Source organism: Streptomyces sp. NPDC088354 (assembly GCF_044753585.1).
In the GTDB taxonomy this organism is placed as follows: Bacteria; Actinomycetota; Actinomycetes; order Streptomycetales; family Streptomycetaceae; genus Actinacidiphila.
This window is the reverse complement of the sequence record NZ_JBIVNJ010000042.1, coordinates 1-55,152: the sequence shown is the minus strand read 5'-3', so window position 1 is coordinate 55,152 and position 55,152 is coordinate 1. Positions and strand designations below refer to the sequence as shown.

Genomic DNA, 55,152 nt, shown 5'->3' with positions numbered 1-55,152 from the left:
GCCGGGAGCGGCGGCCGCGCCCGTGGCCGCTGGGGCGGGCGTCACACGCGCCTCCTGGCCGCCCGGCGGGCGTCGAGTCCGGCCAGGCCGCGGGCCGCGACGTACGCCTTCTCGTGGGCGGGAAGCGAGACCCGGCCGCGCAGCACGGCCTCGGGGTCGGCGGCGATGCGCTCCAGCAGCCGGCGGTAGATGCCCGCCATCGCGGAGACGCAGGCACCGCTGCGGCGGTCCAGCATGGGCAGCAGCCGGTAGCCGTCGGCGAACAGGGCGCGGGCCCGGCGCACCTCGAACTCGATCAGGCCGGCGAAGTCCGCGCCCTGCGGCGGGGTGTCGGAGTGGAATCCCTCCGAACAGCCGAACTTCGCCAGGTCGTTGGCGGGCAGGTAGGTACGCCCGTTGCCCGCGTCCTCGCGCAGGTCCCGCAGGATGTTGGTGAGTTGCAGGGCGAGCCCCAGGGTGTCGGCGTACTCGGCCGCGCGCTCGCGCTCCTCCGCGGAGGTCGCCGTCCCGAAGACGCCGAGCGAGAGCCGGCCGATGGCGCCGGCGACACAGCGGCAGTAGGCCGCCAGGTCCTCCCAGGTCTCGTAGGTGTCGCCGCGCAGGTCCATCTGGACGCCGTCGATGAGCTCGTCCAGCCCGCCGAGCGGGATCGGGAAGCGCCGCGCGGAGTCGGCGAGGGCCACCGCCACGGGGTCGGTGTCCTCCTCGGTGACCTCGCCGGCGCGGACCCGGGCCAGCGCCGCGCGCGTCTGGTCCAGCCTGGCCTGCTTGTCGGCGGGCGCGAGATCACCGTCGCCGATGTCGTCGACCCGGCGGGAGAAGGCGTACAGAGCCGACATCGCCTGCCGTTTGGGGGTGGGCAGCAGCCGGATGCCGTAGGCGAAGTTGCGGGCTTCGTGGCCGGTGACGCTCTCGCAGTAGGCGTACGCCGCGAGCACCGGTCCGGACATGCGATCGGAGCCGTTCACTGTCCGGCTCACCCCTCTCTTCGCAATGTCGACCCCACCTCGCGCAGGAGGCTGTACTTGCCCGCCTTCGGCGGCCCAGGCAGCACGTCGTACCCGGCGTCCGCGATCGCCCGGAGGGCGGCGCGGCCTCCCCCGACGAATCCGGCGAGCAGCAGCTTGAGCCTGCCGTGGACGCTACCCACCAAGGGGGTGCCTTCATTCAGAAGATCGCGGGCGCGTTCCGCCTCATGGGCCACCAGCGCGCGCACCGATGCGCCCGCGGTCGCGGCGGTGAGATCGGTTTCGGTCACGCCGAAGTGCTTCATGTCCTCGGCGGGCAGGTAGATGCGGTCGCGGCCGAGGTCCTCGGTCACGTCCTGGAGGTGCTCGACGATCTGCAGTGCGGTGCAGACCGCGTCCGAGCGGCGGATCCGCTCGGGGGTGGAGGTGCCGGTGATGCCCAGCACGAGGCGGCCGACCGGGTTGGCCGACAGCTCGCAGTAGGCGAGCAGGTCCTCGTACGTGGCGTAGCGGCGGACGAGCTGGTCCTGCCGATTGGCCTCCACGAGGCCGAGAAAGGGCTCCGGGGTGAGGCCGTGCCGCTGCACGGTCGGCCGCAGGGCGCGGAGCAGGGGGTGCCGGACGGTGTCCGGCGGGCCGTCGAAGACCCGGCGCAGATCGGCCTCGAAGGCGTCGAGCATGGCCACGCGGTCGTCGGCGGCGTCGGCGGGCAGCCCCAGGCGCAGGGCGTCCTCGCGGCCGCCGCCGGCCAGGTCGCCGTCGCCGATGTCGTCCACGAGCCGGGCGTAGCCGTAGACCGCCATGAGGTCACCCCGCCAGGAGCGGGGCAGGAAGAAGGGGGCGACGGGGAAGTTCTCCCTGGTCGCCTTGGCGAGGACGGCCTGTGAATGGGTGTCCGGGGCCGTGTCGCCCGAGGCCGCGGGGCGCAGGCCGGTCACCGTGGACATCCCGGTGTTCGGGCGGTGGGCGCTTTCTCCCCAGGGGTCCACAGAGCCATAGCCGTCACATCCCCCGTTCTACACTGATAGCCCATAACACCCAATTTCGGACACGCCGCTGCCATATCTCCTGCTCCGGGCCACCGCGCACCCGAACCGACTCTCCGGACGTATCACCTGAGATCCGGCGATTGAGTACCGCTACAGCTTACGGCGCAGGGCCACCCCGGCGTGCGCCGGGGTGCACAACGATGTCGATCCGCAAGCTCCAACGCACATTCGGAGGGTTGCCTTCCAGGGTGCTGGCAAAGTCCCGTAAAAATCAGGAGCCACACAGGTCCCGAATGACCGTTTCGACCGCACGCCTCACTACAGCGGGGCCAACACGTGGTGAATTTCGAGGTCAGCCGCGGCCGTACCGCTCCTCGGCCTTCCAGAAGTACACAAAACCGCCGACACCCATCGCCAGAGCCCAGCCCAGTGCGACGGCCCAGACATGCGGGGGCAGCTGGTCCGCGGTGAAGCTGTCGATCAGCGCGAAGCGTACGAGGTCGATGTAGACGGCCGCCGGATTGAGCTGCAGGGCCAGCTGGACCGGCGCCGGGGCGTGGGCCGTGAAGTGCGTGATGCTGTACATCACGCCCGAGGTGTACATCCATGTGCGCAGGATGAACGGCATGAGCTGCGCCAAGTCGGTCATCTTGCTGCCCAGCCGTGCCATGACCATCGCGAGTCCCGCGTTGAACAGCGACTGCAGCAGCAGCGCCGGCACGACGAGCAGCCAGGCCGTGCGCGGCACCTCACCGGTCATGAGCACGATGGCCAGCAGCACGAACATCGACATCAGCAGTTGCTGCAACTGCACGAGCGTGAGCGCCAGCGGCAGCGAGGCCCGGGGGAAGTGCAGCGCCCGGATCAGGCCGAGGTTGCCGGAGATCGAGCGGACCCCGGCCATCACCGAGGACTGCGTGTAGGTGAAGACGAAGACCCCGGTGACCAGGAACGCGATGAAGTTGTCCACGCCGCGGTCGGTGCCGAGCAGCAGGCCGAAGATGAAGTAGTAGACGGCGGCGTTGAGCAGGGGCGTCAGCACCTGCCACAGCTGGCCCAGCCGGGCCTGGGTGTACTGCGCGGAGACCCGGGCCCTGGCGAACGACGAGATGAAGTGCCTGCGGCCCCACAACTGCCGCACGTAGGCGGGCAGTCCCGGCCGGGCGCCGCTGACGGCGAGGCCGTACTTGGCCGCGAGGTCAGCCGGGGTCAGACCGTCGTCCGCGGACGACGCCGATCCGGCACCCGTGGCGACCGTACCGTCGTGCGTTGTCTCGCTCACTGTCGACACTTTCGTCCCGTGGGTGCGCGTCCGGCGGGGGCACCGGACGCGCCGTGTCCTGTCGACTTTCGAGCTTGTCAGATGATCGGGGGCCGGCCCAGTCGGGCGAGCCGCCAGACGGTGGACCACCGCATGGGCCGGCGCGGGCCGCAGGGGGTCGTCCAGCCCTCCCGGAACCCGCCGAACCAGGCGCGCAGCGCCGGTCGCGACGGCCGCCGCAGCAGGGTCAGCAGCATCCAGACGCCCAGGTACGCCGGTATCAGCGTCCAGGGCAGATTGCGCCGGGCGAGCCACACGCGGTTGCGGGCCACCATGCGGTGGTAGACCGCGTGGCGGCTCGGGGCGGTCAGCGGGTGGTAGAGGACCATGTCCGAGCGGTAGTCGATCAGCCAGCCCGCGTCGAGGGCCCGCCAGGCGAGGTCGGTCTCCTCATGGGCGTAGAAGAACTCGTCCGGCAACCCGCCGACCTGCTGGAAGACCTTGGTCCGGACGGCATTGGCGCCGCCCAGGAAGGTCGTGACACGCGAGGAGCGCATCGGGTCGGAGGCCCGCAGCCGGGGGACGTGGCGGCGCTGGGTGACGCCGGACTCCGGATCGGCGATCCGGAAGCTGACGATGCCGAGGTGGGGGTCGTCGGCGAAGGCCTCACGGACCAGGACCGCGGTGTCCTCGTTGGGCAGCAGCCCGTCGTCGTCCAGGAACAGCAGGACGTCGACGTCCCGGCCGCCCGGCCCGAAGACCTCGATGCCGACGTTGCGTCCGCCGGGTATGCCCAGGTTCTCGGGCAGTTCCACGGACCGCACGCCGGGCGGCAGCTCGGGCAGCGGCGAGCCGTTGCCGACCACGGCGACCTCTATCGCCGGGCCGGTCTGCTTGGCGACCGAGTCCAGCAGGTCGCGCAGCTCCTCCGGACGGTTGCCCATGGTGATGATCACCGCGCCGAGGCGGACGGATTCCGCCGACGTCCCCACCGCGCTCACCTCAGCCTGTTCGACGCGAGGATCGAGACCAGGTGCAGCAGCGTCTGCAGGACGGCTATGGCGGCCAGGGCGCACACCGCGATCCGGGTGAACAGCAGGTCGCCGTGGAAGGAGTCCGCGACACCGGCGGCCAGGATCAGCAGCGAGGCCTCGACCCCGCCGACCAGGCGGTGGAACTTCAGGGCGGCCGCGGCACGGCGGGCCAGCGCCAGACCGGACGAACGCGGCACGGAGGCCTCGTCCTGCACCGCGGGCAGGCCGCTGCGGGCGCGGGCGACGTCCACCAGGTCGGTCTCCGCCTTGATCAGGATCGCGCCCAGCGCGGCCAGCGTCCCGAGGAACGCCCAGCCCCACTGCGTGCTCGCGCCGTCCCGGTGGAACAGGTCGGCGGCGCGCACGCCGAAGCCGATCAGCAGCGCGGCCTCGGACAGGTAGTGGCCCACCCGGTCCAGGTACACGCCGGTGATCGAGGTCTGCTTGCGCCAGCGGGCGACTTCGCCGTCCACGCAGTCCAGCAGCAGGTACAGCTGGATCAGCAGTGCCGCGGCCACCGCTCCGACCGGCCCCGGCACCAGGAGTGCCGCGCCGGCCGCGATGCCCGCGACGATCATCAGATACGTGAGCTGGTTGGGCGTCACCCGGCTGTTCACCAGATGGCGGGTCCAGCGCAGGGAGATCTCGCGCATGTAGATGCGCCCGGCCCAGTGCTCACCGCTGCGGCGGTCCTTCAGCCCTGCGGGGTGAACGACCGGGCGCAGTTCAGCTACCGATGGTTTTGGCATAGTCGGCGTATGCGTCCCTGATCTCGTCGGTGGAAAGTTCCAGGTGCTCGAGGATCGTGTAGCGCCCCGGGCGGGTCTGTGGTGCGTAGGCGACGGCCTCGACGAACTCGTCCTCGGTGAAGCCGATCTCGCCCGGCGTGACCGGCAGTCCATGAGTGCGCAGCGTCTCCGCGAAGAGCTTCGACTGTTCCTCGGCGCCGCGCAGGAACATCGCGAACGCGGCGCCGATGCCGACCTGTTCACCGTGGGCGGCGGCGCGCCGCGGGTGGAGCAGGTCGATCGCGTGGCTGATCTCGTGACAGGCGCCCGAAGCGGGCCGGCTGTCACCGCTGATCGACATGGCGATACCGGTGAGCACCAGCGCCTCGGCGAGGACGGTCAGGAACTCGTCGTCCCCTATGCCTCCGGGGTGGCGCAGCACGGACTCGCCGGCGGTACGGGCCATCGCGGCGGCCAGGCCGTCGATGGGCTCACCCGTCTCGCGGTGGGACAGCTCCCAGTCCGCGATGCAGGAGATGTTGGAGATCGCGTCGCCGATGCCGGACCGCACGAACCGGGCCGGGGCCTCGCGTACCACGTCGAGGTCGATCACCATGGCTATCGGGCTCGGCACGCCGTAGGAGCCGCGGCCGTTGTCGTTGTCCAGCGTGGACACCGGCGAGCACAGGCCGTCGTGCGCCAGGTTGGTCGCGACGGCCACCACCGGCAGGCCGACACGGGCGGCCGCGTACTTGGCGGCGTCGATGATCTTGCCGCCGCCCAGGGCCACCACGGCGTCGTAGCGCTTGCCGCGCATGGCCTCGGCGAGTCCGACGGCGCCGTCGATGGTGCCGCCGGCCACCTCGAACCACTCGGCGCCGGGCAGCGCCGGGGCCAGCCGCTCGCGCAGCACCTGGCCGGAACCGCCGCTGACCGCGACGGCCAGCCGGCCGGAGCTGGATATCCGCTGGTCCGCCAGGACGACCGCCAGGTCGTCGAGTGCCCCGGCACGGATGTCGACGACGACCGGCGAGGGTATGAGCCTCGTCAGTACCGGCACGCGATCTCCCGGGCCCGGTTCAGGTCGTCGTGGTTGTCTATCTCGACCCAGGGGACCTCGCCGATGGGCGCGACGTCGACGCGCAGGCCGCGGTCGACCAGTTCCTGGTAGCCGTCCTCGTAGTACAGCTGCGGGTCGCGCTCGTAGGTGGCCTTCAGCGCGTCGGCCAGGTCGGCGGCGGCGGCGCTCTCGATGAGCGTGACGCCGATGTACTCGCCGGTGGCCGCGGCGGGGTCCATCAGCTTGGTGATCCGCCGCACGCCCTGCCCCTCGGCCGTGACGACCTTCATCTCCTCGTCGGCCAGTTTCTTGACCGTGTCCAGGGCCAGGATGATGCGGCGGGCGCCGCCGCGGGCCTCCAGCAGGGTCTGCTCGACGGAGACGGGGTGCACCGTGTCGCCGTTGGCGAGGATCGCGCCCTCGGCCAGCACGTCACGGGCGCACCACAGGGAGTAGGCGTTGTTCCACTCCTCGGCCTTGTCGTTCTCGACGAGGTGGAGCTTGACGCCGTACTTGGCCTCCAGCGCGGTGAGGCGCTCGTGCACGGCCTCCTTGCGGTAGCCCACGACGACGACGGCATCGGTCAGCCCGACCTCGGCGAAGTTGCGCAGGGTCAGGTCCAGGACCGTTGTCCTGCCCTCGCCCGCCGGGTCCACCGGCACCAGGGCCTTGGGCAGGGTGTCGGTGTAGGGGCGAAGACGCCGTCCGGCGCCGGCCGCCAGCACGAGGCCGATCATGCGGGTTCTCCTGTTTCGTCGTGCAGGGCGGGCGCCCCCGAGGACACCCAGAAGCGGATGCTCTCGGTGAGCACCAGCAGGGCTGGTACGACGGCGAGAACCGTCAGCGCCACCGTGAATCCCGTGCTGTGCGCCAGGGCCGCGGACGCGGCCGCGACCAGCAGCGTCCTTCCCTCGTGCCCGCCCGTCGCGCGTACCAGGGCCCGCGGGGGCGCCCCGGTACCGCCGCGGATGCGGTACACCGTGTCGTAGTGATGGTAGGCGACCGCGGCAACCAGACAGAAAGCCGCCGGCAAGGCCCCGTTCACATCGGAGACGGCCGCGAGGGCCAGCACGGTGCCGTACTCGGTCACCCTGAAGAGGGGCAGGACCAGCCAGTCGAGAGCGCCCTTGAGCGGTCCCGCGACGGCGAGACCCGAGGTGACGACGGAGACGGCGGCGGCCGCGAGCGGCCACCAGCTGCCCGCCGGGGCCGCCAGTGACGTGGCGATCATCACTGCCGCGCCCACCGCGGCGGCGGCCGGCAGACCGCGGCCGCGCAGCAGGCGGGCGACGGCCTCGGCGAGGGGCCCGGTGTCGGTGAGCTCGGCCAGTGCGGCGGCGGCGCGGTCGGTGCGTACGGCTCTGCGGGTCAGCGAGCGCAGGACCCGGCCGGCGGTGGTGTAGCAGGCGGCGAAGACGCAGCCGATGATCAGTACCACGAAGGTGACGCGCGGTGTGGCGGCCGCGGTGAGTATCGCGATCAGCGCCCAGCGTTCGCCGATGGGCAGCACGATGATCCTGCGTATCCACACCGTCCAGCCGACCCGGTCGAGCCGGTCTGACAGGGCGGCCGTGGGGCTGGTCTTCGCGTCCGCGTCGTAGTTGGCCTCGGTGAACGCGAAGTCGACCATGTGGCGGCAGGTCTGCAGGACCATCGCGCCGAGGGCGAGCGCCCACACGTCGTCGCTGCCGCCGCCGCGGGCCGCGCCGAGCGCGAGGCCCGCGTAGTACGCGTACTCCTTGGCACGGTCGAAGGTGGCGTCGAGCCAGGCGCCGAGCGTGGAGTACTGCAGCGAGTAGCGGGCGAGCTGCCCGTCGGTGCAGTCCAGTACGAAGGACGCGATGAGCAGCACACCCGCCGCGACGAATCCGGGACGGGTGCCGGTGGCGGCGCAGGCGGCGGCGACCAGGGCGACCAGCAGGGAGGCGGTCGTCACCTGGTTCGGCGTGAGCCCGTGCCGGGCGCACCAGCGCGCGAGGTAGCGGGAGTAGGGGCTGATGAAGTGCGTGGTGAAGAAGCCGTCCTCGGACTTCACGGCGCTGCGCAGGCGCACCGCCTCGTCGTCCACGGCGGCGACGGCCTCGCCGGCCCGCACCCGCTCCTCCGCGTCGGCCGGTACCCGGGCGACCAGGACGCCGAGTTCCGGACGCCGCACCGCGACGCCCTCGGCGTCCAGCGCGACAGCGAGCTCGTCGGGCAGGCTCGCGGTGACGGCGACGGCGGTACCGCCCGCGACCCGCTCCCGGTCGCCGGCCGGCGCCAGCGCCCGTACAAGCGCGGGACGGGCGGCCGGCTGGACGGACAGGGCACCCGGCACGGCGGCGGCGTCGAAGCGGGGGTCGGTCAGCGCGAGCCGCAGCGCGTGCACATGGCCGACGAAGCGCGGGTCGACGACCGCGACGCGCTCGGCGGGCGGGACGGCGGCGAGGCGTGCCGCGAGGGCACTGGCGTCGTCCGCCGCGACCACGTCGAAACCGAGGCCGCGCAGGTCGCCCTCGATCGGTGAACCCGCGACCGGCGGACCGGTGAGGATGGCGGTCGACAGACGGACTCACTCCCTGGGACACACAATGGACGGGCGGGCGGCGCCGGGCTCCGGACATGCCCGCCGGTCACCCGGGCGCGCCATGTCAGGGCGGCTGCGACGGCCGAGGGTATCGGATTCCCGGAAGGTTCCGTTCATCGGCTGTTTCCCTGACCTTCGCGCAGGTGGCGCGATCATCATCACCGGTCGCGGGCGAAGGGACAACCCCCGGTGCGCATCCGCCGATAGGGTGAGCGTCATGACGTGGCTGATCACAGGTGGCACGGGATTCATCGGCTCCCATGTCGTGCGGGCGATGACCCGCGCCGGGGAGCGCGTGGTGGTCTACGACGACGGCTCGGCGGGCGTGGCCTCCCGGGTCCCTGCCGACGTGCCGAGGGTGACCGGTTCCACACTCGACCGGGACCTGCTGGACCGCACGATCGCCGAACACGGTGTCACGGGTGTCGTGCACCTGGCGGCGCGGAAGCAGGTCGGCGAGTCCGTGGAGCAGCCGCTGCGGTACTACCGGGAGAACCTGGGCGGCCTCGGCACTCTCCTGGAGGCGGTGGCGGCGGCCGGGATCGGCCGTTTCGTCTTCTCCTCCTCCGCCGCGGTGTACGGCCTGCCGGACGTGCCGCTGGTGACCGAGTCCACGCCGTGCCTGCCCATCAGCCCCTACGGGGAGACCAAGCTGGCCGGCGAGTGGCTGGTGCGGGCGGCGGGCAGGGCGCACGGGATCTCCACGGCCTGTCTGCGCTACTTCAACGTGGCGGGCGCGGCCGTGCCGGAGCTCGCCGACACCGGGGTCTTCAACGTGGTCCCGATGGTGTTCCAGAAGCTCACCGAGGGCGAGGCGCCGCTGATCTTCGGCGACGACTACCCGACCCCCGACGGCACGTGCGTGCGTGACTACATCCACGTCGAGGACCTGGCCGACGCCCACCTGGCGGCCGCCCGCTGGGTCACCGGCCGCGAGGCCGCCGAGGACCTGACCGTCAACATCGGCCGCGGCGAGGGCGTCTCCGTCCGTGAACTGATCGACCTCGTCACCGAGGTCGCCGGCTACCCGGAGGTGACGCCGGTGGTCACCCCGCGGCGTGCCGGGGACCCGGCGAGCGTGGTGGCGTCGGCCGAGCTGATCCGGAAGGAACTGGGCTGGACCGCCGTGCGCGGGGTGCGGGAGATGGTCGAGTCGGCGTGGCAGGGCTGGTGCCTGCGCCACCCGGAGGCCCGCCGCCCCTGACTCCGCGCCGTTCTCCGGAACACGCCCCGTACCCGGACCATCGCCGCAGGTCACCGCACATGACAACGGTGACCAGTGGCGAGTTGCCCACGGACGGTCACCGTTGTTCACTGGGGCACGCCGGCCGACGCCGGCGGGCGGGTGAGCACGGACGGCGAGAGGGGAGTCCCAGGCGATGGGGGCAGGGCACGCGCACGACCACGGCCACACGCACGGATCCGCGGCCGGGCTGACCGGCACGGCCGCGGCGGAGTTCCGCGGCCGGCTGCGGATCGCACTCGGCATCACGCTGCTGATCCTCGTGGCGGAGGTGGTGGGCAGCGCCCTCACCGGTTCCCTCGCGCTGCTCGCCGACGCGGGCCACATGGCCACGGACGCGGCGGGCCTGGCGATGTCGCTGGTGGCGATCCACTTCGCCAACCGCCCGCCGAGCGAGCGCCGCACCTTCGGCCTGGCCCGGGCGGAGATCCTCTCGGCGGTGGCCAACGCCGTGCTGCTGTTCGGCGTGGGCGCGTACATCTTCTACCAGGCCGTCTCCCGGCTGATCGCCCCGGCCGAGGTCGAGGGCGGGCTCACCGTCGTCTTCGGTGTGGTCGGCCTGGTGGCCAACTCGGTGTCACTCCTTCTGCTGATGCGCGGCCAGCGCGAGAGCCTGAACGTGCGCGGGGCCTTCCTGGAGGTCATGGCGGACGCCCTGGGCTCGCTCGCGGTGGTCGTGGCGGCCGTGGTGATCCTGACCACCGGGTGGCAGCAGGCCGACCCGGTGGCCTCGTTGCTGATCGGTGTGATGATCGTCCCGCGGACGTGGAAGCTGCTGCGGGAGGCCATCGACGTGCTGCTGGAGGCCGCCCCCCGGGACGTCGACATGGCCGAGGTCCGCAGCCACATCCTCGGGCTGCCCGGTGTCGAAGGGCTGCACGACCTGCACGTGTGGACCATCACGTCGGGCATGCCGGTGCTCTCCGCCCACGTGGTGGTGAGCCCGGAGACCCTGGACGCCGTGGGCCATGAGAAGGTGCTGCACGACCTGCAGGGCTGCCTGGGCACCCACTTCGACGTGGAGCACTGCACATTCCAGCTGGAACCCGGCGGCCACGCGGAGCACGAGGCGCGGCTGTGCCACTGACCCGGCGACAGCGCCGATCGACACACGGTGACCGACATTGAGCGCGCTGCGACGACGTCCCGGCCCCTCGCGTGAGGCAGACTGAGGTCCAGTCGTCGATGAAAAGGATGGCCATGCCCACGAGTCCCGCTGCCGGCCGGCCCCTCAGCCCTGCCCCGGACCCCTCCTCCAACGGCGCCTCGGCTCCGATCATGCTCGAACTGGTCGACGAGACCGGCGTGACGATCGGTACCGCGGAGAAGCTCTCGGCGCACCTGCCGCCGGGCCGGCTCCACCGGGCCTTCTCGGTCTTCCTCTTCGACGGCGAGGGCCGGCTGCTGCTGCAGCGCCGCGCCCTCGGCAAGTACCACTCCCCCGGCGTGTGGTCCAACACCTGCTGCGGCCACCCCTACCCGCAGGAGCCGCCCTTCGTCGCCGCGGCACGCCGCACCGCCGAGGAACTGGGCGCCGCCCCCACGTCGCTGCGGGAGGCCGGCACGGTCCGCTACAACCACCCGGACCCGGCGTCGGGCCTGGTGGAGCAGGAGTACAACCACCTCTTCGTGGGGCTGATGACGGCGCCGCTGCACCCGGACCCCGAGGAGATCGGCGAGACCGCCTTCGTGACGCCGCGGGAGCTGGCCGCACTGCAGGAGTCCGGGCCGTTCTCCGCCTGGTTCCCGACCGTACTGGGGGCGGCGCTGCCCGCCGTGCGGGAGCTCACGGGCGAGCGCGCCGGCTGGTAGCCCTCGCCCCTCAGAGCAAAGGAGCGCCGGGCTGCAGCGGAAGCGCCGCCCAGATGACCTTTCCCCCGGTGGCGGTCTGCTGCACGTCGCACATCCCGCCCGCCTCGGCGGTGACCGACTTGACCAGCAGCAGGCCGCGCCCACCGGTGTCCGCGTCGTCCACCTGGAGCGCCTTGGGGCGGTAGGGATGGTTGTCCTCCACCGCGACGCGGACCCAGTCGAGGCCGACGGCGACCTCCACCGCGATCTCCGGGGAGAGCAGGGCGGCGTGCCGCACCGCGTTCGTCACCAGTTCGGAGACGATCAGCAGCAGGCCCTGCAGCAGATCGTCGTCGACCGGGACGCGCTGCCGTACCAGCAGGTCCCGTACGGCGTGCCGGGCCTGCGGCACCGAGGAGTCCAGCGCGGAGGCGGTGAAGCGCCACACACCCTCGTAGGGGCGCGGAAAGTCCGGTGCCACCGGCGGCACCGGTTCGGGCGGGACGCTCCCGCGTACGTCCATGGCGGCGTTCACCCTCGCATTCAGCGATGCTCCCCGCGGTCCCCCCTTCCCGGCCCGCTGGGCGGCGACGGGGTCCGCCTCACGTTCCGAGTGTCGGCAGCTCAGCACTCCACCCCGAGTCGCTGACCGTAAATCCGTATCTTTCGACCGCCTGCGACACGGGGTGACCGGAGTTGGTGGGCTCGATGAGCCCTGATGACGCGCCGGTAACCGGTTTCAATGCTCCAGTGGCGTCTGCCGGGCATCGGCCACCATGCCGACGATCCGCCGGCCTCCCAGGCCCGCCCCGAGCAGGCCCAGACCGTCGAAGAGCAGCGCCAGCGAGAAGAAGGCGCCGATCACGTAGACACTGCTGTGCGGCCAGTTCGCCAGCACCAGGACGGCCAGCAGGATGCCGATCGCCCCCTGGATCAGCGTCCACACCATCTGCGGCCCGCGTACCACCAGTCCGCCGAACAACCGGAAGATCCCGCCGGTCAGGAAGAGCAGTGCGGCGAACATCGTGAGGGCCGCGGCCGTCTCCGCCGGGTTGCGGATGACGACCACGCCCGCCGCGATGTAGAGGGCCGCGACCACCAGGGCCAGCCAGAAGTAGTTGATCTCGCGGTTCTGGACGGCCTGCGCCAGCCCCACGATGCCGCCGATGAGGAGCAGCCAGCCGAACAGCACCATCGAGGTGATGGTCGCGAACGCCACGTAGAAGAGCCCGATCAGGCCGCAGACGACGAGGACCGCGCCGAGAACGGCGACCCAGCCGAAACTCCGCTTGATCCCGGCCTCCGGGGGATCCGGGTACTTCTTGCGTCCCTTGAACGGGGCCATGGCCGCCTCCTTGAACGCGTCGGGAGCCGGTCGGAACCGGCTAGGGGACGTATACCCCGATTCCCCGAGTGGGCCCCCGGTAGGATCGCCCGGGCCGCACCGCGGCACGACGACACGACGAGTGGGGGACGCGGGCATGTCCGACCCGTCCGGGCCCGGTCTGCTGCTGGAGACGGCGGGCGCCACCGCCACCGTGACCATCAGCAACCCGGCCAAGCGCAACGCCATGACGCTGCGGATGTGGCGGGAACTGCCGCGCCTGCTGGCCCGGCTGGCCGACGACCCCGCCGTACGGGTGCTGGTCCTCACCGGCGCCGACGGGACCTTCTGCGCGGGCGCCGACGTCTCCGACCTGCGCGACGCGGCCAGCGGCCCCGGGGCGGCGCAGAGCGCGGCCGTCGAGGCCGAGGAGGCGCTGGCCGCCTTCCCCAAGCCGTCCCTGGCGGCCGTCCGGGGCTTCTGCGTCGGCGGCGGCTGCCAGCTCGCGGCCGCCTGCGACCTGCGCTTCGCCGCCGAGGGCGCGCGCTTCGGGGTCACCCCGGCACGGCTCGGGATCGTCTACCCGGCCTCGTCGACGCGTCGGCTGACCGGCCTGGTCGGCCCGTCCACCGCGAAGCACCTGCTCTTCTCCGCCGAGCTGATCGACCACGAACGCGCCCTGCGCACCGGGCTGGTGGACGAGGTACTGCCGGACGGCGCCCTGGACAAGCGCGTCGAGGAGTACGCGGGCCTGCTGGCCACCCGTTCCCAGCTCACCCAGGCCGCGGCCAAGGACTTCACGGCCCCGGATCCGGACCCCTCCCGTGTGGCGCACTGGGCCGGGCAGGCGGCTCGGAGCAGCGACACCGCGGAGGGCGTGGCGGCGTTCCTGGAGCGGCGCGAGCCGCGTTTCACCTGGTCGGTGGGCGGCTAGTAGCCGCGGCTAAGCCGCCCAGGTGCGGCGGCAGGGGGATGCCGTCGCGCAACGCGGGGTCGGCGACCGGGGCACCCCGGGTCGCGCCGAGCGGGACGACCCCGGCCCACACGGGCAGAGCGGCGTCGGGGCCGTCGCCGTCGCCGGGGTGGCCGGTGCGGATCTTGACGGAGGCCTCGTCTGTGGCGAGGGCGAGCAGGTCGGTGGCCGCGAGTTCCCGGCGGTCCGGGCGGCGGGCGTAGTCCCACTGCCCGGGGGCGCACTGCTCGGTGAGCACGCGCAGCCCGTGCAGCCGCTCCCCCGGGTCGGTGACCCGGCGCGGGACGCCGATGACCATGGCGCTGCGGTAGTTGACGCCGTGCTCGAAGACCGACCGGGCCAGGACCAGGCCGTCGACGTGGGTGACGGTGACGCAGACCGCGGCGCCGGGCGCCTGGACGAGGCTGCGGCTGGCGACCGAGCCGTGCAGGTACAGCGTTCCGGCCTGCGCGTCGTGACCGTAGACCGTCGGTACGGCCAGCGGGGTGCCGTCGACGACGACGGCCAGATGGCACACGAAGCCCGCGCCCAGCACGGCGTCCAGGTCGTCGCGGGAGACGCTGCCCTGCTCGCGGAGGCGTCGGTGGCGGGTGCGCTCGGTCACCGGGAGCGTGCGGTCGGCGGCGGGCATGGGCGGTCCTCCAGAGGAACACGCGACGTCGGGGAACGTTCAGGCTAGCCATATCGGCACATGATGTGTGCCGTTACCACTGAATCAGCGTCCCTTGCTCACTCCGGCAACGGAATCAGCGGTTCGGGGAGGCGCCTGCCATTACATGCCGACCGGTCGGTAACCTGATGCCCATGACCGCGACCGCCCTGGAACCGCGCGCCGGACGGCGCTGCCACAACGCGCTGAACCCCCTGCACTCGGTCGTCTATTTCGCCCCGGAATACGACGACATGCTCGCGGCGCTCGGGCTGGAGCGCGGCGCCATGGCCTATTTCGCCGGGCGTGCCGCGCCGCTCGGCGGGGTCACGGCGGGCACGGTCGCCGCCACGTTCTACAACTTCAACCACGCGATCATCGCGCCGGTCGTCCCACGCGCCTGGGACCTCGCCTCGCCGGCGGCGGTCATCGACGCGCGGCTGCGCATCGCCGACGCCGTCCTGACCCGGCTGCTCGGACCGGACGTGCTCGCCTCGGACGACCTCGCGGAAGCCGCCCGCCTCGCCCTGCGCGCCGCCGGGGCCTGCACCCGCGAGGCCCGCCCGCTCTACGCCGCCAACGCGGAACTCCCTGTGCCCGAGCGGCCGCACCTCGCCCTGTGGCACGCCGCGACGCTGCTGCGCGAGCACCGCGGCGACGGGCACCTCGCCGCGCTCGCCATCGCCGGGCTCGACGGGATCGAGGCGCTCGTCACGCACACCGCGACGGGCAAGGGCTTCAACCCGCGCTTCGTCCAGCGCAGCCGGGGCTGGTCCCCCGAGGACTGGGCCGCCGCGCAGGATCGGCTCCGGGACCGGGGGCTGCTCGACGCGGAGGGCGAACTCACGGGGCGCGGCGTGGAACTGCGCCGCGAGGTGGAGGCGATGACCGATCGGCTCGACCGGGCGCCGTACGAATGCCTCGGGGCGGAGGGGGTCGAGCGGCTTACCGCGGTGGCGGGGGCGGTGGTGGGGCGCGTGCTTGCGGGTGGGGGCTTTCCCCAGAGGTATTTCGGCAAGGCCTGACCCTGGGCGGGGTCTTTTCCCGCCCGCCCTCCCGTGTGCCCGGCGCGGTCAGTCACCCCGACGCGCGTGTCGTGGGGGCCGGGTGCGGGGCCTCCGGGGCTGGCCATTCTGGACAGCACATTTCGGTGCCTCACGCACCCTCAACTGATCACCCCGGGTCATGCACCCAAATATGCTCCACAGTCCAGAACACCCACCCCTACGACCCCGCCCCCTCCGTTTCGTCATGCGCCTGATCCCCGGTGGGGGTAGAAGCGGCACCGTGCTCGGGCAACCGTTGGCGCAGCGCCGTCCAAGGGCGCAACCGTCACCGCCGACAGAACCCCCACGGGCCGTCAGTCGCGCAACCGGCCGGGAGGGGGTGGAGCGGGGTGCCCCCGCTGGGGGAGGACCCCGGCGCGGCACCCCCCCCAACGCACGCAGCGCAGGGCCCGCACTTACCGCGCCGGGCTGGGGGTACTCCCGGCCGAAGGCTGGGGGAGGGCCGGGGGACCGCCAGCAAAGGCTCACGGTGCTGTCCGGCGGTCAGTGACCGCGCTCGCAATCGGGAGGGCGGGCGGGGGAACCTCCAGCGAAGGTTCGGGGCGCGCGGGGGGCACCGGGAGGACGTCGCGCTCCGCGCGAGCCGCCCCGACGCCGGCCACGACGACCAGCGCGGTCCCCACGGCCTGCAGGGCCGTGGGGACCTGCGAGACCAGCACCAGCGCCGCGAGCAGACTGACGGCCGGCTCCATGCCGGCGAGTGTTCCGTAGGCCGTCCTGCCGACCCGTTGCAGCGCCTTCATCTCCAGCAGGAACGGGACGAGCGGCATCAGCACGGCGATGCCCGCCACGGCCAGGACGACCTGCCAGGTGCCGCCCGACACGACGCCGGGGGCGCCGAAGGGCGCGGTGAAGACGGCGGCGACGGTGAGCGAGACGGCCAGGCCGTGCGCCGCGGAGAAACGGCTGCCGACGTGTTGCGTGCCGATCACGTACAGCGCCCAGCAGGCTCCGGAGGCGACGCCGAAGAGGACACCGGCGAGGTCGGCGCCGTCCTGCCAGGGCGAGGTGAGGCAGAGCACGCCCGCCGCGGCCAGCAGCAGCCAGGCCAGTTCGCGGCGGCGCCGCAGGGAGGCGACCGCGACGGCCAGTGGGCCCAGGAACTCCAGAGCGGTCGCCGTGCCGAGCGGGATGCGGTCGGCGGCCTCGGAGAAGAGCAGCATCATCGCGCCGCTGACGGTGCCGAGCAGCACGACCGCGACGAGGTCGCGGCGCGGCGCCGCACGCAGCGCGGGCCACAGGGAGCGGCCGGTGAACGCCAGCAGCAGCACCGCCGCGAAGCCGACGCGAAGCCAGGTGGTGCCGGCCGGGCCCACGTCGTCGAAGAGCTCGGTCGTCAGGGCGCTGCCGGTGTGCAGCACCGTCATCGCGGCCAGGATCAGCACCGCACCAGGCATGCGGCGGCTTGCAAAGGTATGCGGCTCGGTCACCCGCCCATTGCACCGTTCGTCATCTGTTTCTGTCCACGCGTCATAGGTGGACGGATTGTTTACCATCAGTGGATGATCGAGCCCGCGGACCAGCTCCCCGACCTCGGCAGGCTGCGCCTGCTGGTCGAGCTCAGCCGCCTCGGCACGATGGCGGCCGTCGCCGAGCGCACGGGGTACGGCACGTCGGCGGTCTCCAAGCACCTCGCGGTCCTGGAGCAGGAGGTCGGCGCCCGGCTGCTGGCGCCGGTCGGCCGCCGTGTCCGGCTGACTCCCGCCGGGGAACGCCTGGTCGAGCACGCGATCGGGATCCTGGCCGCGGTGGAGGAGGCGCGCGCGGAACTGCGCGGCGAGCCCGGGCCGGTGGGGCGCGTGCGGGTGGCCACCTTCGCCAGCGCGGTCGAGCCGGTCGTGATGCCCGCCCTGGTGCGGCTGCGCGAGCGGCACCCGCGCGTCGAGGTGCAGCTGAACGAGCACGAGCCGGAGCAGACGCTGGAGCTGCTGCTCGCCGGGGACGTCGACCTCGGCATCGTGTACGACTACAGCCTCGTGCCGCGCACCGTGCCCAGGGGGCTGTCGGTACGGCCGCTCGCCACGCAGCCGATGTTCCTGCTGCTCCCCGCGGGCCATCCCTCGGACCCGGGACCGGGCGGCCCGGTCCCGCCGGCGGGGCTGCGCCGGCTCGCGGAGGCCGGGTGGATCACCAACTCCCGGGGCAGCGACGACGACGAGCTGGTCCAGCGCGTGTGCGCCCTGGCCGGTTTCGCCCCGCGCATCGTCCACCGCGTCGACAGCCTCCACCTGGTCAATCTGCTCGCGGGTGCGGGCCTCGGTGTCGCCCTCCTGGCCGAGTCGGGCATCGAGCGGCGGCGCGCCGACGTCGTGTGCCGTCCCGTCGACCCCGTGGTGGGCACCCGGCGCCACTTCCTCGCCGCCCGCGCGGGTCAATGGTCCTGGCCGCCGCTCGCGGAGGTCGCCCGCCTCCTCACCCCGTGAGCGGAGCGGTCACCGGGCCGCGCGGACCGACTCCTCCTCGCCCGTCGCGTCGGGGCGGTCGCCCGTGCGCACGCTCTGGGCGCAGGGCAGCGCGGGGTGACGGCCGAGGAGCACGACGCCCAGGGTGACGGCGACCAGGCCCGCCGCTTCCCAGGCGAGGGCGCCCGGGGTGACACGGAGGCGGTCGCCAAGGAAGCCGACGCCGCAGGCGATGCCCGCGAGGGGCTGTGCGGCGGTCAGCGCGGGGAGGGACATGCGCAGGGGAGCGGTCTCGAAGGCGCTCTGGACGAGCACGAGGCCGGTGAGCCCGATGCCGAGGATGGCGTAGGGCTGCCAGTGCACCAGGAGGGCCGTGATGCCCTCCATCTCGGCGATCTGGCCTGAGGTGCGGGTGAGGGAGTCCTGGAGCCCGTAGAGCAGGCCGGCGGCGAGCGCGATGACGGTGGCCTCGGGCGACGGGCGCAGCCGCCTGGCGCAGGCGACGAGCAGCAGTGCGATGCCCATGACGATGCCGATGACCAGCCAGTGCCGCAGGGGCCCGCCGACGTGGCCGCCGCCCGTGGGCCGTCCGGCGGCGATGAAGGCGGTGACGCCGAGCGCGAGCAGGCCCACGCCCGACCAGCCGTGCCGGCCGAGTCTCTGGCCGGTCAGATGGCGCGAGAGGGCCATCGCGAAGAGCAGGTTCGTCGTGGTGAGGGGTTCGACGAGGGAGAGCTCCCCCTTGGTGAGGGCGAGCGCGCTCAGCACCATACCGAAGATCATCAGGAAGATGCCGAGCAGCCATTGCGGCATCCGCATGAGATCGAGCAGCAGCCGGAAGGACAGGAAGTTGGACAGCGGGGCACGCTGGGCGGCGAGCTGCTGGAGGACGAAGCCGAAGCCCAGGCAGCACGCTGCACCCACCCCAAGCAGGAAAACGGCCACCTCGTCAACCTCCCGGTGTCGCCGACTGGCCTGACCATAGCCTCTCCCCCGGCTTGATCGCGACGAATGCGGGCGCTCTGTTCGGCCCGGGCGGCTACGTGGTACGGGCGGGACGGGAGCGCAAGGTGAGGCCGCCGACGGCGACGCGGATATGGCGCAGCTCGGTCACGACGTCGGCGAGGGAGGCGCAGGAGGGGGTGCCGGTGAGCTCCGGCCATCCGGTGGCCGGCGTTCGGCCGTCCAGGGAGTCCGCGAGCGCGTCCAGGGCACGGACGACATCGCCGCCTTCCTCGCGCGAGGGGTGTTCCGCGCCCTGTTCGATGCGGACCGCGCAGGCGGTGGCGGCGTCCATGATCCGTTCTGAAGCGGCGGCGACGGGGAACCAGTCGGTGCGGTGACCGCGGCCCCAGGGCAGTTCCGCCGCGACGGTCTCGGCCGCGGACCGGGCCTCGGCCAGCGTGCTGTAGGCGGCCCGGCGCAGCACCATGCGGTCCCCCGGCCGCCCGCCCGCGGGAGCGGTGAGGACATGGGCCAGGTACTCGCGGGTGCGCCGCAGCGACTCGGCCATCAGGTGGGCCACCCGCGCGGTGGGGTCGGTGAAGCCCGGCAGGTGGCCGACGACGAGCACGATCGCGCAGGCCGTCATGGTGTCCAGCAGCCGGTCGACGGCCGCCTGGGTGTCGCCGCCCACCCAGACGAACGCCAGCACCATCAAGGTGACCACCGAGGTCTGCAGGCCGAAGTGCCGGAAGGAGACGGGCAGCAGCGCGCCCGCGACCGAGGCGCAGACCACCGTCCACCACACGCCGCCGCTCAGGACCGCGGCCAGGCCCGCGAAGACGACCACCCCGAGCGCCGTCCCGACGAAGCGGTTGACGACGCGGGAGAACAGCGGCCCGATGTCCGGCTTCACCAGGAAGACGGCGGTGAGCGGCAGCCAGTACCAGTGGTCCGCCCGCAGGGCCAGGGCCACCGCGGCACTCGCCGTGACGCACACCGCGACGCGCAGCCCGTACTCGCGCCCGGCCGGCCCCAGCACCCGGCGACGCACCGTGGGGACGGTTCCGGGGGCGGGAAGCGGCGCCACCTCCTCGGCACTGGTCGCGCCGGGCACCGTGCGGGCGAAGACCACGGCGGCGTGCAGCAGCGCCCGGTCGAACGCGGAACGGGCCGGCGTGCTCGCCTCGGGCGCGGGGAGCGGTCCGGGCGGCTCGCCGCCGCGCAGCGCGGCGGCGAGGCGGCGCGGGCCCTGCGAGACCTGCGGCGGCAGGGGGCGCGCCTCCCACAGCAGGGCGGCACTCGCCTCGCACAGTGCTGTGGCCGCCGCGAAGCGCTCGGCGAGGAGCAGTTCGTCGGGGCGCGCGGGCCGGTGGGCCAGCCGCCGGAAGAGGCGGCGCAGCCGCAGGGCCTCGTCCCCCCGGTCCAGGGCCGCGGTGAGCCGCCGTCGCGCGGCCTCGGCGCCGGGCCCGCCGACGACGTCCAAAGCGCCCGCGAGCGCGTCGAAGACGCGGGCCAGGGCCGCCTGTTCGCCGGCCAGGGCGCCGCCGACCGGTCGCGGCGGCCGCAGCACGAGCCGCAGCAGGAGGAGCCAGACCGCGCCCGCGAGGAAGTACAGCGCCTTGAGCCAGGGCGTGCCGGGCAGCGGCACCCCGGTCCCGATCACCATCAGGCACAGCGTCTGCATCCCGGTCCGTGACCACACCGGGCCCACCGTGCTCACGGCACCCGACCCCAGGCCGACGGCGAACAGCAGGGGCAGCACCCACCACCCGCTCGAGACCGCGTCGGCCGTCGCCGTCCCGACGAGCAGTCCGACCGCCCCGACGAGCACGGGCAGCCCGATGTGCACGACGCCGGTCCTGCGCGTCCCCGGCAGGTCGTTGAAGCCCGCGAACAGCGTCCCGAACCCGGCCAGCACCGCGAACTCGACCGATCCCAGCGCCAGCCCGGCGGCCATCACCGGCCCCGCCGACAGCAGCCCCCGCAGCACCGCCGGCCACGGCACGGGCCCGCGCTGCCAGCGCAGCGGGTGGGCCAGCCACGAGGGCAGGACGACGCGGCCGGGGCCACTCACAAGCACGGGCATCCTCACTGACGGGGCAGGCGGCACGGTACGAACCGGGATGTTCCGGCCGATGCTTCCTTCTTCAGCGTAGCTGTCCGTGACGCTCGCCCCGCCGCCCGGTCATTTCCGCGTCATGTCCTGTTCAGAGCGCCGGCGGGGAGGGCGAAGGGGCCGTCGGCGGCGAAGGCGCGGCCGGCGAAGCGTTCACCGATGCGCAGGTGCGCGGCGGCGTCCGGGTGCAGCTCGTCGGGGAGCGGCAGCTCGGCGTAGTCGTCGGCGCCGTAGAGCTCGCGGCCGTCGAGGTGGTGGAGGTTCGGGTCGTCGGCCGACCGCTGCCGGACGATCCGGGCCAGCTCCTCGCGGATGACGGTGAGCGTCAGCTTGCCGCTCGCGCGCTCCGCCGGGTCCCCGGTGGCCAGGAAGCGCGGCTGCCCGGTGGCGAGGGAGGCGGGGTCCAGGGCGGTGGGGCCGGGGGTGTCCTCGTGGATGGGGCACAGGACGGGCGAGACCACCAGGAGCGGTGCGGCCGGGTGGCCCTCGCGGACGGTGTCGAGGAAGCCGTGGACGGCCGGGGTGAAGGCGCGCAGGCGCATCAGGTCGGTGTTGACCAGGTTGATGCCGATCTTGACGCTGATCAGGTCCGCGGGAGTGTCGCGCAGGGCGCGGGCGGTGAACGGGTCGAGCAGGGCGCTGCCGCCGAAGCCCAGGTTGACCAGGTCCACGCCGCCGAGGACGGCGGCGTGCGCGGGCCAGGTGGCAGTCGGGCCCGCGGCGTCGGAGCCGTGGCTGATCGAACTGCCGTGGTGCAGCCACACCCTGCGGCCCCGGTCCGGCGCGGGCTCGACGGGGGCGTCGGTGCGCAGCGCGAGCAGTTCGGTGGTCTCGTTGTGCGGCAGCCAGATCTCGACGTCCTTGTCCCCGCCGGGCAGACCGGTGAAGCGGAGGGTGCCGGGCGGGCCGGGCCGGTGCTCGAACGTCCCGGTGGTCATGTCGATGGTCAGGGTGTTGCCGCCGGTGACGCTCTCCCGGCCGGCGAGACGGCCGTCGACGACCAGGTCGTAGACGCCGTCCGGGCGCGGCGGAGCACCCGCGTAGACCCGCTTGGTGGGCACTGTGTCCAGTTCGATGGCGGTGGCCCGGCTACGGAAGGCCAGCCGGACCCCGGCGGGCTGGGCCTCCGCCATGGCCAGTTGCCCGTCGGTGTTCTGGGCGCGGGCCCTGGCGGGCAGCCGGTGCGGGAGTATGCCGCGTTCGGTGCGCTCCAGTTCCAGGGCGCCGCGCACGAGGTCCGCGGTGACGGGGGTGGTGATCCACTGTTGTTCGGTGTACATGTCCTCGCCTGTTGTTCGGCCTGTTTGTCGGTGGGGTGCGGGACGGTCGGGACGGTTCGGGTCCGCCCGCCGTCACGGCGCGGGCCAGTTCCGCAGCAGGGCGTCGAGGGCGTCCACGACGCGTGTCCAGGTCTCCTGCGTGTCGGGGGCGCTGTGGCTGAACCCCCCGCCCATTTCGAGGCTGACGTAGCCGTGGAAGACGCTGCCGAGCAGCCGGACCGCGTGCGTCCGGTCCGGCTCGGCCAGGTCGTAGCCGCGCAGGATCGCCCGCGTCATCTGTGCGTGCCGGACCCCCGCGCTGGCCGCCGCCGTCTGCGGGTCGAGCCGGAACTGAGCCGCCGCGTAGCGCCCGGGATGCTCCCGGGCGTAGTCGCGGTAGACGTTCGCGAAGGCGGCGAGCGCGTCCTTGCCGGACCGTCCGGCCAGGGCGTCGGCGGCCCGGTCGGCGAGTTCCTCCAGCGCGAGCAGGGCGATCCCCGTCTTGAGGTCGTGGGAGTTCTTCAGATGCGCGTACAGGCTCGCGACCTTGACGTCGAACCGCCTGGCGAGTGCCGAGAGCGTCACGTGCTCAAAGCCGGCCTCGTCGGCCAGTTCCGCCCCTGCCCGGACCAGGCGGGTGGTGGTGAGTCCTGCGCGTGGCGCCATGACCATCTCCTCGTTTGCCTGAAACGAGTATGCATTTACCTAAATCCTTTAGGCAAATGTCGGCAGAGGACGCCGGCGGAACGACTTCTGGGATGTCCCGGCTAGTAGCCGGTGACCGCGGTCTCGCCGGACTTCGTGCCGATCGCGATGTGCGGGTCGCGGTCCGGATCGGCCCAGACGAGCAGGCGGCGCATGGCCCCGACGGGGACGGAGACGCAACCCGCGGTGGGGCCCGGGCCGTTGGCGTGCAGGAAGATGCCGGCGCCGCGCTCCTGCTCCGGCTCGTCGTAGTTGAAGCCGATGACGAAGGCGTGGACGTAGGGCTTGCGGTACCTGATCAGGTGCTCGGACTCGGAGGCGGCGCAGTCGGGCGGCAGCGGCTCGACCCAGCGGTTGTAGGACCAGGAGGCGTTGTCCTGGCACCAGTACGACTCCGGGGTGACGGGGCGGTAGGGCATGCGGGTGCCCTTGGGCGCGGCCTTGATGCCGAACGCGTAGGGCAGGTCGTACAGACCGGTGGGGGTGGTCCAGGTGCTCTGGGCGCGCTCCTCGCCCTCGACGAGACCGGCCGCGCCGAAGCGGGCGGGCGCGGAGCCCGCGGCCCTCCAGACGCCGTCGCGCAGGTCCCACCAGGTGACCGTGCCCGTGGTGGACCCGGTGTCCGGCGCGACGGCGGTGATGAGCTGGCTGCCGCCGCCGGTGTCCACCATGTCGGCCGGGAGCGGCGGCACGGGCGGTGCCGGCGCCGCGGCCACGGGCGAGCTCCCGGGCGCGGTCGTACCCGCGCCCGCCGTGCCGGCCACGGCGGCCAGCACGGCGGAACCCGCCACCACGAGTCGTACGACGCGGTCCGTGGTCAACGCGGGAGGTGCGCCTCGATCGCGCCCACGACCTCGTCGGCCTCGGGCTCGGTGCGCGGACGGAACCGGCCGACGACCTGGCCGTCCGCGCTGATCAGGAACTTCTCGAAGTTCCACTGGACGTCGCCGGCCGCGCCCTCGGCGTCGGCGGTCTCCGTCAGCGCCGTGTAGAGCGGGTGCCGGTCCTCGCCGTTGACGTCCGTCTTCTCGAAGAGCGGGAAGCTCACGCCGTAGGTCGCGGAGCAGAAGGTCGCGATCTCCTCGGCGGTGCCCGGCTCCTGACCGGCGAACTGGTTGCTGGGGAAGCCCAGCACGCTGAAGCCGCGGTCGGCGTAACGCTTCTGCAGACGCTCCAGACCCTCGTACTGCGGGGTCAGCCCGCACTTGGAGGCGACGTTGACGATCAGCAGCGCCTTGCCCTCGTGGTCGGCGAGGGACGCGGGCTCACCGGAGAGCGTGCGCAGCGGAATGTCGTAGATGCTCACGTTTCGAACTCCTCGTCGGGGGACGGGTCAGGGAACACAGAGTGTCCATTCAACCTCGCCCGATTCCGTGATCTTCCCACGGGAGGGTGCTCGGAACGCGGCAGCGACGCGGGGTCAGTGCTCCGTGATCCGTCCGGCCTCGACCTGGACGCGGCGCGTGGTGTGCACGGCCTCCAGCATCCGGCGGTCGTGGGTGACCAGCAGCAGGGTGCCGTTGTACGTGGCGAGCGCCGACTCCAGCTGCTCGATGGCGGGCAGGTCCAGGTGGTTGGTGGGCTCGTCCAGGACGAGGAGGTTGACGCCGCGGCCCTGGAGGAGCGCGAGGGCGGCCCGGGTGCGCTCGCCCGGGGAGAGCGTGGCGGCCGGGCGCATGACGTGGGCGGCCTTCAGACCGAACTTGGCGAGCAGCGTGCGCACATCGGCCGGCGCCATGTCGGGCACCTCGGAGCCGAACGCGTCCAGCAGGGCCTCGCCGCCGTGGAAGAGCTTGCGCGCCTGGTCGACCTCGCCGACGACGACGCCGGGGCCGAGGGAGGCCGCTCCGGCGTCCAGCGGCAGCCGGCCGAGGAGCGCGGCCAGCAGCGTCGACTTGCCGGAGCCGTTGGCACCGGTGATGGCGACGCGATCCGCCCAGTCGATCTGGAGGTCGACCGGGCCGAGGGTGAAGTCGCCGCGCCGCACCTCGGCGCCGCGCAGCGTGGCCACGACCGCCCCGGCGCGAGGGGCGGCGGCGATCTCCATGCGCAGCTCCCACTCCTTGCGGGGCTCGTCGACCACCTCCAGGCGCTCGATCATGCGCTGGGTCTGCCGCGCCTTGGCGGCCTGCTTCTCCGTGGACTCCGTGCGCAGCTTGCGGCTGATCTTGTCGTTGTCCGTCGCCTTGCGCCGGGCGTTGCGGACGCCGTGCTCCATCCAGTTGCGCTGCATGCGCCCGCGGGCCTCCAGGCTCGCCTTGGTGTCGGCGTACTCCTCGTACTCCTCACGGGCGTGCCGGCGGGCGGTCTCGCGCTCCTCCAGGTAGGCGGCGTATCCGCCGCCGTAGGTGTTGACCTGCTGCTGGGCGAGGTCGAGTTCGACCACGCGGTTGACGGTGCGGGCCAGGAACTCACGGTCGTGGCTGACCACGACCGTGCCGGCCTTGAGGCCGGTGACGAACGCCTCCAGGCGCTCCAGGCCGTCCAGGTCGAGGTCGTTGGTGGGCTCGTCGAGCAGGAAGACGTCGTAGCGGCTCAGCAGGAGCGAGGCGAGACCCGCGCGGGCGGCCTGGCCGCCGGAGAGCGCCGTCATCGGCAGGTCGAGGCCGACGGTCAGGCCCAGTGAGGCGGCCACCTCCTCGGCCCGCTCGTCCAGATCCGCGCCGCCGAGCGCCAGCCAGCGCTCCAGACCGTCCGCGTAGGCGTCGTCCGAACCGGGCGCCTCGTCCATCAGCGCCTGCGTCGCGGCGTCCAGCGCCTCCTGCGCGGCGGCGACACCGGTACGGCGCGCGAGGAACGCCCGCACGGACTCGTCCGCCCGCCGTTCGGGCTCCTGTGGCAGGTGGCCCACGGAGGCGTTCGGCGGGCTGAGCCGCAACTGCCCCTCCTCGGGCGCGCTCAGCCCCGCCAGCAGACGCAGCAAGGTCGACTTGCCGGCGCCATTGGCACCGACCAGTCCGATCACGTCGCCGGGCGCGACGACGAGGTCCAGGCCCGAGAAGAGGACGCGGTCCCCATGGCCTGCGGCGAGATCTTTGACGACAAGAGTGGCACTCATCAGACCGCCGATGGTATCGCCCCGCCCGTCCGCCCCGGCCGGCCCGCGCCAGGGGCGGCGGCAGCCCGGCACGGCCGTCCCGCACGCCCTGGGCGAACGGGGCGGGGTGAGGGAGCATCACCTTCCGCAAGCCGTTGCCGCCGTGAGGGGAGAGCACGTCATGCCGAGCCGCAAGGCACTTGTCCGGCGTCCGGGTCCGCGTCTGGCGGAGGGGATCGTGACGCACCTGGAGAGGTCGCCGGTGGACGTCGCGCTGGCCCTGCGCCAGTGGGAGGGGTACGTGGCGGCGCTGCGCGCGCACGGGTGGGAGACGGTCGAGGTCCCGCCGGCGGACGCGTGCCCGGACGGGGTGTTCGTCGAGGACACCATGGTGGTGTTCCGCGGCGCGGCGCTCATCGCACGGCCGGGCGCGCTGCCGCGCCGCCCCGAGACGCCGGCCGCCGAGGCGGTCGTGGCCGGGCTCGGGATGTCCGTCCGCACGGTGCGGGCGCCGGGCACCCTGGAGGGCGGCGACGTACTCAAGGCGGGCGACACGGTCTACGTGGGCACCGGAGGCCGCACGAACGCCGAAGGCGTGCGCCAACTGCGCGCGGCGTTCGAGCCGCTGGGGGCACGGGTGGTGGCCGTGCCCGTCACCAAGGTGCTGCATTTGAAATCGGCCGTCACCGCGCTCCCGGACGGCACGGTCGTCGGCCACCCGCCGCTGGTCGACACGCCCGGGTCGTTCCCCCGATTCCTTCCGGTGCCGGAGGAATCGGGCTCCCACGTGGTGCTTCTGGGAGACGGGAAGCTGCTGATGGCGGCGAGCGCGCCGCGCAGCGCGGGGATTTTCGCCGCAATGGGCTATACGCCCGTACTCGTCGACATCAGCGAGTTCGAGAGGCTTGAGGGCTGCGTGACCTGCCTTTCGGTCCGGGTTCGCGGGTTGGACGCGTAGGAAGGGTTGCCATGCGGGCGGCACGTAACCTACGGTTTCGTAACTTACGATTCCGTAGGTACCCTCAGTCGACAGCCAGGAGCACAGCGTGACCATTGCCCCGTCCCAGAACACCGGATCGGAGGTGTGGAGCGACACCCGGCTGCTCTACGCCCTGGAAGAGGTCGTCGAGACCGAGCTGAACCGGCATCTGAAGGCGGCCAAGGAATGGATGCCCCACGAGTACGTGCCGTGGAGTCAGGGCCGGGACTACGACGGCATCATGGGCGGCGAGGCCTGGGAGCCGGAGCAGTCGAAGGTCACCGAGATCGGCCGGATATCGCTGGTGGTCAACCTGCTGACCGAGGACAACCTGCCGAGCTACCACCACGAGATCGCCACGGTCTTCGGCCGTGAGGGCGCCTGGGGCACCTGGGTGCACCGCTGGACCGCCGAGGAGGGCCGGCACGCGATCGCCATGCGCGACTACCTGCTGACGACCCGCGCCGTGGACCCGGTTCAACTGGAGCGGCTGCGCATGCAGCACATGTCGGAGGGCTTCGAGGCCGACAACTCCCACAGCATGCTGCACTCGATCGCGTACGTCGCATTCCAGGAGCTGGCCACGCGCATCTCGCACCGCAACACCGGCCGGGAGGCCGGCGACCCGATGTGCGAACGCATGCTCGCGCGCATCGCGACGGACGAGAACCTGCACATGGTCTTCTACCGCAACCTGCTCGCGGCCTCGCTGCAGTTGGCGCCGGACCAGGCGATGCAGGCGATCCGTGACGTGGTGGTCGGCTTCCGGATGCCGGGCCACGGCATGCCCGGCTTCGAGCGGTCTGCGGCGCGGATAGCGATCGGCGGCGTCTACAACCTGCGCATCCATCACGACGACGTGCTGCAGCCGGTGCTGCGGCACCTGAAGGTGCTGGAGGCCGCGGGGCTGGGTCCGCAGGGCCTGAAGGCGCAGGAGGAACTGGGCTTCTTCATGGGCGAGCTGAACTGCCAGGCCCGCAAGTTCGAGGAGCGCAGGGACGCGCTGCTGGCGCGGCGGGCCGCCCGCGGGTAGCCGGCGTCCGCGCTTTCCGGGGCCGCTCCGCGTCGCGCGGGGCGGCCCCGGGGCTTTTCGGCCGCCCCGGTCCGAAAATCATGCAAGCACGCTTGATTGTTTCCCCGGGCGGTGCCAGCCTGTGACGCGCACGGCACCGCTGACGCTGCGTCAACCAGGGGGACACGTGTCCGACCCCACGCCCGTACTGGACGATCTGCGGGACGAGAGCGAGGGTCTGGACGCCCTCGTGGCCCCGCTGGAGGCGCCCGCCTGGGCCTTGCCCACGCCCGCCCCCGGCTGGACGATCGCCCATCAGATCGCGCACCTGGCCTGGACGGACCGGCAGGCGCTGCTCGCCGCGACGGACCCGGCCGGCTTCCGGACCGAGGTCGAGAAGGCCGCGGCCGCGATCGCCACCTTCGTCGACGAGGGCGCGGAGCAGGGCGCGGCCCTGCCGCCCGCCGAGCTCCTGGAGCGCTGGCGCGCCGGCCGGAGCGCCCTCCAGGAGGCCCTGCGGGCACAGCCGGAAGGCGCGCGCCGGCCCTGGTTCGGGCCGCCCATGGGAGTCGCCTCGATGGGCTCGGCCCGGCTGATGGAGAGCTGGGCGCACGGCGAGGACGTGGCGGACGCCCTCGGGGTGCGGCGGGAGCCGACAGCGCGGCTGCGGCACGTCGCCCGGATCGCCGTACGGGCCCGGGACTACGCCTACGCCGTCAACGGGCTCACGCCGCCCGCCGAGGAGTTCCGGGTGGAGCTGACCGCCCCGGACGGCACCTTGTGGACGTACGGGCCGCAGGACGCCGCCCAGCGCGTGACGGGCCCCGCCCTCGACCTGTGCCTGCTGGCCACGCGGCGCCGGCACCGCGACGACCTGGCACTGCGCGCAGAGGGCGCCGACGCCGGCCGCTGGCTGGACATCGCGCAGGCCTTCGCGGGGCCGCCCGGAGAGGGGCGCAAGCCGGGAGAGCAGGGATTGCCGGCAGAGCGGGACAAGCCGGGACAGGGGGCCACCGCATGAGCGGGGACAACCGCGCGGTCATGCTGGAGCGGCTCGCCGGGATCGAGGCCGAACACGACAAGGCGCTCGCCGGCGGCGGCCCGAAGTACGTGGAACGGCACCGCGGCCGGGGCAAACTGACCGCCCGCGAGCGGGTGGAACTCCTGCTCGACCCGGACACGCCGTTCCTGGAGCTGTCACCGCTGGCGGCCTGGGGCAGCGACTACCCGGTCGGCGCCTCCCTGGTCACCGGCATCGGGGTCGTCGAGGGCACCGAGTGCGTGATCACGGCCAACGACCCGACCGTGCGCGGCGGCGCCAGCAATCCGTGGACGCTGAAGAAGGCGCTGCGGGCCAATGAGATCGCGCTCGCCAACCGCCTGCCGCTGGTCAACCTGGTGGAGTCGGGCGGCGCGGACCTGCCCAGCCAGAAGGAGATCTTCATCCCAGGCGGCGCGCTCTTCCGCGACCTGACCCGGCTGTCGGCGGCGGGCATCCCCACCGTGGCGGTCGTCTTCGGCAACTCGACCGCGGGCGGCGCCTATGTGCCCGGCATGTCCGACCACGTCGTCATGGTCAAGGAGCGCTCCAAGGTGTTCCTCGGCGGGCCGCCGCTGGTGAGGATGGCGACCGGCGAGGAGAGCGACGACGAGTCGCTGGGCGGCGCCGACATGCACGCCCGTGTCTCCGGCCTGGCCGACTACTTCGCCCAGGACGAGCCGGACGCGCTGCGCACCGCCCGCCGCGTGGTGGCCCGGCTGGGATGGCGCAAGCAGGGCCCCGCCCCGGCCGCCGTCTACGACCCGCCGCTCCATGACGAGGACGAACTGCTGGACATCGTCCCCGGCGACCTGAAGACCCCCTTCGACCCGCGCGAGGTCGTCGCCCGTGTCGTCGACGGCTCGCGGTTCGACGAGTTCAAGCCGCTGTACGGGACGAGCCTGGTCACCGGCTGGGCCCAAGTGCACGGCTATCCCGTCGGCATCCTCGCCAACGCACAAGGGGTGCTGTTCAGCGCGGAGTCGCAGAAGGCCGCGCAGTTCATCCAGCTGGCCAACCAGCGCGACATTCCGCTGCTGTTCCTGCACAACACGACCGGCTACATGGTGGGCCGCGAGTACGAGCAGGGCGGCATCATCAAGCACGGCGCCATGATGATCAACGCGGTGTCCAACTCCCGTGTCCCCCACATCTCGGTGCTGATGGGCGCCAGTTACGGCGCGGGGCACTACGGGATGTGCGGCCGCGCCTACGACCCGCGCTTCCTGTTCGCCTGGCCCAGCGCCAAGTCCGCCGTCATGGGCCCGCAGCAGCTCGCCGGCGTGCTGTCGATCGTGGCGCGGCAGTCGGCGGCGGCCAGGGGCCTGCCCTTCGACGAGGAGGCCGACGCGGGCCTGCGCGCCATGGTGGAGCAGCAGATCGAGTCCGAGTCCCTGCCGATGTTCCTGTCGGGGCGGCTGTACGACGACGGGGTGATCGACCCGCGCGACACGCGCACGGTGCTCGGCGTGTGCCTGTCGGCGATCCACAGCGCACCGGTCGAGGGCGCGCGCGGCGGCTTCGGCGTCTTCCGGATGTGAGGGGCAGCGTGACCGTGATCGCATCAGTGCTGGTGGCCAATCGCGGCGAGATCGCCCGCCGCGTCTTCCGCACCTGCCGCGACCTGGGCATCGCCACGGTCGCCGTGCACTCGGACGCGGACTCGGGGGCGGCGCACGTCCGGGAGGCCGACGCCGCGGTGCGCCTGCCGGGCGACGCCCCGGCCGACACCTATCTGCGCGGCGACCTGATCGTGAAGGCCGCCCTGGCGGCCGGCGCGGACGCCGTGCACCCCGGCTACGGATTCCTGTCGGAGAACGCCGAGTTCGCACGGGCCGTGATCGCCGCGGGCCTCACCTGGATCGGCCCGCCGCCGGAGGCCATCGAGGCGATGGGCTCGAAGACCCGCGCCAAGCGCCTGATGGCCGCGGCCGGTGTCCCGGTGCTGGAGGCCGGTCCCGACGACCTGCCGGTCCTGGTCAAGGCGGCCGCCGGGGGCGGCGGACGCGGCATGCGCGTGGTGCGCGAAGCGGCCGCCCTGGAGGAGGAGATGGCCGCCGCCCGGGCGGAGGCACTGTCCGCCTTCGGCGACGACGAGGTCTTTCTGGAGCCGTACGTCGAGGACGGCCGCCACATCGAGGTCCAGGTGCTGGCGGACGGGCACGGCACGGTGTGGACGCTGGGCGAGCGCGACTGCTCGGTGCAGCGCCGCCACCAGAAGGTGATCGAGGAGACCCCGGCCCCCGGTGTCGGCGACGACCTGCGCCGCACCCTGCACGAGGCCGCGCAGGCGGCGGCCCGGGCCATCGGCTACACCGGCGCGGGGACCGTGGAGTTCCTGGTGTCGGCGGACGGCCGCCCGTACTTCCTGGAGATGAACACCCGCCTCCAGGTGGAGCATCCGGTGACCGAGGCCGTCTTCGGCATCGACCTGGTCGCCCTGCAACTGGACGTCGCCGAGGGCGGCCGGCTGCCGGCCGCTCCCCCGCGGCCCTCCGGGCACGCCGTGGAGGCCCGCCTGTACGCGGAGGACCCGGCGCGCGACTGGCAGCCGCAGACGGGCGTCCTGCGCCGTTTCCGGCTGCCCGCGATGCCCGGTCTGCGCGTGGACGCGGGCTTCACCGACGGGGACCGGGTCGGCGTGCACTACGACGCGATGCTCGCCAAGGTGATCGTGCACGCCCCGACCCGCGAACGGGCCCTGCGGCAGCTCGCGGGCGCCCTGGAACGGGCCCGCGTGCACGGTCTGGTGACCAACCGCGACCTGCTGGTGCGCGTGCTGCGCGACCCGGACTTCGTGGCCGGGCGGCTGTCCACGGCCTTCCTCGGCCGGCTCGGGCCGGCCGCCCCCGGGGACCCCGGCACCGTACGGCTGGCCGCGCTGGCCGCCGCCCTGGCCGACGCCTCCGGGCGGCACGCCCTGGGCGGCTGGCGCAACGTGCCCTCGGCGCCGCAGCGCAAGACATACCGCGCCGAGCCCGACGGGACGGAGTACGAGGTCCGCTACCGGCCCGGACGCGGCGGTCTGACCGCCGAGGGGCACCCGGACGTGCGGCTGCTGTCCGCGGCCGCGGGTGAGGTCGTGCTGGAGGTCTCCGGCATCCGCCGCACCTTCGAGGTCGCCGTGTACGGGGACGAGGTCGACGTCGACGGCCCGCTGGGCGCGCACCGTTTCACCGCGCTGCCGCGCTTCCCCGATCCGGTGGACAGGATCGCGCCCGGCTCCCTGCTGGCGCCGATGCCGGGCACCGTGGTCCGGATCGCGGACGTGGCCGTCGGCGACAAGGTGGAGGCCGGCCGGCCGCTGCTGTGGCTGGAGGCCATGAAGATGGAGCACCGTGTCGCCGCCCCGGCGGACGGCGTGCTCACCGCACTGCACGCCGAGGTCGGCCGCCAGGTCGACGTCGGGACCGTACTCGCCGTCGTTCAGGAGGAGGGCTCGGCATGAGCGGGATCGCCGCTGGGAACGGACCGACAGGCACCTTTGACAACGCCCTTGTGGAGAGCGAGGAACGGCGCGCCCTGCGCAAGGCCGTCTCCGACCTCGGCCGCCGCTATGGGCGCGGCTACTTCGCCGCGGCGGCCCGGGAGGGCAAGCACACCGACGAGCTGTGGCAGGAGGCGGGCGCCCTCGGCTACCTGGGCGTCAACCTGCCCGAGGAGTACGGCGGCGGGGGCGGGGGACTGGCCGAACTGGCCATCGTCCTGGAGGAACTGGGGGCGGCGGGCTGCCCGCTGCTGCTGCTCATCGTCTCCCCCGCGATCTGCGGCACGGTGGTCGCGCGCTTCGGCACCGAGGAGCAGAAGCGGCAGTGGCTGCCGGGGCTGGCCGACGGGTCCGTCCGCATGGCCTTCGGCATCACGGAGCCGGACGCGGGCTCCAACTCGCACCGGCTGACCACCACCGCGCGCCGCGACGGATCGGACTGGCTGCTCACCGGCCGCAAGGTCTTCGTGTCCGGCGTGGACATCGCCGACGCCACGCTCGTCGTGGGCCGCACCGAGGACGCCCGTACGGGCCGGCTGAAGCCCTGCCTGTTCATCGTGCCGCGCGAGGCTCCGGGCTTCGAGTTCCGGCAGATCGAGATGGAACTGACCGCACCGGAGAAGCAGTTCCAGCTCTTCCTGGACGATGTGCGACTGCCGGCCGAGGCCCTGGTGGGCGACGAGGACGCGGGCCTGCTGCAGCTGTTCGCGGGGCTGAACCCCGAGCGGGTGATGACCGCGGCCTTCTCGATCGGCATGGGCCGCCACGCGTTGGAGAAGGCGGTCGGCTACGCCCGTACGCGGCAGGTGTGGCAGTCGCCCATCGGCGCGCATCAGGCCATCGCCCATCCTCTGGCGCAGGCGCACATCGAACTCGAACTGGCCCGCCTGATGATGCAGAAGGCCGCCTTCCTCTACGACAGCGGCGACGACGCGGGCGCCGGCGAGGCCGCCAACATGGCGAAGTACGCCGCGGCGGAGGCGGGCGCCAGGGCGGTGGACCAGGCCGTGCACACGCTGGGGGGCAACGGCCTCACCACCGAGTACGGTCTGGCCTCGATGCTCACGGCGTCGCGCGTGGGCCGCATCGCGCCGGTCAGCCGGGAGATGATCCTCAACTACGTCTCGCACCACACGCTGGGCCTGCCCAAGTCCTACTGAGCACGTCCCGATCGAGGAGGGGGAGCGGTCATGGCACAGCCGGCCGTGTTCCACAGCGAGTACCCCGCGGTTCCCGCCGTCGACCTGCCGATCCACGAGGCCGTGCTCGGCCGGGCCGCCGAGTTCGGCGAACGGCCCGCGCTGATCGACGGCGTGGACGGCACGACCCTCACCTACACGCAGCTCGACGCCTTCACGCGGCGTATCGCCGCCGCCCTGGCGGAGGCCGGGCTGCGCAAGGGAGACGTCCTGGCGCTGCACAGCCCCAATACCGTGGCCTATCCCCCGGTGTTCTACGGGGCCACGCGTGCCGGGGCGGCCGTCACCACGGTGCATCCGCTGGCCACCGCGGAGGAGTTCGCGCGGCAGCTGCGCGACAGCGGCGCCTCCTGGATCGTCACCGTCTCGCCGCTGCTGGAGACCGCCCGCAAGGCGGCGGAACAGGCGGGCGGGGTCCGGGAGGTCTTCGTCTGCGACACCGCCGACGGGCACCGCTCGGTCCTGGACTTCCTCGCCTCCACCGCGCCCGAGCCGCAGATCGCCCTCGACCCGGCCGCGGACCTGGCCGCGCTGCCGTACTCCTCGGGCACCACCGGCATCCCCAAGGGCGTGATGCTGACCCACCGCAACATCGCGACCAACCTCGCCCAGCTCGACCCGATGCTGTCCACCGAGCCAGGGCACCGCATCCTGGCCGTGCTGCCGTTCTTCCACATCTACGGCCTGACCGCGCTCATGAACCTCCCCCTGCGCAAGGGCGCCACCGTGGTGGTGCTGCCGCGCTTCGACCTGGAGCAGTTCCTCACCGCCATCGAGACGCACAAGGTGCAGGGCCTGTACGTGGCCCCGCCCATTGTGCTGGCGCTCGCCAAGCACCCGGCCGTGGCCGGACACGACCTCAGCTCCCTCGAGTACGTGATGTGCTCGGCCGCTCCCCTGGACGCGGATCTGGCGCGGGCCTGCTCGGAGCGGCTCGGCCTGCCGCCCCTCCTGCAGGCGTACGGGATGACGGAACTGTCGCCGGGCACCCATGTGGTGCCGCTGGACGCGCGGGACGCACCCGCGGGGACGGTCGGCAAGCTCGTCCCCAGTACCGAGATGCGCATCGTGCCGCTGGACGGCGAGACCGGCGCCGGCGCGGACGGCACCGGGGAGATCCACATCCGCGGTCCGCAGGTCATGAAGGGCTACCTGGGACGGCCCGACGAGACGGCCGCCATCGTCGACGAGGACGGCTGGCTGCACACCGGTGACGTCGGACGGGTCGACGAGGGCGGCTGGCTGCACGTGGTCGACCGGGTCAAGGAGCTGATCAAGTACAAGGGCTACCAGGTGCCGCCCGCCGAGCTGGAGGCGGTGCTCCTCACCGATCCGCGGGTCGCCGACGCGGCCGTCATCGGCGTCCTGGACGAGGACGGCAACGAGATCCCCAAGGCGTACGTCGTCCCGCAGCGGGGCGGCCCCCTGACCGAGGACGACGTCATGGAGCACGTGGCGGCGCAGGTCGCCCCGTACAAGAAGGTGCGGCGGGTGGAGTTCACCGACGCGATACCGCGTGCCGCGAGCGGAAAGATCCTGCGGCGTGAACTCCGCGCCCGCGAAAGGGGCGGCAGTTGACGGCCGACGAGAACGCGCCCGTGGTGCGCTCCGCGTCCGAGCGGGGGATCACCACGCTCACCCTGGACTCCCCCGCCAACCGCAACGCGCTGTCCGCGCGCATGGTGGACGAGCTGTCCGACGCGCTCGCGCGGGCGGGAAAGGACCCGGCGACCCGTGCGGTGCTGCTGACGCACACCGGCGGCACCTTCTGCGCCGGGGCGGACCTGAAGGAGGCGACGTCCCCGCAGGGCCCGGGCCGGCTGGTCGCCCTGCTGCGGTCGATCGTGGAGCTGCCCAAGCCGGTGGTGGCCAAGGTGAACGGTCACGTGCGCGCGGGCGGGCTCGGGCTGCTGGCGGCCTGCGACCTCTCGGTCGCGGGGCCCGGGGCGAGCTTCGCCTTCACCGAGGCACGGCTCGGCCTCGCCCCCGCCGTGATCTCGCTGACGGTGCTGCCGCGGCTCGATCGGAGGGCCGCGGCCCGCTACTACCTCACCGGGGAGGTCTTCGACGCCTCGGAGGCCGTCCGCACCGGCCTGGTCACCGCTCCCGAGGAGGCGCTGGACGGCATCCTCGCGGGCCTGCGCGCCGGTTCGCCCCAGGGGCTCGCCGAGTCCAAGGCACTGACCACGGCGGGGGTGCTGCGGGCCTTCGACCAGGACGCGGACGCGCTGACCGAGCGGTCGGCGCGGCTGTTCGGCTCGCCGGAGGCCGCGGAGGGGATGCGGGCCTTCCTCGAACGGCGGGCGGCGCCATGGGCGTTGTGAGCGCCCGCGAGCCCAAGCAGGACCGCAGCCGGGCCACCCGGCAGCGGCTGCTGGAGGCGGCCGTCGCCTGCCTGGCCGACCGCGGCTGGGCGGGCAGCACGGTCGCCGTCGTCGCCGAGCACGCGGGGGTCTCACGCGGCGCGGCGCAGCACCACTTCCCCACCCGGGAGGACCTGTTCACCGGGGCGATCGAGTTCGTCTCGGAGCAGTGGCTGGTCGCGCTGCGCGAGCGGACCCTCGGCCTGCCGGACGCGGGCGTGCCCCGCACCCGCGGTGTCGTCGAGCTGGTCGTCGACCTGTACACCGGCCCGATCTTCCGCGCCGCGCTGCACCTGTGGATCGCGGCGGCCAACGAGGAGCAGTTGCGGCCCCGCGTCACCGCCCTGGAGGCCCGCATCGGCCGCGAGGCACACCGCCTGGCGGTGGAGATGCTGGGCGCCGACGAGTCCGCGCCCGGGGTGCGCGAGACCGTCCAGGCCACCTTGGACATGGCGCGCGGGCTGGGGCTGGCCAATCTGCTCAGCGACGACAGCGCCCGGCGCGCGGGCATCGTCCGTCAATGGTCGGCGGTCCTCGACGGGGCGCTGCGCGGCGGTTTTTGACTCGCCCGCTGTCGGTGGCCGGTGGGAAGATCGCGGCATGGCGAACGAGGTGGAGCAGGCCAGCGGACTGGGCTTCCTGCTGGCCCTGGTGGACCCCGGGCCGGCCGCCCGGGTGCGCCGCAGGACCGGTCTGCCGCAGGAGAACACCGCGGCGGTCACGAAGCCGCCGCCCGGCCCGGCATGGGACCTGGGCCTGCGTGACCTGCCCTCGTCGGTGGTGTGGTGGATGCTGCAGCAGGACGATCCGCGGATCAATGAGCTGGTGTACGGCCACTGCGCCATCGACGACCGCGTACGGCACGACATCCTGAACGGCGTCCCGCACGGGCCGGGCCGCAGCCGGAGGGTCCCGGTCGCCAAGCGTCTGTCGCGGTACCCCCCGCCGGAGATACCCCGGGCCGCCGGTCCCGCGGAACTGACCGCGGCACTGCGCGAGGTGGCGTCCATGGCGCAGGGACGTGCCGCCGCCCTGATGGTGCGGCGCGAGGACTGGGGTGTGGTGGCCGGGGCCGACCGCGAGCGGCCGCTCCCCGGCTACGCCCGCTGGGCGCTGTCCGTCCGACCGGACTGCCCGCCTGAGGTGCGGACGCAGTTCGGCACGCACCGCAAGTTCACGCACCGGCTCAGGACCGCGGGAGTCGTGGACGGCCCGGCGGTGTACGCGACGACGACGCGGCCGGCCAGGCAGGCCCTGTCCGTGCTCGCGATGGGGCGCTGGGCGTTCCCGGACCGCCTCACCGAGGCCGCCGCGGCGCTGGGTCCGCTCGTGCGCGCGGAGTTGGGCGGCAACACCGAGGCCTGGGCGGTCCTCACGCAGTTGCTGCCGACGTTCACCGGGACGCTGCCCGAGCTGGTGACGACGGCGCGGGCGATCGCGGGCGACGGCGGCGAGGAAGTCGATGGCCCGTTGTCGGTGGGCTCTGGTACCACTGATCCACCGGGGCATCAGGGGGATGCGGAGGTCGTGTACGGGGGGCCGTCATGGGATACGGGGCAGACACTGGGGGACGACGGCTCACCGTGGGGCTCGGCGACCGGCGGGCGCTTGAGCGCTGGCGTCCGGCGGATCCGGGCGTCGTGGCAGAGGCCCGGCGGCTGAAGGAGGCCGCACTGCTGGACTTCGGTCTGACGCAGTCCGCCGTCGCGTCCTGGTTGTACGCCAAGTGCCGGCACCAGATCCCGACGACGGCGGTGGACACCGCGGCGGTGGTCGCTTCCGGGGACGGCACGATCCTGCTGCTGTTCAACCCGGAGTTCTTCGTCGGTCTCGGCCTGGAGGGCGTCAAGTTCGTCCTCTTCCACGAGTCGCGGCACGTGGTGCACCGGCATCTGTTCACCGAGCCCGAGCTGCGCGAGGACCCGGTCTTCACGCTGGCCGCCGAGGTGGCGATCAACCACGTGGCGATGGTCCGGCTGGAGCGTGACGCCCTGCCGCTGCTGGACGGCGAGCCCACCGGTGTCGACCCGCGCACGGTCCACCGCGACTACGCCAACGACCTGCGGGAGCAGGGGCTGGCGCCGCTGTCCTACGAGGACTTCACCGCGACCGACATGAGCGTCTACACCGAGCTCAAGCGAATGACGCGCCCGCCGGTGCCGGCGAGCGCGGTGCGGTGCGTGCACGTGGACGGTGGCGGGGTGCCGGCGGACCAGGAGACGGTGGACCGGCTGGTGTCCTCGGCACTGCTCAACTCCCTGCTGGCGGCGCGCCGGGGCCACGCCGGCGCCGAGCGGGAGCTGCTCGACCTCATGGACCGCACCCAGGACGCCTCCGAGCGCGCCTCGCGGATGTGGGGGCAGTTGGGGGCCGGCGCGCTGCGCGGCGAGACCGTGCGGACCCGGCAGGTGGACTGGTGGCAGCGGTGGCTGGTCGACGTGGTCGCCTCGAAGCTGCGCGAGGGCGAGCGGCTGGTGTACCCGAAGAAGCGCGGCGCCCTGCTGGCCGCGCTCGGCCACGACCCGATGCTGTCGCGGCGCGGCCCGGTGCGCGACAAGGTGCTCGTCGTGGCCTATGACACCTCGGGGTCCATGCCGTCCTCCGTCGTCGACTGGCTGACCGAACTCGTCGGCCGGATCGACGGCGTGGAGGCGCACTGGCTGTCCTTCGACGGCGTCGTGATGCCCTTCGCCCCGGGCGAGCGGGTCTACGGCGGCGGGGGCACGAGCTTCCAGGTCGTCGCCGACTACGTGGAGGGGCGTTCCGAGGTCCGCGGCCGCCGCTTCGAGGAGCGCCCGGACGCCGTGATCGTGCTGACCGACGGCTGGGCCCCGCACATCACGCCGGCCGAACCCGACAAGTGGATATGGCTGATCACCCAGGGCGGTGACGACTGGCCGGACAGCCACACCCCGCCCATGGCCTGCCACCGCGTCACGACAGGAGCGAGATGACCACCACCGCGGCGACCCCCACGGCCGGCCCCCGGCCCTGGCGGGCCAGCGCCACGTACCCGGAGCCGCCCGAGGGCTGGACCGGCCGGTCCCGGCTCGAGTCCTTCATCGACGCGATGATCGACATGCGGCAGACCGGGCAGGTCTTCGGTGAGCACGGCATCGGAAAGACCTCGACGTTCTTCTCGCACATCGCCGAGGCCCACCCGGACACCGAGCTGGTCTTCGTGCCCGCCGCCAACCTCACCCCGGACGACCTGCTGGCGAACGCCCCCGTCCGCGACCCGGAGACCGGTGCCCTGGTACTGCGTCAGCTGGTGATGAGCCAGCTGAAGCCGGGGCGGCCGTTCGTGCTGCTCATCGACGACTCCCTGCAGGCGGGCGAGACCATCCAGTCGCAGCTGATGCAGATCGCCTGCAACTGGACCCTCGGCGAGTACGACCTGCGTGAGCTCGGCTGCATCGGGGTGTTCCTCAGCGACAACGAGTCACTGGCGGAGACGGCGGGCCGGCGCGGCGACCTGGCCCTGCTGGACCGCATGGTCACCGTCCGCGTCACCGCCAACGACACGGCCTGGCGGTTGAGACTGGCCGCGAAGTACCGGGACCGGGACCTGTCCGGGGTCTTCGGGGTGTGGGCGTCGCTCGGCCCGGCCGTCCGCGAGCTGCTGTCGCCCCGCACCCTCGACCACATCCTGGCCAACGCCCGCGAAGGCTTCCCCCTGCGGTGGGGACTGCCGCTGCTCAACGGCGAGCGGCTGCGGCTGGCCGAGCCGCGGAGCGACGGCGCACCCGGTCCTGACCGTACGGCCGAGATCCTGGACCGGATCGCCACGGCGCTGGGCGTGCCCAACCCGGCGACGGTCCCGGACCCGGTGCGCTCCGTGGTGCGCGCGGCGCTTCGCAATCGGTGGACGGTGCTGCTGCAGGGTCCGCCCGGCTGCGGCAAGACCGAGCTGGTGCGGGCGACGCTGCGCGAGGGGCTGGGCCGCGACCCGCTGTACTTCTCGCTGCCGGTCACCAATGTCGAGGACCTCTGCGCCCCCGTACCCGGCCCCGACGGCTCGCTGGAGAACCTGCTGGCGGCGGTCTTCACCGGTGCCGAGCCGAAGGCCGTCGTCTGGGACGAGTACAACCGGCCCAAGGACAAGGCCGCCTTCGCCAAACTCATGGAGATCACGCAGGAGTGGTCGCTGGCGGGGCGCCCGATCGAGAACCTGCGGGCCCAGATCGCCGTGCAGAACCCGCCCTACCACCTGGGCCGCAAGCTGCTGGTCTCACGGAACAACATCGCCCAGGCCACCCGTTTCACCGCGTCCCTGACGGTCGAGCCCGGCGACATCCCGGCCAACGAGTGGCTGATCGCCCGCTACGGCGCGGTCGCGGAGACCGTGCTGGAGTGGTGGAAGCACGACATCGACGAGGACGGGCGCGCGTGGATCACCAAGCGCACCATCGAGCGGCTGATCAAGCTCCACCAGCGCGGCCTGCCGCTGGAGATGGCGACCGTCTACCTCGGCGACGGGGAGTACGCCCCGGTGCCCCTCACCGCCCTGATGGACCGGCTGGCCCGGCGGTCGGTGACCGGGCTGCGCGAGCTGGCGGCGGACGTCGTGGGGTGGGAGGCCCGGCTGCGCGGTGCCCGCGAGGAGTCCGACGAGGGCAACAACGACAGCGACATCGTCCACCAGGTCATCTCCAACGCCGAGTTGTCGCAGCTCAGGCGGTACCGCAAGGTGGTGACCCGGCTGGTCGCCCTGCTGCCGCCGAAGTTGCGCTCGACGTATCTCGTCGGCGCTTCGGAGGAGGCGCAGCGCTTCTGGATCGAGACCTTCGCGCGCATACCGCGCTGACGGGGCGGCGCCCGGTCAGCGGGGCGTGCGGTGGACGCTGCGGACGGCGGCCACGGCGTCGGGGACGGTGGGGTACGGCAGGTGCGCGCTGAGCGCGTCGAGACGCCGCCGGACGCTGGTCGCGACGCCCTTGCCCAGCACGAAGCGGGTCGGCGCGGCCGCGCCGGGCGCCGTGTCGAGGAGGCGGTGCGCCTCGCGGCTGCGCATACCGGTGTGCGACAGCACCAGGTGACCCAGCCGGTGCGGGGCGGCGGCCAGGGCAGCGGCCATGGCCTCGGCCGCATCGGTGTCGACCCGGTTGTCCGTGGCGCCGAGGACGGCGGCGGCACGCACCCGGCCGAGGTCGAGCAGTTCGACGCCGGCCGCGGCCGCGGCGGCGACCAGTGCCGCACAGGCCCGTGGGCCGATGCCGTTGCTCGCCACGGAGAGCCGGGTGAGGCTGCCGTACGGGGCCCGGCGCAGCGCCTCGGCGAGGATCAGCCCGCCCTCGTCGCCCAGGCGGGCGGCGGAGACGTAGAGCTCGCCGACCGCGCCCTCGGTGACCAGCGCGGCGAGCACGGCCGCCCCTGCCGCCCCCAGCGCGTTGCCGCCGGCGAAGAGCCGCTCGACGCCGCGCCCCTCACGGGCCGCGATCAGCAACGCGTCCACCAGGACGGCCAGTCCGGCCACGTCCAGCCCGGTCTGCACCAGGTCCAGGGTGCGCAGCGAGCGCGCCGCGTCCACCAGTCCGGCGGCGGCCTCGCCGCCGCCCGGTCCGAGTGGATTGCGCTTGAGCCACACTCCCGTGACGGCCTGCGGCGAGGCCCGCAGACTGTCGGCGATCGTGCAGGCGCCGCCGGCGGTGATGCCGTTGCAGCCGAGGTAGAGCGTCTCCACACCGGTGCCCGCGGTCCGTTCGGCGACGGTGGCGGCGCCCGCGTCGCCGAGTCCGTCGGTGCCGAGCAGCAGATGGCGTACGGTGCCGGTGGCCGGGGCCTGCCGCAGCGCCTCTGCGACGGCCGCGGCGCCCTCGGCGCCGAGCGCCTGCTTGCACAGGTCGAGGCGGCCGTCGGGCAGGGCGGTGCCGGCGGGGAAGTCCGTGCGCCGTACGACGCCTTCGCCGCCGCGCAGCCACTCCAGGAGCGGTTCCAGGTCGGTGCGCGGGCGCGGCACGACCTCCGGGACGCTCGCGAAGGGCCGCTGCTCGTCCGTCATGTCACCACTCGGCTTCCCGGTAGTCCTTGAGGAACACACCGGACACCGGGTGCCCCGCCTCGCCGCGCACGATCGGGTCGTACACGCGCGCCGCGCCGTCCACGATGTCCAGCGGGGTCCGGAAGCCGGCGCCGGCGAGCCGGTGCTTCTTCGGGTGCGGGTTCTCGTCGGTGATCCACCCGGTGTCGACGCTGCACATGTGGACGCCGTGACCGGCCAGGGCGGGCCCGCTCGTGCGGGTGAGCATGTTGAGGGCGGCTTTCGCCATGTTGGTGTGCGGGTGGCCGGCCGTCTTGTTGCGCACCGCGAAGCGGCCCTCGACGGCCGTGACGTTGACGATGTAGCGGCGCGGCCGCGGCGAGGCGAGCAGCAGGGGAAGCAGCCGGTCGCAGAGCAGCGCGGGAGCCAGGGAGTTGACGAGCTGGGTCTCCAGGACCTCGGCCGGGTCGAGCCCGCCGAGCTCCGCCGACCAGGAGTTCCGGGGTGCCGCGTCCGGCAGCAGCCCGGCCTCGTCGGTCTCGGCCAGGACCAGTTCCGCCACCGGGCCGCTCGCGGCGGGCAGGGCGGGGGCCGCCCCGAATCCGGGCGCGGTCAGCATCGCCCTGGGCCGCGGGCCGGCCGGCAGCGGCAGCCGCTCCCCCGCCGTGAGTGCGGCGTACGCCGCGGGCGGCCTGCGCACCGTCTGCGCCGCGTTGTTGACGAGGATGTCCAGCGGCTCGCCCGTCTCCCGCAGCCGCTCGCACAGACCGACGACCTGGCGCGGGTCGCGCAGGTCGACGGCGACGACGGTCAGGCGGTGCAGCCAGTCCTCGCTGCCGGGCGCGGCACGGAACCTGCGGGCGGTGTCCCGGGGGAAGCGGCTGGTGACCAGGAGTTCGGCGCCGTCGCGCAGCATCATCAGGGCGAGCTGGAAGCCGATCTTGACCCGTCCGCCGGTGAGCAGCGCCCGGCGGCCGCTCAGATCCGCGCGGGCACCCCGGTGGGCGGTGTTGTCGGCCGCGCAGTCCGGACAGAGCAAGTGGTAGAAGGCGTCGACCTGTCGGTAGTGCGTCTTGCACACGTAGCAGCGGCGCGGCCGGGAGAACTCCCCCGCGGGGTCGCCGGCAGCGCCCTCCTCGGCCGGGTCCAGGGGAGCGTCCTCACGCCGCGCCAAGGCGCCGGTCGCGGTGGCCGCGACGACCTCGGCATCGGCCGCGCTGCGCTCCTCGCGCCGGGTCTTGCGGCGGCGCAGCCGCCCGTCCCGCGCGAACGACGCGGCGACCTGCTCGGCGCGCAGCCGCACCGGGTCGTCGACCGGCAACGCGCGCAGCTTGCCGACCACCGCGTCGAATACGGCGAGTTCGGCCTCGCCGATGACGCCCGTCTCCCCGCCGGTCTCCCCCACTGCCCCTGCCCGCTCGTACCACCGTGACGTGGGTCCGGCCGGATTCGAACCGGCGTACCCGCCTTGAGAGGGCGGCGCGCCTGCCTCTGCGCTACGGACCCGAGTACCCGCAGTGCCCGGACGGTGCGCTACGTCCGGGCATTGCCGGTGATCCTATCGGGGGTCCGGCCGGATTCGAACCGGCGTACCCGCCGTGCGCGGGTGGCCCGCCCGCGTGTGCGCCACGGACCCGAGCACCCGCACTGCCCGGACGGCCGGATTCGAACCGGCGTGATCCCTTTTTGGAGAAGGGGGCGCCTGCCTCTGCGCTACGTCCGGGCATTGCCGGTGATCCTATCGGCGCCCCACCCCGTCCCTGCGCCTACGATCGGGCTGACGCCGCCCGACCGCCCCCGAGGAGGCCCCCGTGCCCGTCCCCCGCGATCCGTTCGACGTCCGGGAGAAGGTCCGCGCGTTCGCCCTGGCCCTGCCCGGGGCCGGGGAGGAGTTCCCCTGGGGCGAGAGCGTCGTGAAGGCCGACAAGAAGGTGTTCGTCTTCCTGGGCGTCGGCGACGGCAGCCACCCGCCCCGCATCGGCGTGAAGCTCAAGCACCCCGAAGTCCACGAGCACGCGCTGACCGTGCCCGGCGCCGAACCCAGCGGGTACGGTCTCGGCAGGGCGGGCTGGGTCTCCGTCCCGCTCGCCGAGGGCACCCCGGCCGCGGACGTGCTGTGCGAGTGGGTGGAGGAGAGCTACCGCGTCATCGCGCCCAAGCGGCTCATCGCGGAGCTGGACGCCCGCTGAGTTCCGTCGTCGCGCCGATCACCGCGGCCGTCGCCGCGGCCGTCGCCGCGGCGAGCGGGTACGGCGATTCGTCCGGCAGCAGGGCGGTCGCGCCGGCCGCGTCGCCCGAGCGCACCAGGTCGCGGACGGCGTGCGCCAAGCCGGTGACGTCGCGGACGGCGCGGAGCCAGTGGTCGGCGTAGTCCTTGGTCGCCCGCCCGGTGAGGCCCAGTTGGAGGGACCGGTACGGCAGCGGGCGAAGGCCGAGGTCGCGTTCGGGATCCCATTGGACGCGCACCGAGGTGGCCCGCAGACGCTCGGCCCAGGCCTCGCGGTCGGGGTATGCCCTGCGGTCGTAGTGGGACAGGCAGGCCCCTCGCAGCGCGGACTCGAACCCCTCGCGGCTGATGTCGAGGGCGAGCACACGTTCCTGGCCCTCTTTGCCGCCCCATCCGCTGCGGTACATCATCCACAGGAACGACGGCTTGATCCACGTCATGCGCGACCGGCTCCAGCTCGCGGGGAAGCGGCCGTGCCGTGCGGCGTGGTCACCGATCTCCGGACGGTACGCCTGGTACACCGTCACGGTGTCGGTGGTGTGCGCGGCTCTGATCTGGCGGTACGGGGTCGTGGTCGTCGGGGTGCTGTTCATGATGCGGGCATCGTGCCCGCGTGGCTCCGGCGGACGCCATCGGTTTTTCGCGCAACCGCCGCTCCGCCTCGGCTCGGTGGCAGGCACCCGTTCGGCCGCGGCAGCGCGTCGGCGCCGTTCGTGCTCGACCGGGACGACTGCGCGGGCACCGTCGTCGGCCCGTCGAGTTCACGCCGAGGTGCGCCCGAGCCCGCGCGTCAGGACGGTCGGGACCCTCCTCCCCGTGGCCTACCCGCCACGGACAGCCCGGCGATGCCGATGTCCTGGCCGAAGAACCAGAAGGTGGAGCCCACGCCCGGCGCGAGCAGAGCCACGTTCACGACGACGAGCAGCGAGCCCACGCGCCGGTTGATCCGGCCGTCGCCGATGCGGCCGGAGAACATGTCAGGCGGTCTCTCCCGGTTCACGGCGCACAGGCTGCACCGGGGGCGCGGCGCCGGTTTCCTCGGCGAGGCGTTTGATCGCGTCCAGCCGGGCGTCCCACTGCGCGGCGACGCGGTCCATCCACCGCGCCGCCGCGATCAGCCGCTCCGGCCGTACGGCGTAGCGCATTTCGCGTCCCGCGCGCCGTCCGGCGACCAGTCCCGCCTGGTCCAGGACGGCCAGGTGCTTCACGATCGCCTGGCGCGTGACGGGGAGTTCGGCGGCGAGCACGGTGGCGGTCGCGTCACCGTGTCCGGCGATGGCGTCCAGGATGCGGCGTCGCATCGGATCGGCCAGCGCGGCGAAGACGTCCTCCTCGCCACCCGCCTGACGGTCTGTCATACGGGCAGCTTCTCCGTGTAGGCGGCGAATCCGGCCAGGACCTGCGGCCACCCCTCCGAGTGGCTCTCGTACCCGGCCTGCGGGACGCGCTCCTCGGGGATGTCGAGGGTCGCGAAGCCGCTCTCGACCACCCGCAGCAGCGTCCCCTCGCCCTCGGGGGTGAGGGTGAACTCGACCAGGGTGGAGTTGCCCTCCGCCGCCTCCACACCCGGGAAGGCGCTGGCCCAGCGGTAGGCGAAGTAGCGCGGCGGCTCGACGCTCACGATCCGCGTGGGGTACACGCCCGCGCCGTGGTCCAGGCGCATGATGCCGCCCGGGCGCAGCTCCATGGACCTGGGCTCGCCGCTGCCGCCCACGTCCCGGCCGAACCAGCGGCCGATGTGCTCGGGGCGGGTCAGCACCTCCCACACCCGCTCGACGGGCGCTCCGATGCTGATCTCGCGTTCGATCCGGTCCTGGGTCCCGGTGCTCATGGCCTTACCTCCATCGACGACAACCTTACGTGCAACCTCATGGTTGCACGACATCCGCCCGGCCCGCAACCTAGTGGTTGCACATCCGGCCGCCCGAGGTCACGGGGTCCCGGCCGCCCCGTCGGAAGACCCCGTGGCGAAGCGCCGCCTCGCCTCCGCCGGGGCGGGCCACGCCGGGCCGAAGTGCGCCCGCCGGTCGGCGCGGCCGAAGAGGACGGAGCCGATGGGGTACGGGGGGCCGCCCGTGGCACGCGCGGCCTCGAAGGCGGCGCGGTGCGCAGCACCGCCGGCGGGTACGGGACCGGGTCGTCCGGGACACGCGGCAGCAGCCGGTGCGGCCGCTCACGCAGCAGGGGTGGAGCAGCACCGGGACCGAGGCCGGACGGCGTCGGCGCGCCGAGGAACAGTGCGGGAGTTCAGGGCGGTCCGCTCCGCACGGCAGGGCCTCGCCCGAAACCGCGACGCCCCCGACGACCACGGCGGTCCACTGCACGGTACCGGCGCCGCCCCTCTCCGCCTTCGCCCGCCGAACGATCCTTCTCGTCCCGCCGTAATGGACCACGGCTCCCGCGAGGAGGGCGTCCCGCACGCCCTTCGCGCACCAGTGCTCGACGTTCACCCCGCCGATACGGCCCACGTCCGGTGCGGCAGCGGTCAGGAGGCCGGCGCGGTGTCGGCGTCGCTCTCGGGGAAGGCCTCGAAGACCTTGTCCCAGCTGGAGGAGCGCACGATGGCGCCGAGCTGCGCAGGGGTCAGGGGCGGCTCCGGCCGCGTCTGCGGTACGCCCTTCTCACCCGCCGCGTTCCATTCGCTCGCGCCGATCCGGCCGCCCTCCGGCGTGGTCAGCACGGCGCGCCAGTTCTTGGGCCCCGTGCGGGCGTCCTGGTACTCCCAGCCCTGCACGACCGTCAGCACCGACCCGTCGGGCAGCTGCGTGCGGGCGCACTTGGTGCCCTTCTTCATGAAGGCGGGATCCGGGCACTGGTTGTCCTGCCGCTGGTCGTCCGGGTCCCGGCTCAGGTCGACGGACACGGTGGCGGCGCCCTTGCCGTCGTCGAAGACGAACTCCGCATACGGAACGGGGTTCCCGCTGCCGATGGTCTGCGTGCCCCTTGCCCGTCCGCCGGTCACGCTTCCCTTGGGCAGCAGGGCCTTGAACAGGGTGAGCATCTCCTGGTCGGAGATCTGCGGGCGGCCGGCCGGGGTGGCCGGCGGCACTTTCGCCGGTTCTTTCGCCGGCGCCGTCACGGCCGGGACCGCCTGCCGGGCCGTACCGGCCGGTACGACCAGCACCGCGGCGACGCAGGCCGCGGTGACGGCGACGAAGGCACCCGTCACGGCGGCGGCGCGCCGGCGGCGGCGGAGGGCCCGGCCGCGCGCGAGTCCGGCGGCCGCGAGGGAGGCGGTGTCGGTGCTGAGCGCGTCAGCCGTGCGGCGCAGCGCGGCGCCGAGGTCGTCTTCGAAAGGCATGGGAGTACCACCGTCCGTGGAAGCGCGGGAAGCCGTGAACCGGAGCATGCGGGGGTCAGCGGGGGGACACCAGGTCCACGAGGCTGTCGCCGAGCAGCTCGCGGAGCCGGGCGAGCGCGCGGAACGACCGCGTGCGCACGGTGCCGGGGGTGAGCCGCAGGGCGTCCGCGGTCTCCTCAATGCTCCGGTCCTCCCAGTAGCGCAGCACCAGCACCGCGCGGTCCTTGGGGGAAAGCCGGGCCAGGGCGTCGAGGAGGGTCAGCCGCAGCAGCGTCGTGTCGCCGTCCGAGGAGGTCCCCGACGGGATGTCGGGGAGCTCCCCGACGGGCGACTCGCCGCTGCTGCGCCGCCGCTGATGGGTGAGGAAGGTACGGACGAGCACGGTCTGGGCGTAACCGGCCGGGTTGCCGATGCGGCTGATGCGCCGCCAGGTGAGGTACATCTTGCCGAGGGTCTCCTGGACGAGGTCCTCGGCGAGATGCGTGTCGCCCCCGGTGAGCAGGCAGGCCGAACGGAAGAGGTGCGCCGCTCTGGTCGCGGCGAACTCCAGGTAGTCCTCCGTGCGTTCCTCGTGCATCTGCCGCCCTCTGCTCGTGATCGTCTTCCGGCGCGCCTTCACCTCACTGACGCCGTGGACGCCGGGAAATGTTGCACCGCCACAGCAGCAGGGCCCCGGCCAGGAACGGCAGCCCCGCCACGGCGAACAGCGGCGCGGGACCGGCCCAGCCGGAGCCGAGCGCCCAGAGGCCGAACAGCAGCAGCGCGGCGGCCTCCGAACCCAGCCCCGCCAAGGAGGTCACGGTGGCCCGGGTGCGGTCCCCGAGCAGTTCCTGCAGGCGGGCGTCGGCGGCGGCGCCCGCCCAGTCGAAGACCCCGAACGCCACCGCGACGGCCAGCAGACCGGCCGGGTGACCGCTCGCCGTTCCCGCGCCCGCGGCAAGGCACAGCCCGGCCGCCGCCGGGGCCGCCGGGGCCCAGCGCATGCCGCGTCCGGCGAGCCAGCCGCCGGCGGTGGCACCCGCGGTGACCAGGAGCACAAGCAGCGGTACGAGGGGCGCGCTGACGCCGGTGGCCCGCGCCAGCAGCGGCACGTACTCGTCCAGCGCGGCCGCGCCCGCCAGCAGCGAGACCACCGCGAGCATCCGCGCCACCCCCGGCTCGTGCCGGGCCTCGGTCAGCGCGTCGCGCAGCAGGGCGCCGTAGCCCGGTTCGTCCTCCGCGGCTCCCCGGCGCCGCTCGGGCAGACGGAGTGCGGCGAGCGCGGTGAGCACCGTCACGGCGATGCTGGCCAGCCCCACCGCCCGGTAGCCGCCCGCCCCCAGCAGCGGTCCGGCCGCGGCGGTCGCCGCCAGCGCGGCCGTGGTGCCCAGGGCCTGGGAGCGGCCGATGAGACGTGCGTACGCATCGGACGCACCGGCCCCGGTCAGCCCCTCGTGGACCAGTGCCTGCAGTGCCCCTGACCGCAGTGCGCTACCGGCGCCCCACAGCACGAATCCGGCCGCGAAGGAGGCGTAGCCGGGCAGGAAGGTCCACAGGGCGAAGCCCGCTCCGGTCAACAGCGGCGCGACGCACAGCAGGGCACGCCGCGAGAAGCGGTCGGCCCACACCCCGGACGGCACTTCCAGCGCGAACGCCGTGAACGACCAGAGGGCGAAGAGCGAGGAGATCCCGGCCTCGGACAGCCCGGAGTCGGCGAAGAGCACCGCGTACACCGGGTAGAGCGGGATGAGGTCCTCGAGGAACGCGTAGGCGTACAGCCTGCGCGCGAGGAAGGACTCCGGGGACTTCCGTGCCGATCAATGTCGCCATGTCATGACACGAGCGTAGCGGGGTACGTCTCCGGTGAGGAGTGGTTTCCATGCACCTGGGACGTACCGGAAGCGAACCCCTGCAGGCCCGCAGCGCGCTGCGGCTGAGACTGGGGCTGGCCGCCTTCGGCCTGGTCTGGGCGATCGCCGGCACGGTGATCTTCTCGGTCCTCGGGCCGATGGGCTGGGCGATCTTCTTCGGCGTGCTGGCGCTGGCCGCCGCGACCGACCTGGTGGTAGTCGTCCGCCACATCCGGCAGGGCCCGCACTACCAGCCGGGGCCCGACGTACCGCCGTACCACCCCGTGCGCAGGCGGTGACGCCGCGCGCTCCTCGCGAGAGACGGAGATCGGGAACGGCGGAAGGCCCGGTGCTTGCGCACCGGGCCTTCCGTTTCCGTAGCGGGGACAGGATTTGAACCTGCGACCTCTGGGTTATGAGCCCAGCGAGCTACCGAGCTGCTCCACCCCGCGTCGATGAACACCACCCTACGGGGTGCCGGCCCCAGGACCAAATCCATTTCCCGCGGCGCGGCCGGGCGCGGTCAGGCGGGCTCCCAGAGCTCGATCCGGTTGCCCTCGGGGTCGGTGACCCAGCCGAACCGGCCGACCCCCTCCATGTCCTCGGTCTCCTGGGCCACGTCCGCTCCCTTGGCGCGCAACTGCGCGAGCATCGCCTCCAGGTCGCGGACCCGGAAGTTGAGCATGGTCTGCTGGGCGCGGGACCCGAAGTAGTCGGTCCCGGACTCGAAGGTCGCGAACACCGTCCCCCCGGCTTCCTGGCTCCACAGGCCGTGCTCGTCGGTGTCCAGGCCCAGGCAGTCGCGGTACCACGCGCTCAGCGCCTCCGGGTCGGTGGCCCGCAGGAAGTATCCGCCGATTCCCAGCACACGTTCCATGCCGTCATCCTGCCAGGACCGCAAAGGGGACGGCCCGGCACCACACCATCGGCCGCTACTGCGGACCCGGGCGGGGCCGGGGCAGGGTCGGGAGATCGGGCGGGTCCTGCGCGTCCGGGGCGTAGGGCCGGAAGGGGTCCAGGGCCGGGATGTCGGGGACCAGGTGCGCGTGCGCACGGCAGACCGCGGCGGTCTCGGCGATCGACACCAGCGGGGTACGGATGTGGGACCAGCCGCCGGAGGCGTCGCCGGCCACCGCCACGCCGGCCCGGTCCGGGGCGATCGACGTCGCGGCCGCCATGGCCTCGGGCGCGAAGTCGGCCAGGCCGATCTCGGCGGTCTGCCTGCTGACCCGGTGCACCACCCGGCCGGTGAGCTGGGCGCGGAGCAGGCCGGCGCCCTTGCCGAGCTCGGGCCCGAAGCGCTGCCCGCAGATCTCCAGGTAGATGCCGACCGGACGCGCCCTCTGGGCCAGCCGGATCAGGTTCGCGACCATGCGGTCGCGGGTCTCCTCGTCGATCGTCGTGGCGTTGGGGAACAGTTCGGCGACGTCGTCGACCAGCACCACGACCGGGAAGGGCCGCAGGTACGCGGGAAGCCCCCAGATGTCCGACGCGACCTCCTCCTCGGGCTCGTCGAGCGCCGCGCCCTGCTGGTTCTTGAGCAGGTCGAAGCGGTCCTCCATCTCCGCCACCAGCGCGTCCAGCAGCTTGGCCGCCTGCTCGCGGTCGGTGGCCAGGGCCGACAGGCGGCACGCGTACGGGGCCTGTTCCACCCCGCGCTTGCAGTCGATGCCGACCAGGGCCACCGGGAGCCTGGCCAGGTTCATGATCAGGTTGCGCTGGTACATCGTCTTGCCCGACTGGTTCGCGCCCAGGGTCAGCGTGTGCGGGATCCGCCGGTAGTCGCGTACGAAGGTCGTCCCGTCCTCGCGCAGCGCGACCGGGACCACCATCGGGCCGGACGGGAGACGGCGCGGCATGCGCACCTCGCGCAGCACGTCGTAGCCGGTCATCCGCAGTTCCACCACGCCGGGCTTGACGGGGACCACGCTGAGCGCGTGCACGCCCCAGGCGTGCCGCAGCCGGCTGGAGGCGGCCGCCACGTCGGCCGGTTCCAGTCCCGGTGGGAGCCGCAGCCGTACCCGCATGCCGATGAGGGAACCGCTGACCCCGCGGATCTTCGGCGGGACCGGCTGGGCCTGCCGGCGGCCCGTGACCCACACCGCGAACGCCCGCAGCCGGGACGGGGGCAGCGCCAGCCCGCAGGCGGTCATCGTGGAGCCGTAGGTGGCCAGGAACCGGCCCCACGTCAGCGGCAGGCCGACCAGCAGCCAGAAGGCCACCGGGTACCGGCGCCGGGTCCAGTCCAGGCCACCGGCCAGTGTCAGCACCAGGCCCAGGAGCACGACGACCCTCATGGTGATCAGCCCCTGCCATTCGACGCGGCGGCCCGAACCGGTGCGTGACCGCCACGGCGCAGATCGGGATCCCGTGCCGGGTAGGGCCGTTGAACGCATGGTCGCAGCTCCGGGGCCGTGGGCCCGGGAACCGACACAGGTGGGCGCCGGACGCAGCCCGGATCGGTGACGCGGCTACTGCGGATGGCCGCTGACGGCTGCCGGGCCGACGGGCACCAGGGCGAGGCCCCGTGGGCGCGCCGACGGCGGGGCTCCCCCCGGGGCCCCGCCGCCGCGTACCGTGTGCCGTCGTGCCGCTCCCCGGCCGGGTCAGCCGTAGAGCTTGGCGACGGCCCTCTTGGTGGTCTTCTTGAAGGCCGTGACCGGGGCCTGCTTGAGCGTGCCGATCTGGCTCCACTTCACGACGGTCACGGTCCGGCCGTCGCGCCCGATGCCGTACAGCGCGACGCCGTGCTCGGAGTCGGGGTGCGCGGTGTGCACACCGTAGACGTGCGCGCCGTTCTCGACGCCGATCGAGCCGTAGTCCTTCCAGTCGGCCTCGCCCGTCGGGTTCTGGCGCTCGAACCGGGTGGCGCAGCCGCGGACGGACGCGCGGAGCCGGGTGGCCAGGTCGCGGGCGGCCCGGGTGTTCTTCGCCTTGAAGGTGAGCTGGACGGCGCCGGTGTCGAACTCGGTGCCGAACTCCCGGTACGCGGCGCCGCGGGACGGCAGGACGCGCTCCAGGCAGAAGACCGGGTAGTCGGGCAGGCCCTGGGTGACCCGGTTGGCGAACCAGGGGGAAGAGGGGTGCGGCGGCAGTTCCTTGGCCGCCAGGAACTTCGGTGCGGGCGCGGGCGCGGCGGCCTCCGCCCCGGCCCCGAGGCCGAGCAGGGCGGTGGTGGCGACTGCGGCCGTCACGACGGCGCGGCGGGTCAGTGTGCGCTGGTACAAGGTGCGTCCCCGTTGTCTGTGATGGTGGTCTCCGGTCGGGTGCCGCCGGCGCCGGAGCGACGGCGGTTGACGTGCACCAGCCTGCGCGGAACGGTCGCGACCGGGCAACGGATACCGCGTCATCCGGGACGCCGGAACGGTTCCGCGTACCCTGGCCTGGGCAGACGGGAGCGCCCTGGAACGGGCGCCGGGAACGCGGGACGACGGCGGGGGCACGGGGATGGCCGGTACGGCGGCGGGCAGCGGGCAGTTCGCGGAGTGTCTGCGCGCCCTCAAGGAACGGTCGGGACTGAGCTACGGGCAGCTGGCGAACCGGCTGCACGTCAGCACGTCCACCCTGCACCGCTACTGCCACGGCGACGCCGTTCCGGCGGACTACGCGGTCGTGGAGCGCCTGGCCCGGCTGTGCGGCGCGGGGCCGGAGGAACTGGTCGAGCTGCACCGCCGGTGGGTGCGGGCGGACGCGGCGCGGCGGGCCGGCAACCGGGGCGGCGGCGCGGAGCCCGCGGGCGAGGCGCTCGGAGCCCCCGAAGTGCCGGAAGTGCCCGAAGTGCCGGCGGAGGCCGTCCCGGAGCCGGCGGTGGACGCTCCGCCGCCCTCCGCCGGGGGAACGGCGCGACACGGTTCCTGGCGCCGGCGGTTGTCCCGTCCGGCGGTCGTGGTGTCCGCGGCAGCACTCGTGCTGACGGGCGCCGCGCTGGCGATGACCGACGCCACCGGCGACGGCCGTCCCGCGGCGGCCCGCACCGCGCCTCCGGCGACGGGCGGGACGGGCGGTGCCCACGCCTCTTCTCCGGCTCCGGAGGGGGAACGCGGCGGCAGCCCGTCGTTGTCGCCCTCCGCGTCGGGCACCGCGGCGGCTCCTTCTCACTTACCGCCCTCAGGCGGGCCGTCACACTCGCCCTCCCTCACGCGAACGCCGACCGGCTCCGCCCCGGCGGCCCCGGCCAGGCCGCTGAACTGGAGCGTCCGGTCGCACGTGTGGGAGAACGGTTGCGACCACCGCTATCTGATCGACCGTCCGCCCTCCGACGTCCCCCCGCCGCCCGTCGAACAGGACGCCCGCGCCTGGGCGAGCGCCCTCGACGCCGTGCACGGCGGCACCACCGTCGTCGAGGCCACCCTGCGCGGCCGTACGCCGGCGCCGGTGGTGGTGCAGGCCCTGCACGTGCGGGTGGTGGAGCGGCGCGGCCCGCTGCGCTGGTCCTCGTACGCCATGGACAACGGCTGCGGGGGTGCCCTCACACCCGCCGTGTACAGCGTCGACCTCGACGCCCCGCGCCCTCTCGCCCGTCCCCAGGACGGTTTCGACGGCGAGAAGGCCGTCCCGGCGGTCCGCCTGCCGTACCAGGTCTCCGACCAGGATCCGCTGGTGCTTCGGGTCGGCGCCCGGACGCAGGGCTGCGACTGCGACTGGTACCTGGAGGCCGACTGGACCTCCGGCGGGCGCACCGGCACCGTCCGCATCGACGACGGCGGGCGGCCGTTCCGCACCAGCGGCGTCAAGGGCCGCCCGGAGTACGGCTACTGGCCGTCCACCGGCTGGACCCGCGGCTAGAAGACGAGGCCCTGTCGTCACACGGGCGCCAGCCGCCCGGAGGGCGGGCCGTGGGTCCCCCAGCTACCGCTGGGGGAGGGAATGCGACGACCGGGCCTGGGCCCCTCTTACGGGCGTCAGGAGCCGAAGGGCAGGAGCAGGCCCTTGTTCATGGTGAGCAGCACGACCAGCACCATCAGGTCCGCCGCGCCGAGGACGAGGCCGAGCAGGGCCCGTACGGGGCGCTTGGTGCCGCGCACCAGGGCAACGCCCCCGAGTACGAGGGCGAACGGGCCGAGCACGATGTTGAAGGCGAGCAGGCCGACCAGTCCGAGGACGAACGAGGCGACGGCCATGCCGTCGGCGCCGTCCGAGCCGTCCTTGGAACGTGCGTCGCGCTCACGTACGGGTGCGTAGGAGTCCATGGGTCGAATCCCCCCTGGGAGACGTGGAGTCAGCGGTGGCGGTGGTGTGCGAGGCGCTCGCGGATCGAGAAGACGAGCAGCCAGGCGGTGATCGCGCCGGCGGCCGCGAGGAAGACGGGGAACGAGGTGCAGGAGACGGTGCCCAGGAGGATCCCCAAGGCGACCAGGGCGACGAGGAACGTCACGAGGCGCTGCCTTTCTCGATGACTGCGATGCCGTGGCGACGCCTGTCGCGGGCGGGCGGAGCGATACAGCGGCGCCGTGCCGCAGTGGCGCGGTGGCACTTCAGTGAACAGTTGGAATAACAGTTGTTCACTGAGTCCGTAGTCTAGTGTCAATACCGGTGACTTTGAGGGCTTCTATGTCGTTGTGTGGGTGTGCCAAGGCCCGGACAGGTGAAGTCGTCAGATGGTGAGCGGTTGTCGGATCG

At 73.3% G+C, this 55,152-nt stretch carries 54 protein-coding genes and 4 tRNA genes; 21 read left to right on the top strand and 37 right to left on the bottom strand.

Annotated elements, in window-relative coordinates:
* Positions 1-41: 41 nt before the first annotated feature.
* The 8 genes from hpnD to ACIP98_RS35935 form a co-directional block, all read right to left on the bottom strand.
* Complete coding sequence (gene hpnD, locus ACIP98_RS35970) at positions 42-950, bottom strand: presqualene diphosphate synthase HpnD (protein WP_319658342.1); 909 nt, start codon at positions 948-950, stop codon at positions 42-44.
* Positions 951-976: 26 nt separating this feature from the next.
* A complete protein-coding gene (gene hpnC, locus ACIP98_RS35965; RefSeq protein ID WP_319657920.1) occupies positions 977-1,915 on the bottom strand; it encodes a squalene synthase HpnC in 939 nt (312 codons plus the stop codon).
* Positions 1,916-2,309: 394 nt separating this feature from the next.
* A complete protein-coding gene (locus ACIP98_RS35960) occupies positions 2,310-3,239 on the bottom strand; it encodes an ABC transporter permease (protein ID WP_401980303.1) in 930 nt (309 codons plus the stop codon).
* 77 nt (positions 3,240-3,316) lie between these two features.
* Complete coding sequence (locus tag ACIP98_RS35955) at positions 3,317-4,162, bottom strand: glycosyltransferase (RefSeq protein ID WP_319658341.1); 846 nt, start codon at positions 4,160-4,162, stop codon at positions 3,317-3,319.
* Between the two features lie 53 nt (positions 4,163-4,215).
* Positions 4,216-5,001, bottom strand: coding sequence for a CDP-alcohol phosphatidyltransferase family protein (locus ACIP98_RS35950; RefSeq protein WP_319657918.1), 786 nt, complete (start codon positions 4,999-5,001; stop codon positions 4,216-4,218).
* Positions 4,979-6,040 carry an iron-containing alcohol dehydrogenase family protein gene (locus tag ACIP98_RS35945; protein WP_319657917.1) on the bottom strand — a complete coding sequence of 354 codons (1,062 nt, stop codon included), beginning with the start codon at positions 6,038-6,040 and terminating at the stop codon, positions 4,979-4,981. The genes ACIP98_RS35950 and ACIP98_RS35945 overlap by 23 nt, the downstream gene beginning before the upstream one ends.
* On the bottom strand, positions 6,028-6,777 hold the full coding sequence (locus ACIP98_RS35940; RefSeq protein WP_319657916.1) for a phosphocholine cytidylyltransferase family protein: 750 nt from the start codon (positions 6,775-6,777) through the stop codon (positions 6,028-6,030). The genes ACIP98_RS35945 and ACIP98_RS35940 overlap by 13 nt, the downstream gene beginning before the upstream one ends.
* Complete coding sequence (locus ACIP98_RS35935; RefSeq protein WP_401980315.1) at positions 6,774-8,585, bottom strand: DUF5941 domain-containing protein; 1,812 nt, start codon at positions 8,583-8,585, stop codon at positions 6,774-6,776. Before ACIP98_RS35935 ends, ACIP98_RS35940 begins: the two co-directional genes overlap by 4 nt.
* A gap of 238 nt (positions 8,586-8,823) precedes the next feature.
* Here ACIP98_RS35935 and galE point away from each other — a divergent pair, with 238 nt between their 5' ends.
* From galE to idi, 3 genes are all read left to right on the top strand, one after another.
* Positions 8,824-9,810, top strand: coding sequence for a UDP-glucose 4-epimerase GalE (galE, locus tag ACIP98_RS35930; protein ID WP_319657915.1), 987 nt, complete (start codon positions 8,824-8,826; stop codon positions 9,808-9,810).
* 175 nt (positions 9,811-9,985) lie between these two features.
* Positions 9,986-10,936, top strand: a complete 951-nt coding sequence (locus ACIP98_RS35925; RefSeq protein WP_401980298.1) for a cation diffusion facilitator family transporter — start codon at positions 9,986-9,988, stop codon at positions 10,934-10,936.
* A 113-nt stretch (positions 10,937-11,049) separates the two neighbouring features.
* A complete protein-coding gene (gene idi / locus ACIP98_RS35920) occupies positions 11,050-11,661 on the top strand; it encodes an isopentenyl-diphosphate Delta-isomerase (RefSeq protein ID WP_401980295.1) in 612 nt (203 codons plus the stop codon).
* A 10-nt stretch (positions 11,662-11,671) separates the two neighbouring features.
* On the opposite strand, the gene ACIP98_RS35915 is transcribed toward idi, so the two are convergent.
* Positions 11,672-12,163, bottom strand: a complete 492-nt coding sequence (locus tag ACIP98_RS35915) for an ATP-binding protein (protein WP_319657912.1) — start codon at positions 12,161-12,163, stop codon at positions 11,672-11,674.
* 216 nt (positions 12,164-12,379) lie between these two features.
* Positions 12,380-12,985: a DUF308 domain-containing protein gene (locus tag ACIP98_RS35910; protein WP_319657911.1), complete on the bottom strand. Its 606-nt coding sequence runs from the start codon at positions 12,983-12,985 to the stop codon at positions 12,380-12,382.
* A 136-nt stretch (positions 12,986-13,121) separates the two neighbouring features.
* On the opposite strand from ACIP98_RS35910, the gene ACIP98_RS35905 reads away from it, so the two are divergent.
* Positions 13,122-13,898: an enoyl-CoA hydratase/isomerase family protein gene (locus ACIP98_RS35905; protein WP_401980293.1), complete on the top strand. Its 777-nt coding sequence runs from the start codon at positions 13,122-13,124 to the stop codon at positions 13,896-13,898.
* Here the strand turns inward: ACIP98_RS35905 and ACIP98_RS35900 are convergent.
* Complete coding sequence (locus ACIP98_RS35900) at positions 13,876-14,568, bottom strand: pyridoxamine 5'-phosphate oxidase family protein (RefSeq protein WP_401980291.1); 693 nt, start codon at positions 14,566-14,568, stop codon at positions 13,876-13,878. The genes ACIP98_RS35905 and ACIP98_RS35900 overlap by 23 nt on opposite strands.
* 173 nt (positions 14,569-14,741) lie before the next feature.
* Between ACIP98_RS35900 and ACIP98_RS35895 the strand changes: the two genes are divergently transcribed.
* Positions 14,742-15,611: a hypothetical protein gene (locus ACIP98_RS35895; protein WP_401980288.1), complete on the top strand. Its 870-nt coding sequence runs from the start codon at positions 14,742-14,744 to the stop codon at positions 15,609-15,611.
* 506 nt (positions 15,612-16,117) lie between these two features.
* On the opposite strand, the gene ACIP98_RS35890 is transcribed toward ACIP98_RS35895, so the two are convergent.
* On the bottom strand, positions 16,118-17,050 hold the full coding sequence (locus ACIP98_RS35890; protein ID WP_401980285.1) for an EamA family transporter: 933 nt from the start codon (positions 17,048-17,050) through the stop codon (positions 16,118-16,120).
* A gap of 105 nt (positions 17,051-17,155) precedes the next feature.
* Here ACIP98_RS35890 and ACIP98_RS35885 point away from each other — a divergent pair, with 105 nt between their 5' ends.
* The gene (locus tag ACIP98_RS35885; RefSeq protein ID WP_319657906.1) at positions 17,156-18,076 is read left to right on the top strand and encodes a LysR family transcriptional regulator; all 921 of its coding nucleotides are present in this window, start codon (positions 17,156-17,158) and stop codon (positions 18,074-18,076) included.
* Positions 18,077-18,085: 9 nt separating this feature from the next.
* Here ACIP98_RS35885 and ACIP98_RS35880 read toward each other — a convergent pair whose 3' ends face one another.
* The 7 genes from ACIP98_RS35880 to ACIP98_RS35850 all read right to left on the bottom strand — a co-directional run bounded on the left by ACIP98_RS35880 (position 18,086) and on the right by ACIP98_RS35850 (position 26,138).
* A complete protein-coding gene (locus ACIP98_RS35880) occupies positions 18,086-19,000 on the bottom strand; it encodes a DMT family transporter (protein ID WP_319657905.1) in 915 nt (304 codons plus the stop codon).
* A 94-nt stretch (positions 19,001-19,094) separates the two neighbouring features.
* Complete coding sequence (locus tag ACIP98_RS35875) at positions 19,095-21,086, bottom strand: FUSC family protein (RefSeq protein ID WP_401980283.1); 1,992 nt, start codon at positions 21,084-21,086, stop codon at positions 19,095-19,097.
* A gap of 110 nt (positions 21,087-21,196) precedes the next feature.
* Positions 21,197-22,396 carry a GDSL-type esterase/lipase family protein gene (locus ACIP98_RS35870; RefSeq protein ID WP_401980282.1) on the bottom strand — a complete coding sequence of 400 codons (1,200 nt, stop codon included), beginning with the start codon at positions 22,394-22,396 and terminating at the stop codon, positions 21,197-21,199.
* 72 nt (positions 22,397-22,468) lie between these two features.
* Positions 22,469-23,041, bottom strand: a complete 573-nt coding sequence (locus tag ACIP98_RS35865; protein WP_319657902.1) for a TetR-like C-terminal domain-containing protein — start codon at positions 23,039-23,041, stop codon at positions 22,469-22,471.
* 101 nt (positions 23,042-23,142) lie between these two features.
* Positions 23,143-23,901: a L,D-transpeptidase gene (locus tag ACIP98_RS35860; RefSeq protein WP_401980279.1), complete on the bottom strand. Its 759-nt coding sequence runs from the start codon at positions 23,899-23,901 to the stop codon at positions 23,143-23,145.
* Positions 23,898-24,386, bottom strand: a complete 489-nt coding sequence (locus tag ACIP98_RS35855; RefSeq protein ID WP_319657900.1) for a glutathione peroxidase — start codon at positions 24,384-24,386, stop codon at positions 23,898-23,900. The genes ACIP98_RS35860 and ACIP98_RS35855 overlap by 4 nt, the downstream gene beginning before the upstream one ends.
* A 114-nt stretch (positions 24,387-24,500) precedes the next feature.
* Complete coding sequence (locus ACIP98_RS35850) at positions 24,501-26,138, bottom strand: ABC-F family ATP-binding cassette domain-containing protein (protein ID WP_319657899.1); 1,638 nt, start codon at positions 26,136-26,138, stop codon at positions 24,501-24,503.
* Between the two features lie 160 nt (positions 26,139-26,298).
* Between ACIP98_RS35850 and ddaH the strand changes: the two genes are divergently transcribed.
* The 12 genes from ddaH (at position 26,299) to ACIP98_RS35790 (ending at position 41,003) form a co-directional block, all read left to right on the top strand.
* The gene (gene ddaH, locus ACIP98_RS35845; protein ID WP_401980277.1) at positions 26,299-27,075 is read left to right on the top strand and encodes a dimethylargininase; all 777 of its coding nucleotides are present in this window, start codon (positions 26,299-26,301) and stop codon (positions 27,073-27,075) included.
* An 88-nt stretch (positions 27,076-27,163) separates the two neighbouring features.
* The gene (locus tag ACIP98_RS35840; RefSeq protein ID WP_401980275.1) at positions 27,164-28,129 is read left to right on the top strand and encodes an acyl-ACP desaturase; all 966 of its coding nucleotides are present in this window, start codon (positions 27,164-27,166) and stop codon (positions 28,127-28,129) included.
* A gap of 166 nt (positions 28,130-28,295) precedes the next feature.
* Entirely contained in the window at positions 28,296-29,129 is an 834-nt protein-coding gene (locus tag ACIP98_RS35835) for a TIGR03084 family metal-binding protein (protein WP_401980273.1), read from the top strand.
* Complete coding sequence (locus ACIP98_RS35830; RefSeq protein WP_319657894.1) at positions 29,126-30,688, top strand: carboxyl transferase domain-containing protein; 1,563 nt, start codon at positions 29,126-29,128, stop codon at positions 30,686-30,688. Before ACIP98_RS35835 ends, ACIP98_RS35830 begins: the two co-directional genes overlap by 4 nt.
* A gap of 14 nt (positions 30,689-30,702) precedes the next feature.
* Positions 30,703-32,595: a biotin carboxylase N-terminal domain-containing protein gene (locus ACIP98_RS35825; RefSeq protein WP_401980271.1), complete on the top strand. Its 1,893-nt coding sequence runs from the start codon at positions 30,703-30,705 to the stop codon at positions 32,593-32,595.
* On the top strand, positions 32,592-33,794 hold the full coding sequence (locus ACIP98_RS35820; RefSeq protein ID WP_401980269.1) for an acyl-CoA dehydrogenase family protein: 1,203 nt from the start codon (positions 32,592-32,594) through the stop codon (positions 33,792-33,794). The genes ACIP98_RS35825 and ACIP98_RS35820 overlap by 4 nt, the downstream gene beginning before the upstream one ends.
* Positions 33,795-33,824: 30 nt before the next feature.
* A complete protein-coding gene (locus ACIP98_RS35815) occupies positions 33,825-35,411 on the top strand; it encodes a 4-coumarate--CoA ligase family protein (RefSeq protein WP_401980268.1) in 1,587 nt (528 codons plus the stop codon).
* The gene (locus ACIP98_RS35810) at positions 35,408-36,157 is read left to right on the top strand and encodes an enoyl-CoA hydratase family protein (RefSeq protein ID WP_401980265.1); all 750 of its coding nucleotides are present in this window, start codon (positions 35,408-35,410) and stop codon (positions 36,155-36,157) included. Before ACIP98_RS35815 ends, ACIP98_RS35810 begins: the two co-directional genes overlap by 4 nt.
* Positions 36,145-36,759 (top strand): TetR/AcrR family transcriptional regulator, encoded by a 615-nt coding sequence (locus ACIP98_RS35805; protein ID WP_401980264.1) that lies wholly within the window; start codon positions 36,145-36,147, stop codon positions 36,757-36,759. Before ACIP98_RS35810 ends, ACIP98_RS35805 begins: the two co-directional genes overlap by 13 nt.
* Before the next feature lie 37 nt (positions 36,760-36,796).
* Entirely contained in the window at positions 36,797-37,858 is a 1,062-nt protein-coding gene (locus ACIP98_RS35800) for a hypothetical protein (protein ID WP_401980263.1), read from the top strand.
* Positions 37,741-39,150, top strand: coding sequence for a hypothetical protein (locus tag ACIP98_RS35795; protein ID WP_401980261.1), 1,410 nt, complete (start codon positions 37,741-37,743; stop codon positions 39,148-39,150). Before ACIP98_RS35800 ends, ACIP98_RS35795 begins: the two co-directional genes overlap by 118 nt.
* Positions 39,147-41,003, top strand: coding sequence for an AAA family ATPase (locus tag ACIP98_RS35790; RefSeq protein WP_401980260.1), 1,857 nt, complete (start codon positions 39,147-39,149; stop codon positions 41,001-41,003). The genes ACIP98_RS35795 and ACIP98_RS35790 overlap by 4 nt, the downstream gene beginning before the upstream one ends.
* Positions 41,004-41,018: 15 nt before the next feature.
* Here ACIP98_RS35790 and ACIP98_RS35785 read toward each other — a convergent pair whose 3' ends face one another.
* The 5 genes from ACIP98_RS35785 to ACIP98_RS35765 all read right to left on the bottom strand — a co-directional run bounded on the left by ACIP98_RS35785 (position 41,019) and on the right by ACIP98_RS35765 (position 43,899).
* Positions 41,019-42,197 carry a ribonuclease inhibitor gene (locus ACIP98_RS35785; protein WP_401980258.1) on the bottom strand — a complete coding sequence of 393 codons (1,179 nt, stop codon included), beginning with the start codon at positions 42,195-42,197 and terminating at the stop codon, positions 41,019-41,021.
* A 1-nt stretch (position 42,198) separates the two neighbouring features.
* Positions 42,199-43,581 carry an SDR family NAD(P)-dependent oxidoreductase gene (locus tag ACIP98_RS35780; RefSeq protein WP_401980256.1) on the bottom strand — a complete coding sequence of 461 codons (1,383 nt, stop codon included), beginning with the start codon at positions 43,579-43,581 and terminating at the stop codon, positions 42,199-42,201.
* Between the two features lie 29 nt (positions 43,582-43,610).
* Positions 43,611-43,682 (bottom strand) — tRNA-Glu (locus ACIP98_RS35775).
* A gap of 59 nt (positions 43,683-43,741) precedes the next feature.
* Positions 43,742-43,812: transfer RNA gene (locus ACIP98_RS35770), tRNA-Val, on the bottom strand.
* Between the two features lie 14 nt (positions 43,813-43,826).
* Positions 43,827-43,899: transfer RNA gene (locus ACIP98_RS35765), tRNA-Trp, on the bottom strand.
* Between the two features lie 88 nt (positions 43,900-43,987).
* Between ACIP98_RS35765 and ACIP98_RS35760 the strand changes: the two genes are divergently transcribed.
* The gene (locus ACIP98_RS35760) at positions 43,988-44,365 is read left to right on the top strand and encodes an MmcQ/YjbR family DNA-binding protein (protein ID WP_319657883.1); all 378 of its coding nucleotides are present in this window, start codon (positions 43,988-43,990) and stop codon (positions 44,363-44,365) included.
* On the opposite strand, the gene ACIP98_RS35755 is transcribed toward ACIP98_RS35760, so the two are convergent.
* The 7 genes from ACIP98_RS35755 to ACIP98_RS35725 all read right to left on the bottom strand — a co-directional run bounded on the left by ACIP98_RS35755 (position 44,340) and on the right by ACIP98_RS35725 (position 49,416).
* Positions 44,340-44,996: a DUF4291 domain-containing protein gene (locus ACIP98_RS35755; RefSeq protein ID WP_401980253.1), complete on the bottom strand. Its 657-nt coding sequence runs from the start codon at positions 44,994-44,996 to the stop codon at positions 44,340-44,342. The genes ACIP98_RS35760 and ACIP98_RS35755 overlap by 26 nt on opposite strands.
* Positions 44,997-45,193: 197 nt before the next feature.
* Positions 45,194-45,403, bottom strand: coding sequence for a hypothetical protein (locus tag ACIP98_RS35750; RefSeq protein ID WP_401980251.1), 210 nt, complete (start codon positions 45,401-45,403; stop codon positions 45,194-45,196).
* Positions 45,381-45,761: a metalloregulator ArsR/SmtB family transcription factor gene (locus ACIP98_RS35745; protein WP_319657880.1), complete on the bottom strand. Its 381-nt coding sequence runs from the start codon at positions 45,759-45,761 to the stop codon at positions 45,381-45,383. The genes ACIP98_RS35750 and ACIP98_RS35745 overlap by 23 nt, the downstream gene beginning before the upstream one ends.
* A complete protein-coding gene (locus ACIP98_RS35740; protein WP_319657879.1) occupies positions 45,758-46,234 on the bottom strand; it encodes an SRPBCC family protein in 477 nt (158 codons plus the stop codon). The genes ACIP98_RS35745 and ACIP98_RS35740 overlap by 4 nt, the downstream gene beginning before the upstream one ends.
* Before the next feature lie 654 nt (positions 46,235-46,888).
* Positions 46,889-47,704, bottom strand: a complete 816-nt coding sequence (locus tag ACIP98_RS35735; RefSeq protein WP_401980248.1) for a hypothetical protein — start codon at positions 47,702-47,704, stop codon at positions 46,889-46,891.
* A 55-nt stretch (positions 47,705-47,759) separates the two neighbouring features.
* Positions 47,760-48,281 (bottom strand): SigE family RNA polymerase sigma factor, encoded by a 522-nt coding sequence (locus tag ACIP98_RS35730; protein WP_401980245.1) that lies wholly within the window; start codon positions 48,279-48,281, stop codon positions 47,760-47,762.
* Positions 48,282-48,324: 43 nt separating this feature from the next.
* The gene (locus tag ACIP98_RS35725) at positions 48,325-49,416 is read right to left on the bottom strand and encodes an MFS transporter (RefSeq protein WP_401980243.1); all 1,092 of its coding nucleotides are present in this window, start codon (positions 49,414-49,416) and stop codon (positions 48,325-48,327) included.
* Between the two features lie 146 nt (positions 49,417-49,562).
* Here ACIP98_RS35725 and ACIP98_RS35720 point away from each other — a divergent pair, with 146 nt between their 5' ends.
* Complete coding sequence (locus ACIP98_RS35720) at positions 49,563-49,832, top strand: DUF6343 family protein (RefSeq protein ID WP_401980242.1); 270 nt, start codon at positions 49,563-49,565, stop codon at positions 49,830-49,832.
* A gap of 79 nt (positions 49,833-49,911) precedes the next feature.
* Here ACIP98_RS35720 and ACIP98_RS35715 read toward each other — a convergent pair.
* From ACIP98_RS35715 to ACIP98_RS35700, 4 genes are all read right to left on the bottom strand, one after another.
* Positions 49,912-49,985, bottom strand: a tRNA-Met gene (locus tag ACIP98_RS35715).
* Between the two features lie 71 nt (positions 49,986-50,056).
* Entirely contained in the window at positions 50,057-50,410 is a 354-nt protein-coding gene (locus ACIP98_RS35710; RefSeq protein ID WP_401980240.1) for a VOC family protein, read from the bottom strand.
* Between the two features lie 55 nt (positions 50,411-50,465).
* Positions 50,466-51,830, bottom strand: coding sequence for an FtsK/SpoIIIE domain-containing protein (locus ACIP98_RS35705; RefSeq protein WP_401980237.1), 1,365 nt, complete (start codon positions 51,828-51,830; stop codon positions 50,466-50,468).
* A 309-nt stretch (positions 51,831-52,139) separates the two neighbouring features.
* Positions 52,140-52,760, bottom strand: coding sequence for a hypothetical protein (locus tag ACIP98_RS35700; RefSeq protein WP_319657872.1), 621 nt, complete (start codon positions 52,758-52,760; stop codon positions 52,140-52,142).
* Positions 52,761-52,980: 220 nt separating this feature from the next.
* Between ACIP98_RS35700 and ACIP98_RS35695 the strand changes: the two genes are divergently transcribed.
* Entirely contained in the window at positions 52,981-54,318 is a 1,338-nt protein-coding gene (locus ACIP98_RS35695) for a helix-turn-helix transcriptional regulator (RefSeq protein ID WP_319657871.1), read from the top strand.
* Positions 54,319-54,434: 116 nt separating this feature from the next.
* Here the strand turns inward: ACIP98_RS35695 and ACIP98_RS35690 are convergent, their stop codons facing one another.
* Both ACIP98_RS35690 and ACIP98_RS35685 read right to left on the bottom strand, forming a co-directional pair.
* Complete coding sequence (locus ACIP98_RS35690; RefSeq protein ID WP_319657870.1) at positions 54,435-54,722, bottom strand: DUF4190 domain-containing protein; 288 nt, start codon at positions 54,720-54,722, stop codon at positions 54,435-54,437.
* Positions 54,723-54,751: 29 nt separating this feature from the next.
* On the bottom strand, positions 54,752-54,907 hold the full coding sequence (locus tag ACIP98_RS35685; protein WP_401980233.1) for a hypothetical protein: 156 nt from the start codon (positions 54,905-54,907) through the stop codon (positions 54,752-54,754).
* Positions 54,908-55,152 lie beyond the last annotated feature (245 nt).

Bases quoted from the DNA above. Each gene is read 5' to 3' on its own strand.
- hpnD (WP_319658342.1), bottom strand. From the start codon at position 950: ATGTCCGGACCGGTGCTCGCGGCGTACGCCTACTGCGAGAGCGTCACC.
- hpnC (WP_319657920.1), bottom strand. From the start codon at position 1,915: ATGTCCACGGTGACCGGCCTGCGCCCCGCGGCCTCGGGCGACACGGCC.
- ACIP98_RS35955 (WP_319658341.1), bottom strand. From the start codon at position 4,162: ATGGGCAACCGTCCGGAGGAGCTGCGCGACCTGCTGGACTCGGTCGCC.
- ACIP98_RS35950 (WP_319657918.1), bottom strand. From the start codon at position 5,001: ATGCCAAAACCATCGGTAGCTGAACTGCGCCCGGTCGTTCACCCCGCA.
- ACIP98_RS35940 (WP_319657916.1), bottom strand. From the start codon at position 6,777: ATGATCGGCCTCGTGCTGGCGGCCGGCGCCGGACGGCGTCTTCGCCCC.
- galE (WP_319657915.1), top strand. From the start codon at position 8,824: ATGACGTGGCTGATCACAGGTGGCACGGGATTCATCGGCTCCCATGTC.
- ACIP98_RS35925 (WP_401980298.1), top strand. From the start codon at position 9,986: ATGGGGGCAGGGCACGCGCACGACCACGGCCACACGCACGGATCCGCG.
- idi (WP_401980295.1), top strand. From the start codon at position 11,050: ATGCCCACGAGTCCCGCTGCCGGCCGGCCCCTCAGCCCTGCCCCGGAC.
- ACIP98_RS35915 (WP_319657912.1), bottom strand. From the start codon at position 12,163: ATGGACGTACGCGGGAGCGTCCCGCCCGAACCGGTGCCGCCGGTGGCA.
- ACIP98_RS35910 (WP_319657911.1), bottom strand. From the start codon at position 12,985: ATGGCCCCGTTCAAGGGACGCAAGAAGTACCCGGATCCCCCGGAGGCC.
- ACIP98_RS35905 (WP_401980293.1), top strand. From the start codon at position 13,122: ATGTCCGACCCGTCCGGGCCCGGTCTGCTGCTGGAGACGGCGGGCGCC.
- ACIP98_RS35900 (WP_401980291.1), bottom strand. From the start codon at position 14,568: ATGCCCGCCGCCGACCGCACGCTCCCGGTGACCGAGCGCACCCGCCAC.
- ACIP98_RS35895 (WP_401980288.1), top strand. From the start codon at position 14,742: ATGACCGCGACCGCCCTGGAACCGCGCGCCGGACGGCGCTGCCACAAC.
- ACIP98_RS35890 (WP_401980285.1), bottom strand. From the start codon at position 17,050: ATGCCTGGTGCGGTGCTGATCCTGGCCGCGATGACGGTGCTGCACACC.
- ACIP98_RS35885 (WP_319657906.1), top strand. From the start codon at position 17,156: ATGATCGAGCCCGCGGACCAGCTCCCCGACCTCGGCAGGCTGCGCCTG.
- ACIP98_RS35875 (WP_401980283.1), bottom strand. From the start codon at position 21,086: ATGCCCGTGCTTGTGAGTGGCCCCGGCCGCGTCGTCCTGCCCTCGTGG.
- ACIP98_RS35870 (WP_401980282.1), bottom strand. From the start codon at position 22,396: ATGTACACCGAACAACAGTGGATCACCACCCCCGTCACCGCGGACCTC.
- ACIP98_RS35865 (WP_319657902.1), bottom strand. From the start codon at position 23,041: ATGGCGCCACGCGCAGGACTCACCACCACCCGCCTGGTCCGGGCAGGG.
- ACIP98_RS35850 (WP_319657899.1), bottom strand. From the start codon at position 26,138: ATGAGTGCCACTCTTGTCGTCAAAGATCTCGCCGCAGGCCATGGGGAC.
- ddaH (WP_401980277.1), top strand. From the start codon at position 26,299: ATGCCGAGCCGCAAGGCACTTGTCCGGCGTCCGGGTCCGCGTCTGGCG.
- ACIP98_RS35830 (WP_319657894.1), top strand. From the start codon at position 29,126: ATGAGCGGGGACAACCGCGCGGTCATGCTGGAGCGGCTCGCCGGGATC.
- ACIP98_RS35820 (WP_401980269.1), top strand. From the start codon at position 32,592: ATGAGCGGGATCGCCGCTGGGAACGGACCGACAGGCACCTTTGACAAC.
- ACIP98_RS35815 (WP_401980268.1), top strand. From the start codon at position 33,825: ATGGCACAGCCGGCCGTGTTCCACAGCGAGTACCCCGCGGTTCCCGCC.
- ACIP98_RS35805 (WP_401980264.1), top strand. From the start codon at position 36,145: ATGGGCGTTGTGAGCGCCCGCGAGCCCAAGCAGGACCGCAGCCGGGCC.
- ACIP98_RS35800 (WP_401980263.1), top strand. From the start codon at position 36,797: ATGGCGAACGAGGTGGAGCAGGCCAGCGGACTGGGCTTCCTGCTGGCC.
- ACIP98_RS35795 (WP_401980261.1), top strand. From the start codon at position 37,741: ATGGGATACGGGGCAGACACTGGGGGACGACGGCTCACCGTGGGGCTC.
- ACIP98_RS35790 (WP_401980260.1), top strand. From the start codon at position 39,147: ATGACCACCACCGCGGCGACCCCCACGGCCGGCCCCCGGCCCTGGCGG.
- ACIP98_RS35785 (WP_401980258.1), bottom strand. From the start codon at position 42,197: ATGACGGACGAGCAGCGGCCCTTCGCGAGCGTCCCGGAGGTCGTGCCG.
- ACIP98_RS35755 (WP_401980253.1), bottom strand. From the start codon at position 44,996: ATGAACAGCACCCCGACGACCACGACCCCGTACCGCCAGATCAGAGCC.
- ACIP98_RS35745 (WP_319657880.1), bottom strand. From the start codon at position 45,761: ATGACAGACCGTCAGGCGGGTGGCGAGGAGGACGTCTTCGCCGCGCTG.
- ACIP98_RS35740 (WP_319657879.1), bottom strand. From the start codon at position 46,234: ATGAGCACCGGGACCCAGGACCGGATCGAACGCGAGATCAGCATCGGA.
- ACIP98_RS35735 (WP_401980248.1), bottom strand. From the start codon at position 47,704: ATGCCTTTCGAAGACGACCTCGGCGCCGCGCTGCGCCGCACGGCTGAC.
- ACIP98_RS35730 (WP_401980245.1), bottom strand. From the start codon at position 48,281: ATGCACGAGGAACGCACGGAGGACTACCTGGAGTTCGCCGCGACCAGA.
- ACIP98_RS35720 (WP_401980242.1), top strand. From the start codon at position 49,563: ATGCACCTGGGACGTACCGGAAGCGAACCCCTGCAGGCCCGCAGCGCG.
- ACIP98_RS35710 (WP_401980240.1), bottom strand. From the start codon at position 50,410: ATGGAACGTGTGCTGGGAATCGGCGGATACTTCCTGCGGGCCACCGAC.
- ACIP98_RS35705 (WP_401980237.1), bottom strand. From the start codon at position 51,830: ATGAGGGTCGTCGTGCTCCTGGGCCTGGTGCTGACACTGGCCGGTGGC.
- ACIP98_RS35695 (WP_319657871.1), top strand. From the start codon at position 52,981: ATGGCCGGTACGGCGGCGGGCAGCGGGCAGTTCGCGGAGTGTCTGCGC.
- ACIP98_RS35690 (WP_319657870.1), bottom strand. From the start codon at position 54,722: ATGGACTCCTACGCACCCGTACGTGAGCGCGACGCACGTTCCAAGGAC.